Raw genomic sequence first — 57,671 nt, forward strand, 5'->3', positions numbered from 1 at the left:
TCCCCAGCGGCACGGTGATCGCCATCGAGACCGAGCGCCATCTGAAAACCAAAGCCCGTTACCAGTCGATCATAGCCAGTCATTTACTGGCCCGAACGCGTAAAGACTGGATCTACGTTTTTTATATTGTGCCAGACCCGCAAAAAAAACTCGGTCTTGAACGGCTGTTTGACAGCATCCAGTACGTCATCGTGAATCATCAACACATCCCACTGGAAACCCGCCACAGGAATGTGTTCCGCATCTACACGATTGACGAACTGCAACGTCTCGATATCGCTACCTCAATGCAAATTTAAATTTTACTGAAGTCATGATAATAAGGGATAGCTCTCATTTTATGATTCTGTCATGCGCCTAGTATACGCAACTATTGCATTCAGGGGTGATCAGGATAGCTCTGGATACCATTCTTCAGATGCAAGAAGATCTATTCTCTGAAACAGCACGTGAGAGAAGTTGCTCTACAGTGTGGTTGTGACTGTAGCCTATTTTTTCTCGGTTTCGTTCATGAAGAGGCCGCTCAGTGAACGCATATTCCGGGCTGAAGTTAACTGATTTTAAGTTTTTTTATGAGAAAAATCATATTAATTACTTACAGTTAGAACGATATTTTATAAAGATATCGAATGATTTCTCCTGGCATAAAACTGGAACACAAAGCCACGTTCAAATTTATTAAATTGTCATAATTTTGTTAGTGGTATTTTGCACGACATTATGATTCCTGTATTCGGCAATATGGGTATTAAAGGAGTGTTCAGATTGGGGGTATGAGTCATCAAAAGCTAAAGTGGTTCTTGGTTTACTGGGACTATCTCCGCATGCTGTAGCAAATCACCTGAGATACGTACGCAACCGTATGGAAGAGACTACCACTACTCAGGCTATCCTGGTCGCCCATATAACAGGCGAATTCAGGCCCGAGAAAGAGAGTTAACACCAATCAACGAGGAATACGTAATGACAAATGATAAAAGTAAACATCCGAAAGTGGATCATGCTGAAGAAAACGCATTTTTCCCCTCTGACTATTCCCTTAGTCAGTTTACCAGCCCCGTATCTGACCTTAGTGACTACGACTATCCCAAACAGTGCATGGGAGGGAAGAAGGTGCTGGTCATCGCTGCGGATGAGCGTTACCTGATGACTGATAGCGGGGCTCTGTTCTCAACGGGAAACCATCCTGTTGAAACGCTTATTCCAATGTATCACCTGCATGCTGCTGGTTTTGATTTTGACATTGCGACAATCTCAGGTTACATGACAAAGTTCGAATACTGGGCCATGCCGCACAAGGATGAGAAAGTTATGCCATTTTTCAGCCGGTATAGAGACAAGTTCCAAAATCCTGAAAAATTGTCTGATGTATTGAATAGCCTGAACAAGCAAAGTGAATATGCTGCCGTGTTTATTCCTGGTGGCCACGGCGCACTGATTGGGCTGCCAGAAAGCAGCGCAGTAGCCGATACTCTTCGCTGGTTCATGGACAATGACCGCTTCGTCATATCCCTTTGCCATGGCCCAGCAGCATTCCTTTCGCTGCGCAATGGTGAAAACCCTCTAAAAGAGTATTCTATTTGCGCTTTCCCTGATTCAGCTGATAAGCAGACGCCTGACATTGGTTATATGCCGGGCCATCTCACATGGTATTTTGGCGATGCACTTAAGCAAATGGGGATGAATATTGTTAATGATGATATTAAAGGAAGCGTATACAAAGATCGTAAGGTACTGACAGGTGACAGTCCTTTTGCAGCCAACGCACTTGGTCAATTGGCAGCTAAAGAACTCCTTTCAGTTTATGCCTCCTGAACATTGTTAATTTGAATGCACGATGCAGAAAATCAAATAATTTTCAGATAGTAAGGCGTAATTGATCTGACAGCGACAGTTTCATTGATACATGTATCTGTCAGATCATAATTTAGGTTTTTGGCTCGTGAGAGATTTGGTGGCCCTGCTTTCTGTCCGTTCCGTGCCAGAAACGGAAATTATTGTCAAAAAACCATCCAGAGGGATAACTACTAAGGCACTGATAGTGTCTACATTTTTACCAGTGCCTTACTAAGATTTACTTTTCACTCTAATGATTAACCAGCCACTACTGTCTGGTCATTTAATTTTGGATTATTAACATCCATTGTTGCATCAATACATATTTTCCTAATATAAGTGATACAGGGTAAGGAACGCGTGTGGAGACGTCCCGCCAGTTCCTTGGAACGGGTTGGCCAAGTGTTAGCATGAAGGGTCATGGGTAAATGAGGTATAGGTGTAGGCCCCCAAACTCCTCTACGATAAACCATAACTCCATCCACAAACCATTTTATCTCATCAGGACTCCATTCAATCATGTAATCATGAAACTCTTCAGAAGCATCAAAACCTAAAGGAATAAGAGTTGGTGTACCACGATATCCATAATCAAACTTTGCACCTTCATCACCAGGATTATAAAAAACATTGATCAACATATGATCAGATCGATTTCCAACAAACTCAATATCGATTTCTTGACGAGGCGAATCTCTATGTAAAAAGAAGCCGGTTACTATCCCTGCAACTTTTGCCGCTCGTAGGGACACTTCAAATCTGCCATATAGGAACTTCATTCTACTTGAAATCGCAGCAGCACTAAACTCTCTAACGCCTAACTGTTCCTCCTTAACTACAAGACCTAAACCACTAATATCATTTTGAATCACATTTTGAGGTCGAAACAGTCCAAGATTTCCAGGGAAAGTATCATCGCGAATTTCCCAATAGTTATTATTAATATTTTGTAGTGAATCATTAATGAAGAAATCAGCAAGCTCTTTTTCAATTCTCTTCGGATTATCTTTTATAAAAAAACCATTTCCTGAAAAATTCTTTCTTTCTAATATCCAAGGGGAAATGTCATGTATCATGTTAATTTCTGAATTATTGATTTGTGCTGCACTGGTGATATCTATAATCTGCCTAGGAATAATGTCAGCCATTTCTGGGTACGCTGAAATAGGTGGTGGGCATTGAAGGTATTCACATATAACCTTCCATTTGTTTTTTTCATCTGAATGCAATACAACATAGTCAGTATCAACGATCTCCTCAATTATATTAAAAATAACATCTTCGATTTCTTTTGATTCACTCGTGGTAATTATAAATTTTGCTTTTGGATATTGTTTTTTTAATATGCCGATATACTTACTGAGACAGCCAACATTTACATAAGCATTGAATTCATTCTGCTCTGAATTACTTAATAGATTTTTTAAGTCTGCATTGGGAAGTCTATCAATATCACTACAACACTTATAGCCAAGCATTGATAGTGCCATACCCAAAGAAGAAATACCCGAACCACTTACACCAAATGCAAAAACAGGCCAATAATTTGGAAGTTCATTAAAACTGGAAGCTTTTTCATTGTCAATAATACCAATCTTCACTAAGGTAGGTAATATTGAATAGGAATTTGAAGAGTTAAAATCCAACCTCTGAGAAATGATCGACTTATATACTGCCCTCACATCGAGTTTCTCAAATTGATGATTTATCCATAAGTCAATTGGTCCATAAGTTGGGAGGAGTGAGAGGATTTTATTTGCTCCTTTCTTAGATAATACATATCCTGAAAAATACCATAACCCTCGCTCTGGTTTAAATATGCTTTTCGAAATAATTTTCTTTTTCGCGCCATTCATAACCTCTTTAAATGACAAATATAAGATATCAAAACCAGGTGAAGATCTGTCAGCTTGAATCATTTCAGACCAAGCAGCATCTAAGGTTTTGGCAAAATCTCTTTCAAAATACACGTCATCCTCAAGCACTAAAGCATATGCATCAGAACCTTCTGCAACAAGCCTAATAACATTTAGATGCGATAATGCTACAGCAATTTCCGCTTTACTCATTTTTATAGGGACATCGAGATCAAATTTATCGGGTAAGATTTTTGGTTGAGGGTCAACGTACAACTGGTCTGCTAAAGTATAATAAGGAATAACCTCTTCCTCATTGAGAATGTCTGACATTTCTTTGGCGTTTATAGCAGAGAATCTGGTTAATTGGCTCGTTAATTTTTTATTAGATTTATCTAGTATTTTACCCAGTTCTTTATTTAAATCTGCCCATCTAATCGCTTCCCGTTCTAAGTTTATAGCGTAAATCCTGCTAATAACGCCTTCATTCTGATTTAATGTATTAAAGGTCGATGATTTTTGCGCTGGGAGAAGTAACCGAGAGCGTAAGTAAAAAGAATAAAAAAAACGGCTAATGCCTTTCAAATTATTTTTAATGTTCATTATTAAAAATCCATGTTAATTCATCAAGCGCCAATTTCTAGAATCAGCTCTGTATTCTAAATCCCACTTAGTTTCTGCAATATCTTGCCAGTTTGATACTACCGTAATCTGGGATAATAAATCTATTTCCTCGCGACACGAGAAAATAGATTTAGATAGATTACCAGGACCAGTTGTTGACTGAATATCTGTGAGAGGATAGCTTGATTTATTAAGTAAGTATGTGGATTGCTTCAGTGCCTTATCAATGATAACATGATGAGGCGGAGCAATTAACGGGTTGTTGTTGAAATAAAAAATCCAAGATTCTTCATAAGTATTTTCCTTTGTAAAAATTTCTGGTGGAATCATAGAATCGGTGGAAATATCGTAGCATAAAGGTTGTATTTTTAACTTATCATCCGTGAAAAAACTACTTATCTCACTACCCAGATAAACATCATCAGTGTCAACATAAAATCCCCCGTTTACCGAGATATAACATAATCGGAAATAATCTGATTGCATAGCAGGATGAGTACACTTGGCAAAAGCTTCACTGTATGTTTCACCCAAATTATGTTTAATAAATTCTTGGGCGCTAACGAAATCATATAGTAAATACTCATACCCAAAAGGTTCTAAGATACGCCATGATTTCATGCAATGTCTGACATCATTAGGGATAGTATTGGATGAATCCCAAAATTGAATTATTTTTTTTGGTATAGTGCATGAAGATATGACACCCTCAACAGGCTGTTGAATTATTTTTCTGATAAACTCCGAACGCTGTTGATAACTCTCTTCTTTCGTTTCTTCTGATTCCATTGTAGATTCCTTCAAAAGGGTGATTTCTAAAAATGATCAAACTGAAGGCCGAAAATAAATAATTATTCCATTATAGCATTCTAAACCAGCTCAGATTTTTATCAATATGTTTTTTACTGTCATAAGCCGTAGCTTTAGGAGCATTTTGCCTATCGTTCGTAGGTCAGCCATAGCTTAATTTAATAAGAAAAATCAATCTTGGATCGCGCAAGGGACATTGTCCGTTCCTCGCTCATGAGGGATAACCATGCTCAAATCTCCAACATTACAGGAGCTTTGAGTATGAACACGTCACCGTGGGACAAAGACCGTATTGTAAGTATCACTGACCAAAAAGACCACATCAGATATCTCATATCAGGGGGGATCCGAATCAGGCTTGAAATGGAAGGTAAAATGCGCGATTTAACTCTGTTCAATATGACCTTGGACAGTAAGCTACGAGGCTATGATCTGATCAAACTCAAAGTATCTGATGTTGCATATGTTAACTCTGTTTCAAGCAGAGCAACCGTGTTGCAACAGATAGCCCGGTCCAATTTGAAATAACCAAAGGGACAAGAGAAGCTGTTACCACATTGATATAGTTTGACAATTTTCACAGTAAAAACTTCTTGGGTCGGGACCAACCTGCACATATCAACCCGGCAATACAACCGAATTTTCCATGGATGGGTATACAAGAGTAGCTATACATCAGTCCCTTCTTAAGGTTGTCTTAATACCACTACAGGAATATGACTGTTCGGTACTTGCTCTGCTTCACTAATATTACTGACTAAACCTTTACTGGTTTAGTACCCCCAGCCCATTAAGCCGCATTCCTTTGCGGCTTTTTGCTACTCAGCTTTTATCCATCAAATAGCGATGTGCTTTCGATGCCGCGCTGGCGGCCTTGAAAATATAGCGTTTATCATTCCTCAGTGCTTTAAGCCAGGTAGCGATATAACTGTCATGCTGAACTTCTCCAACTATCCCCAGATCCGCCATCAGGAATGCGCTCCCCAGCTCAGCGATCAACTCTTCAAACGCATACCCCTCGCTACCAAATTTCCCTTTCATTTCACGGTTCAGCCGACTTTTTGCCCCACTCCAGTGAACGAGCTCATGCAGGCCGGTTGCGTAGAAATTAGCAGCATCAATAAAAAGATACCGTTCAGGTAAGCGAATTTCGTCGGTTGATGGTGTAAAAAAAGCATTCTGTCCTTTTTCAATAATGGTTGCACCGCTACTACGAAAAAGTGCTTCTGCACGTGGTAATGGCTCAAAGATCTCTGCCGGAAAAACGGCATCATCACTCAGGAGTAAACCGTCAATTTGTTCAACATTAAACACAGTGAATGCTTTCAGCATAGGAATATAGTCAGTTTCTCCGTTATCATTTTCCTTTTCCAGCGTGGTATAGAAAATCGCGGTAGTGCCGTGTTCTCCCTTGCGCACCTGCCCACCTACCGCTTTTGCCTGTTTGTAGGTCATCCAGCGTGAATCACAGAATCCCTGTTTTGACGCGCTGCACCAAAGCAACATGATATTCATTCCGCTGTAAGCCTTACCAGTGGCGTAATTGGACGGTAAACCGGACATACCGGGAGTTCGCTGCCAAGGACACCCCCAAGGTTTTACTCCGGTTTCCAGCGCCGCAATTATGCTGTCGGTAACAGTCTGATAAATATCGGTTCTGGCTGTTGAACATTTCGTTTTTGAGGAGCCTGACAGATCCAGCGAGGATACGCTGGTCGCCGCTGTCGTGTTAGGGGCACTTATCTTGGTATGCAGGGACATAGTCATTTTTTTCTCCGTCAGTGGTGTGATTTTCGTCTTCGTATCGCCTGACGGTTCGCTTTCCCGGCATCGTTCCATCCCGCAAGGGCGCAGCAGGCGTGCCATTTACCCTTGCGGGACGGGTTGTGCTGGGAAACGATTAACCGGAAGCAGATACATGAACGGAAATCACACGGGAGAAAAAACTATCCCTGAATAAACAGATATAGAGCCCCTTACACGCCAGCGGTGAAATGGGGTTTGGGGTTTGGGGTTTGGGGTTTGGGGTTTGGGGTTTGGGGTTTGGGGTTTGGGGTTTGGGGTTTGGGGTTTGGGGTTTGGGGTTTGGGGTTTGAATTTCCAGGTATTAGTTCGGATCTGAGCTGCCGGTAAATTTGTTTGATAAAAACCACGACAATTATTTTTTTACCTCATTTCGGAGATAGAAACTAGATGTTAATTAATGTAATAACGTTTACGGAAGAACCACATAAAACCGGGCATTTTTAATTCAGGAAAACAAATAAAAAGAGTGGCAAGCGTATTCTCTGGAGCGATGAATATCATCAGGAGATAAACAATGAATATCCAGAGTCCCCTTTTTGCAAGCATCATGCTCGTTCTGTCAGTGTTCTCTTCAGCACAGTCCATCCCTCTTGCCCGAGCGCTTCATCCTGAGGTTCCCATTCACCACCCTGCCGTCGTCAACTGTTCCGATACCGCAGAGTTACCCGATGAGAAAATCGTCTTGCCGCTATCCCCAGCATCACGAATGCATTCCTGAAACACATCTTCCTGAAGATGGGAGCTGGGGCAGAAACTGCGGGCACCTCTCCCCGGTTTTGTCTTCTCAATTTTGATCGCTGGCTATGACTCAACTGCAGCTTCTTAAGATTCAACCAAGCGTTAAAGAGCGTACAAACTCTATCAATTCCCTGCTTTTCCTGAATTTCGGCCAGCAAAGCGTTAAGGTCGTTGTGACCTCGGGATCGTGCAGCAGGCAGTAGCAGACATTAGGCAACGTTACAGAACGCTGGGTTTCTGGCACCAGCGTAACTCCTATTCCCATCGACACCATGCCAATAGCCACCGCAACATCGCGAGTAAAATAGATTTTGGGTGGGACAAAACTGGCCATCTCACAGGCATGTAATGCAGACCAGCCTAGCCCGACCCCGGGCGGATCTTTCTGGATCATAAATGTATCCCCGGACAACGTCTCCAGCTCTATTTTACCGACTCCTGCCTGCGGATGCGTGTGCGGTACTGCGGCGATGAGTGACCTGGTGGCGATATCCACGTAGTCCAGGTTGGCAAAATGCGGAACAGGCGATCGGAGCAGCCCCATATCCAGTTGATGGTCGAGCAGGAGGGTGAGCTGTTCGTCAACGTTGTGCTCCTCAATAACAATCTCAACATCCGGTTTAGTCTCGCGAAAACAGGTGATTAACCGTGTCAGGGCGGGATCAAGAATGGAAGATCCGACATAACCCAGTATGAGTTGTCCTTTATAGCCTTTTCGAAGGCTACTCGCACGGCTCAGCATTTTTTCGTAATGACTGACGGCGCTCCGCGCCTCCGCTGCAAGCTGAGTTCCTTCCACAGTCAGCGCCACATGACGACGATCACGCGTAAATAGCACCATGCCAAGCTGATCTTCCAGCACTCTAATCTGACGGCTTAAGGCTGGCTGCGTGATGTTGAGCCGCAGTGCGGCTTTTCCAAAATGCAGTTCTCTGGCAAGCACCACAAATGCATGCAAATACCGATAGTCCACACGTTCCTCCAATCACTATTTTTCGATAACAATCCCACATTAAAAACGTCGTTAATGTGATTAGACGGGGATTTATGTTGCCTCACATACTGTCAGTGATGTAACGGCTCGTCCTGTGATTGCCTGCAGGATGAAGATAAAAGCACACCGGGCATGCTGTCTCCCGGCGACTTACTGAGGAAAACGTAATGTCTCAAACACAAAAAGTGACTGACCTACGCAGTGCGCTGGCCGTACTGCGCAAGTTTGATGATGAGCTTATCGAAACCGATGAACCCGTTGATCCAAGTGCAGAACTGTCAGGGGTGTACCGCTACATTGGGGCACACGGTACGGTCATGCGTCCGACTCGTATCGGTCCAGCCATGCTCTTTAACCGGATTAAAGGCTATACCGATATGCGAGTGCTGATAGGTCTTCTCGCCTCGCGAAAACGCGTGGCCCGGCTACTGGATACCACACCCGATAAGCTGGCCTTTTTACTGAAAGACGCGGTAAGCACCCCGATAAGTCCTGTCGTTATTCCGCAGGAAAATGCCGTCTGTCAGGAAGTAGTCCATCTGGCATCCGATCCGGATTTCAGTATCCTCAATATCCTGCCAGCACCCACGAATACGCCGGAGGATGCCGGTCCTTACTTCACTCTCGGTATGTGCTACGCCGCCGATCCACATACCGGCGAGCATGACATCACTATTCACCGACTGTGCGTGCAAAACAGGGATGAAATATCCATGTACTTCGTTCCCGGTCGGCATCTGGATTTGTTCCGTCAGAAAGCAGAGGAAGATGGGGCCCCACTTCCCATCTCGATCAGCATTGGTGTTGACCCAGCCATTGAAATCGGTGCCTGCTTCGAACCGCCCACAACTCCACTTGGTTTTGACGAACTGTCAGTGGCAGGGAGCTTGCGTAAACAGCCTGTTGAGCTGTGCCAGTGTCTGACCGTGAATGCCCGGGCCATTGCGAACGCCGAAGTCGTTATCGAGGGGGAACTCATTCCTAACTATCGGGTCAGGGAGGATCAAAATACCAACAGTGGTAAAGCCATGCCGGAATTCCCCGGCTATACCGGACAGGCACAGCAAATGGTGCCAGTGATAAAAGTGAAAGCCATCACCCACCGCCGTCACCCAATTCTACAGACCTGCATTGGTCCAAGTGACGAGCATACCAATATGGCAGGGATCCCCACCGAGGCCAGTATTCTGCAACTGGTGGAGCGCGCCCTTCCCGGCTTTGTGCAAAATGTTCACTGCCCGTCACCCGGGACCGGAAAATATCTTGCCGTATTGCAGGTGAAAAAACGTCTGCCAAACGATGAAGGTCGTCAGCGCCAGGCGGCTCTTCTGGCCTTCTCCGCATTCTCGGAACTCAAGCATGTGATTCTGGTTGATGACGATGTGGATATTTTCGATCTCAATGACGTGATATGGGCAATGACGACACGCTATCAGGGGGATATCAGCACGGTGTTCATACCCGGCGTAAGGTGCCATCCCCTCGATCCGTCCTCTGACCCGGCTTTTAGTTACTCCGTCCGCGACCACGGGATCGCCTGTAAAACTATTTTCGACTGTACCGTTCCGTTCACGATGAAAGGCCAGTTTCGCCGCAGCGAATTCATGGAGGTCGAGATCAGTCGTTTCCTCCCGGATAACTTCAAGTACTGAGGACGCCATAATGTCGACATCTGAATGTGCTCCTCGCAAGCGCGTCATCATTGGGATCAGTGGTGCATCCGGTTTTTTATATGGAGTGCAGGCCCTGCATTATCTGCGACAACTTCACGTGGAAAGTCACGTTGTGATTTCTCCTGCCGCTCATCTGACCCGCAGTCTGGAAACCACTCTGTCAGAAGACGACGTTCATGGGCTGGCTGATGTAATTTATCCCTTTGATGATATTGCAGCCGACATCGCCAGCGGTTCGTTCAGGGTATCCGGGATGTTGATTGCCCCCTGCTCGATGAACACCCTCGCCGCTGTTGCGGCAGGCTTTACCAGTAATTTGCTGGTGCGGGCAGCCGATGTAACCCTGAAAGAGCGCCGGGGGCTGGTTCTGATGGTCCGGGAAACGCCGCTGCATGCCGGGCACCTTCGTAACATGCTTCAGGTTAGCGAAACCGGTGGCATCATTTTTCCCCCCGTGCCTGCCTGGTATGCACGCCCTGCCAGTACTGAGAACATCATCGCCCATAGTGTTGCGCGGGCGCTGAGTTTACTCGACCTTGATTGCGACACATTGCCGCGCTGGGGTGAAACGCCCAACCTGAATAACAGGAGTAAATCGCTATGATTACAGGCCCATGGCTTAACGGCTCTGCCGTCGTGATCGGCGGGATGGCAGGCGCCATCATTAGCTCACGTCTACCTGAAAGGTTACGTACTTCAATGCCGCTCATTTTTGGTGCGGCCTCCCTGTGTATGGGGATCGTCCTGGTGACAAGTGTCAGCCATATGCCCGTCATGGTTCTCTCCGTCCTTCTCGGCACACTGGTGGGCGAACTCTGCTATCTGGAAAAAGGGATAAGCCAGCTGGGCGGAAAAGCCCGTGGGTTGGTGGAGCTCGTCGTGAAAAGCGATCCCGGAGACAAAGACTCACAGGCGCAGTTTTTACAAAACTATGTAGCGATCATCGTCCTTTTTTGTGCCAGTGGCACCGGTATTTTTGGTGCGATGCACGAAGGCATGACCGGGGACTCGAGTATCCTTATCGCGAAAGCGTTCCTGGATTTGCTGACAGCCCTCATTTTTGCCACAACCCTTGGTTACGCCGTGGCATTAGTCGCTGTCCCCCAGCTTATCATCCAGTTAGCTCTCGCATACAGCGCGATACATATATTACCCCTGACCACGCCTGCTATGCAGGCCGACTTTTCAGCTGTGGGTGGCGTTCTAATGGTGGCGACTGGCCTGCGTATTTCCGGTATCAAGGTCTTCCCGGTAGCCAGTATGCTTCCTGCATTGGTACTGGCGATGCCAGTTTCCTCTTTCTGGACAACCTACTTCTGAGATAGAAAAGTACTTCAGTAAAAGTGGTCAACAAAGCGGCGTACCCCGCATTGATTATGTATTTTCTTCATTCCTGAGGGGGTTTGTCATTCATTCCGGGCATCTTCACGGGCTCTTTGCCGCCCGCACCCGCAGCCCCCGGGTGTTACGGGCATCCAATGTCCGAAACATCCGGAGGGTAATTAACACAAAAAAAAGGAGATTTTATTATGAATAAAAAGATAAAGTGTCGTGCCGAAATTTTTTATTAGGTTCATAAGTCATTACTGCAGCGCCCCTTGTTACCTGACCATGAGCATTAACGAAAAATCTGAGCACAATATTTCCCGGCGACTATCGGCATGTTGAGATCTATGCCTGGTCTTATATTTCCCGTTCATCGTTAACGCTTTATTGAGTCAATCGGATATATCATATAATTGGTATAATTTTTGTCTGGAGAATATATGAATGTACTCACCCGCTGCACCCTACCGCCCTTACTGTGGCTCTGTGCAACTCAGGTGTACGCCTTTCAAAGCACACCGCCAGAACAGCCCTTTTCTACAAGGCAATCCGTAAATTCGGAGCAACACATTCAGGAATATAGTTACTCAGATAAACATGAACCTTTGCAAACAACGCCTTTAGGGGGCTGTAATGCTAGCCCGATTCCGGGATGTAATTACCCTACGCAATCGGATTACGATTTTCACCAGAAGGAGTGAGGGCCAAGTTTACTAAACAACACCTAAAGATCTCCTTCGGGTGTTGAGAGTCAGCTTTGAACTCACAACGAGGAGCGGACTTTACACCAAAAACCTTCTATATCCGGTCTTTGACAGCGATAATGTTGAGGCGAAAAATAGCAACGACATCGATATGCTGAATCAACCAGCATTATCCAGATATATCGGCTAAACGTAACGAAGGTGGAATGTGTATCTGGATTTTCAATCCTTACGCTCATGCACTCTTTTTATCTTATAGACGAGCCTTCTGAACGTCAGAACTGAATTAATTTTTTGCAGCCTACTCACCAGGTGGGGCTGACATTCACTTAATTTCATACATCAGGCCGCCTTTATTCACAAACTTGCCTGGATTAATTGCAATGGCCTCTTTATCAGTCGTCATTTCGGCTGTCTGCTCAATGTATTGTTTAAAATGAGGGGTCAGCCGATGGGCCTGATAAGCCTCTTCGCTGGCGTATATTTCATAGAAATACCAACGGTTGGGGTTAGCTTTATCGATAGTGGCGTACATGGCCAGAACCCCCTCCTCCAGCTTAATGGACTGTGTCATTTCGGGTAAAACAACATCGCGAAAAGCCTGCCCAAGCGCTGGTTTCACCTCAACGATGATAAAGTTATTGATCGTGCTATTGTTTTGCACAATTTTTTTATCTGCCAGAAATTGCGGCATCAAATCAAATCTACGCTTTTGACTCGTCTCCAGAATATCCCCCGAATGACGCAAAAAATCTTTATAGCTCGTTGAGTTCAGGTGTTTTTCGTAAGCATCGCTGTCGACATAAATTTCAAACACATAAACCACTGACGGGTTCGTTTTATTATGGGCCGAATACATCGCCAGAGTTCCAGGTTCGCTGGTTACCGAAGCGGTAATATTTTTTTCAGCCAGGTTGTTATATGCGTTATTTTTATCTTGCTTGATGACGAGTTCAAAAATATTGAACACGGGCGAAACAGGCACTTTCTGCTCCTGCGCAACAGCAGAACAGCTCAGAGCCAACAAAAGTGGTAAAGAAATCCCGGCTTTCATAAATGACCTCGCTTTTTCGGCGGGAATAAGTTGTGTGTCACTATTCCTGACAAGGCGCGTAAGCGCACCTTATCACAATCCATTTTCGTCGCACTCAACTCCCAGGTTGATTCTCATGGGTGAGAGTCGTGGCGCTTGTACAGGCAGCGGCGGTACGATGCCATCAACGATATGAGGAACGTACGGTGCTTCCAGCCGTGCCATTTCTTCTGCCGATAATGTCAGGTTAAGTGCTTCCACTGCGGTTAAAAGGTGCTCCGCTTTTGTGGCACCGACGATAGGCGCGGTAATGACAGATTTAGACAGCAGCCATGCCAGCGCAACATGCGCACGAGGGACGCCTCGCCCGTCGGCAATCTGTGCCACAACCTCAACCACCTTCTGGTCCTGTTGTGCGGCGTTTTCATACATTTTCAGCGCAAAGGCATCGTTTTGCGTTCGGGGGGTGGTTTCATTCCAGTCGCGTGTCAGCCTGCCGCGTGCCATCGGGCTCCAGGGAATAACACCCACGCCCTGATCCTCACACAGCGGCAGCATTTCCCGCTCTTCTTCCCGATACAGTAAATTATATTGCGGTTGCATCGAGACAAAGCGAGTCCAGCCGTTACGCTCGGCGGCATGCTGCATCTTAGCAAAACGCCAGGCTTCCATAGAGGATGCACCGATATAGCGAACTTTCCCGGCTTTCACCAAGTCATGAAGTGCTTCCATGGTCTCTTCAACAGGTGTGCCGTGATCAAAACGGTGAATCTGATACAGATCCACATAATCCATACCCAACCGGGTCAGGCTGTCGTCGATGGACTGAAACAGCGATTTTCGCGACAAAAAACCGGTGTTTGGCGAGTTACGCCATGGGAAAAATGCCTTGGTAGCGACGACAACTTCGTCCCGATACGCCATATCGCGCAGCGCCCGACCAACAATTTCTTCAGAACTTCCGCCTGAATAAATATTAGCCGTATCAAAAAAATTGATTCCGGCCTCAAGTGCCTGTCGAATCAACGGTCGTGAAGCATTTTCATCAAGCGACCACGGCTGAGGAAGGCGTTCTGGCTCGCCGTAACTCATGCATCCCAGGCACAGTCGTGAAACTTTCAGACCACTTCGCCCCAGGTTTACATACTGCATAATTATCTCCTAATCACGTTTTCAAATGGAAATTGCCACGTCTTTTATTGCCAGCTACCCACTATTTTCGGGATAAATTCTCGAATCTCATAGTCAGCGAGATTGGGGTAATATGCGTCTTCACTCAGAATAGTTTCCAGCTCTTCCCGGCTTACGGTCTTAGCAATAATGACCCCTGCTCTTTCGCGATCCGAATAAGGCCCGATGAGCATAAACTTGCCTGCCTCAAAATACTGCTGAAACCAGCTGACATGACGCATGAAAAGCGCTTCATACTGATCAGGAGAAATATCTTCATTGACTGCTATATTGATCAGATACAATTTTTTGTCCTCTCTTTCAGACAGCCATTTTTAAAGCAGGCGCAGTTTCTTTAATCGTGGCAATCAATCGCAAGGCATGATCTTTCGCCATCGCTTTCTGTTCCAGAATTTTGGCCTCATCTCGTCCTGCGTAGCTCATCCCAAAGGTATAAATTGGGTCCTGTAAAGCCAGATTGCACAACGAGGCTGTGGTTTCAAACTGTGTCATGTAGTGCTGAATGTCGTGACCGAACAAACCATCCGTGGAATACAGGGCCTCTGGTGCTCCGGCGGTAAAGGAAATAATCAGTTTTTTGCCACCCAGTTTTGCGGTGGAGCCATGGGCAAAACCGTGAACAAACACCTGGTCAATCCATAACTTCATTAACCCCGGTACGGAATACCAGGAAAAAGGAAACTGCCAGACAATCACATCGGCTTTGAGCAAGGCTTCCTGCTCCTGTACCACGTTGATTTGGTAATCGGGATACAGAGCATCAAGAAAGCGTATCTCGGCGTCGGGCAGCGCTTGCGCGACTTCACCCAAAATAGTGGCATTGCCAATGGACTCATTAAGATTCGGATGACCTGAAATAATCAGTACATTTTGCATTTTGGCTTCCTGAACAGTGGTTTGTTTAACGGGGAATGAGTATAAACAACCCTGATTCTGTTTTTTAGAGCAGTAATAGCTCATACACTCTTAGCCAATAGCTAATAATGTACTTAATTTCTTTTTCCGGATGACGCCATGAACAATGTCATTTACAACCAAATCCGTATTTTCCAGAGCATCGCCCGTGAAGGGAGCATTACTGCTGCGGCCAGGAAACTTGAGATAACACCGCCTTCCGTGAGCAAAGCGCTAAAACTGCTTGAGCAACATATTGGCCACCCGCTTTTTGTACGCACCACCCGACGCATTGAGCTAACGGACGCAGGAGAGCAACTGCTGCAACAGACGTCGCGGGCTGTTCAGTCACTGGAAAGTGCGGTGGAAAGCATTAAAGATCTGAATCAGGAGCCCTCCGGGCTGGTCAGAATTACGCTGTCGCGCTTTGCTTACCTGCTTATTATGAAGCCGTGTATGGCGGAGTTTTGCCAGAGCTATCCGGGAGTACAACTTGAGATATCCGTTTATGACGGAACGGTAAACATGATTGATGAACGCTTTGATTTGGGCATTCGTTTTGGCGATATCCTCGAAGAGAGCGTTGTGGCCCGCCAGTTGATGAAACCGTTTCGTGAGGGTTTGTATGCTTCTGCGGCCTATCTCGCACAACACGGTACGCCAGAACTGCCGACGGACTTGCATCAGCATCAACTGATCGGCTATCGCTTTATCACCAATAACCGCATCCTCCCCCTGATTCTGGAAGACAAAGGTGAGCAATTAACTGTTGAGATGCCTGGGCAGATCATCAGCAATGATATTGATGTCATGGCCGATGGAATACGCAGCGGTCTGGGTATTGGCCGATTATTCGAACCGGTGTATGAATTACAGCCCGATAAAGAGCAATTTATCCCATTGATGATGCCTTACTGGAAGACCTATCCAGCGGTTTATCTTTACTACTTAAAAAACACCGGTAAAGCAAAGCGAGTCAAAGCACTGATTGATTTTTTAATCATGAAAACCACAAAATAGCTACCGGCACCTGTTAAACGCCCACATCAGATTGAAGCGCTGAACAGCTCGCAACAGCGTCATCAGGCTGCATAGAGCGAGGATCGGACATTTTGTACAGAAATCATTCTATGCATGTTCAACCGAAACCGCGCAGCCGTCATAAGGCGGCTTTTGACTACCCCGCATCAGAAGCCCTTCAGCAACGTCACACGCCGACATTACTGCGCAACACGCACTTCGCAACAACCTCACAGCGAGGCGCTCAGACACGAATAAATAATAATTAACACCCCGCCGGGCGTGCAATGCTTTCCCCGCCACGCCTGCCCGCTTTAGAGGTGGGTTTTAATGCAGTGGAATTATGCGCTCTAACCAGCCTCAGAGCTGGCAGAGCATAATAGATATGTCATTTCGGATTACATGCAAAGAAATGCAACTTATTTATGCATCCAGTTTACGAATCAGCTTGCCGTCATTTTTATCGAAAGATACTATCTTATAGTTATGGCCTTTCAATGCATCAACAAGCACACTCTCTTCCTCTGATGTCGCAAAAATTATTTGTCCACCATTTGAAGCCGATCTCGCCGCATCTCTCAATAACTCTGCAAAACTCACCTTATTTGCTTCTTGCTGACGTGGTTCATCAAATATAACCAACCCAGGATGATTTGTAGAATATGCTCTACCAACAGAGAACAAGCTTAACAAATACCCCCAGATAATTCGTATTCCATCACTAGCCGAAGTATCGAAGCCAATGTCATAGCCCTCTCTTGTAGGGAGGTATGTATCTTCTGAGATGCTGATAAGACTTGCAGCAAAGCTGGTGAAATTATAATTATTAAGTCTATTTACCATTCCGGACTTCAGTGAATTCAATTTTTCAACATCTTTAGTTGAGAGTACGCTCTGCGGCAATGCTTTTCTTTTAGAAATAAGCTTGACGTATTTTGCATGCAAAGCATTCAATTCAAGCTTTATTTCAGCTAGTGCCGCATAGGCATTGGTTATATTATCAATTGAATTTTCTAAATTTATTTTTCTTCTCAAAATATCTTCTTGCAAAGCAAGTGATGAGTCATCTCTTTTCTTTAGTCTATTTATATCGACTTTTAGGGCGGCGATTGTATCTTGTGTTTTTATCTGCTCTGATGTTTTAAATTTAAGTTGGTTCTTACTATCTTCCAAAACGAACTCAAAAGCTTTAATCTGTTCTTTAATGAAATTCAAACTACTTTCATAAGTCATGAGATTATCTTGCGGTGAAAGGTCTAACAAGTTATCACTGTAAGGAGCACCGCAAGTCGGGCACTCATTACTGTTCAAATGAGTATTATCAAAAACAGTTGAAGAAGCTATTTTTTTAAGATCTTCGTATTTCCTTTTATCATCCAGGAGATTATTCAGCCTGTCTGTTGTAGAGGTAATTTGATGCGCTATATAGCTCTTGTGATCACTTATTTTTTGTAAATCGAGCTCTAATGAATTAATTTCGTCCAATTTAGAACTAATAATACGGACAACCTCTTTCTGAAGTTTTTCATCATCCACAGGACTAACATACTCACTGTTAAGAGTTTTTAACTGGGCTTCGAGTTTAACTCGATAGTCAATCGCTGCGATAATGGAATCTTTTTCCTTTAAAATCAGATCCATTTTATAAGTATCAAACTTTACTTCGGGTTGTTCAGGAATTCCTGAAACAATAGCAGAAACTTTGGCTGCAACAATCTCAGCATTATGCCTTATAAGCTTCCATTGAAAGCCTATAGTATCTATTTCATTTTTTATAGAGCTTCGCTCTAATATATTATCATTGACATCTAAAGAAAGTAAGAATTCTAAAGCCCTTTTCTTTGATTCCTTTATGCCAAATTGAGTTGGTATTGTAGCAAGGATAGATGACCAACCTTTTTTCTGCTCAACGAACCATGCAGGAAAAAGAACGGACGGATATAAGGGGGTATCTTTACCATTATGATTCGGAACTTGTGGAAGTTTCCAATCAAGGAATTTAGAAAACCAAAAGTAAAAGCCCCTTTCTCTTTTAGTATCTCCTTCAAGATGTAGAAAATATGAGCCAGTACTTTGATCGCCACCAGAACTAACCTCATCAATAGTTATAATATTGTCAGTTTCAAAACCTGCTATATTTCTTTTTAGTTTCGCAACAGTGTTTTTATTATTTTTTATTGTTAATTCAACATATGATTTAATCACACTAACTTCTTTACCATCCTTATTAGTCAGTGCTCTAGTTAAAGATGGTGGGAATGGTATTTTTGCACCACCTAAGCCTAAAGCCTTTTCCATTCCAAGTGCATAAGCAATGGCATTCATGCACGTTGATTTACCATGAGAGTTTTCAACACGTAAAAGAAATAGGCCGGTTGAGAAAGGAATATCAATACCATATAGTCCATCAATAGTATTAACTGTTATTTTAAGAGAAATTATTTCAAAAGACATATCATCCCACCTGAAATATTTTGGTTATATTAGTCTCTGTCAAACCTTTTTTATGTTTTCCTAAGACAATACATTCCTTTTGAAAGACGTCTAATGCAAGTAAATTGACCGCACAAATATCCCCTTTTTCTGTCAATTTCATCTTGTCATTTTCGCGAATGAGAAAACCATCGGCCAGTAAAAGCTCAATTGCCCTATCCAAAGTCGGATCCATTCTGACTTCAGGCTTAACACTATCTTTATTCAAAACCCAAAATGCAAAATCAGTAGTGTTTTTTTCTGACTTTAACAACCAATTGACAACATGAAGTTTTTTCAATGTGCATGAACCAGTTCTTGCAGCAATAAGTGAGAATATTATTAAAACAAGGCTAGATCGCCACATAGGTCTCATTTCACATGGGAGATGTTCCGGCCTCCGCGTAAATGTGAAAGGTCGTCCGATGATATCTTCTATTTTAATATTCATTTTTCACCATGTTAAAAATCTAACGGACACCTAATTAACCAATCCGATATTACACCCCAATTTATTTTTTCTAAATCTGATTCTTTGAGTGTAGGTATTTCCTTTTCGATATTTTCTTTAAGAACTTCCATTTGTTTCAGCATCTTCTCGGCAGGTTGCGCACTTGAGGATGTAAGCATAGAAAGTCCAACCAAGTTCGTTTCTCTTTGTTGAATGCATTTATATACAACTTCATAAATATCAACCCAATTCTGTTTTAATTCATCGATAAGGTTTTGATAATCAAGATATTTTTGTATTAGAAAATGCCTATAAGTTTCCTGTACTGATTCCGAAGGGTCAATTTTTGGAAGTTTCAAATTCAATTTATCCAAAAAATCAACATGCTCATTAATAAATGATACAGCATGATCAACAGTAGAGTTACTAAGATCTAGATTTAGCTGATAGTTCGTTCTTCGAAGAACTGCCCTCTCAGTTATATAGTCACTATCTGTTTGCACCAAAATCTGGAAGTCATCTGCAACATACGGTAATTTCAGTTCTCTTACTCGTAAGGATTTCTGAGTGCAATATTGTGTAAGTTTTGCAGATTTACTATACGGCGTAGCCAAAATCCATCTACTAATTTTAGTTTCGCCAAACAATAATTCAAGATCAGCTTTATATTTAGTTGTGAATTTTAAAATGTCAGTATTTATTTTTTTGCGCTGTGCTTTAACTAGTTTTTCAACATCGCTTGATTGCTCGGGCAAGTAGCATTGAAAAACATGGCCTGATAGGGTGTAACATTCAATGCCGAAATCACCATTTTGCGAATCAGGCAAATCGCAGCAATTAGCTGGCTTATAGTGTAAACGGATAATGCTCTTAAAATATTGTTCCCATACTTTCGGGTCGCTGTTCGGGTCAGTAAACATTCCTAGTCCATAGAAATTACTTTTTCAGATTATAAACCCTTGTTCTATAGAGAGTAAACCTGAACGCTCACATTTACAGCATTGAATGCAACTTTGTTAACCATGCAAACAACTGTACATGCACACAGTTGTTATTTCTAGCTATTTCTACGGTATTTTTGATAGACATAATTAACTGTATGTTTTTCTTGACCTTAACTCAACGCGCTACCCTTCATCATCTTTGACCATTCGAAACAAGCATTAGAACTCATTAAATTTCATACGGGAACTATTTAAAATGGATATATTGTCTATTGCAGATCAAATTCCATTAAAAAATTAGATAGGATGTATTTAGAGCTCGCTTCAGATCGATTTAAACTACACTATCCCTTTGATTTTGTTCACCTCAGATGGTTGAGTCACCAAAACAGATTTCGTCATGTTCAACCTTTTAGCTAAAACCTTTTCATAGCATACGTGCGTAAATCCATCTCTAAGTACCGTCACAACCTCGGGGTCATCCCATCCTGTCCTGCTCCCAGTAAACTAACATGTAAGCAACTTCCGTTTCTGGCACAGAGCAGACTTTTTGATGCTCACCCCAACTACCCATCCTTCATATGTAGAGTTCACCATAGAATGATCAACACATGAGCAAAGTATATAAGCCCGTTTTAATTAATCGGCAACGATGGGTGGTCATTCTAGCGGTCTTGACAGAAAGGAAATTCAGGCTTAGCTTACTTATTAGCCAGTTATTGGCTACGGCGATCCCAGTCAGAGGAGCCAAATTTAAAAAGCCTGCTTTCGAGCGGGCTTTTTGCTTTTTTATCGCCCGTACTGCTCGAATTCAATCACATCCCGTACCGTGCGCAGCGCATCCTGCAGATCGACCATCGGCACTGACCCCAAAGCAATACGTATCGCCTGCGGCACATTAGTCGAAACGCAAAACGGCTCAGCTGTTGAAACCGAAATCTGCTTGTCCATTAACATGCTCGCCACGCGGTCTGCCCGGGACTCATCGGCCAGCGGTAGCCAGAGAAAATAGGCGTCAGGATGCCCCACGTACGGCAACCCGCGAAGAAATTCACGCGCCAGAGACTGGCGCAACCGTGCATCTTGCCTCTTCAGCTTTTCGAACCGCGAGACGCTCCCGTCTTTGATCCAGCCACAAATCAACGCGCTAACCAGTGAAGGTGTATTCCAGGTTGTGGCTCTGATTGCCCTCTCAAGGGCCGGTTTAAGCTCATCAGGGCACACCACCACCCCGACTCGTAGCCCCGTCGCCACATTTTTTGAAAATCCGGTGATATAGACCGTTCGTTCGGGCGCGTAGCAGGTGAGCGGTGGCGGCGGCTGCCGAACCAGATAGGCATAAGCCGCATCTTCAATAATCAACAGGTCGTGCTGACGGGCTATTGCCGCCAACCGCTGACGTTGCGCCGGGGTTAACACCCATCCCAAGGGATTGTGTAACGTCGGCATGGTATACAGCGCACGCACATCCCGCTGCGCGCAGAGGCTGGCGAGAGCGTCCAGACAGGGGCCATCAGAACGGCTGGGAATGGCAATTAACTCAAGGTGATAAAGCTCAGCCAGCGCCTTAAACCCTGAATAGGTCAATGCATCCACCGCCACAACATCTCCCGGCCGGAGTAATCCCATCACCGTCACCGCCAGGCCATGCTGTGCGCCGTTCACAATCAGGACATGCTCAGCCTTCGGCGTAAAGCCATTACCTACCAGATGACCCGCGATAATCTCACGTTCACTCAACCGTCCGGCATGAGGCTGATAACGTAGATGCGACTCAATATCCCCGGCAGCGGAGAGTTCCCGTAGGGCGTCTCGCAGCTGTTCGCCCTGGCCGATAAGCGTGGGGTAATTGAAATTAAGGTCGCGCACGTTGGCCGCTACCGCCTGCTGGTCTACCCCGTGCCCGGCGGGCAGGGCCGTCTCTCTGACAAATGTCCCTCGCCCGGTTTCCCCGCTCACCAACCCCATCGCTTCCAGTTCAGCATAAACGCGGGTCGCCGTGGCAAGCGAAATCCCCTCGTCCGCCGCCAGACGTCGATGGGTGGGTAATCGCCGCCCTGCAGGCAGTTCCCCAGAACGGATGGTGCGGGCAAATTTGTCGACGATTGTTTTATAACGGGCTTTCATGACATGTATCCATGACAATTTTTTGATTGTATTAGTTACCACAACTTAGCATTGCTTTTTTGATGACTCAACGATGAGGTTAGCGTGGTGAATGCAGCGGTAGATAAGATAAAATCTGGCACCTACAGCGGATGGATAAATGGCCTGCTGGGGGTAGTAATATTCAGCGGTTCACTGCCAGCGACCCGCATTGCGGTGCTGGAGATGAGCCCGTTTTTTCTCACTTTTTTGCGCGCCTCGATAGCCGGCATGCTGGCTATTTTGCTGATTGTCGGTTTCCGCCAAAAACGCCCACAGTCTGCGCAATTGCGCCCATTAATCATTGTCTCACTCGGGGTGGTTATCGGTTTTCCATTGTTGACCGCGATTGCCTTACAGCACGTGACCTCCGCGCACTCTATTGTGTTTCTCGGCCTGCTGCCGCTTACGACGGCCATTTTTGGCGTCGTCCGCCACGGCGAGCGCCCGCACCCTGCATTCTGGATTTTTTCCGTGCTAGGCAGTCTTTTCGTGGTGGGATTTGCCCTGAAGCAAAATGTTTCAGTGTCGCTCACCGGTGATTTGCTAATGCTCGCCGCCGTGGTTGTCTGTGGCCTGGGTTACGCTGAAGGTGCCAGCCTGACGCGAACGCTCGGCGGCTGGCAGGTTATCAGTTGGGCGCTGATTATCTCGCTCCCCTTGATGCTGGTTGCCACATTCATCACGCGCCCAACGGCGTTGAGCACTCTCTCCGCTTCGGCCTGGCTCGCAGTGGGCTACGTTTCCCTGTTCAGTATGCTGATAGGATTTATCTTCTGGTATAAGGGACTCGCCGCAGGCGGTATTGCCGCCGTGGGTCAGTTGCAGTTGTTACAACCCTTTTTTGGTTTGGCGCTATCGGCCACAATTTTGCACGAAAGCGTGAGTTCACTGATGCTAGCGGTCACGCTGGGAGTCATTCTGTGCGTCGCGGGCTCAAGAAAATTTGGCCGTCGGGTATAACCGTTTGGCGATTATTCGGCTATCCCAGCCCTCTCAGGCTGGGGTGCACTGGGGTGCGCCGTTGAATATACCCCTTCTATCTCCGGGGCTCGACATCAAATCTGGTAATCCAGAACGTTCTCTTCCAGCTCCATCGCCTGGCGTTTAATCTCCTCCAGAGAGAGACCGGCATTACATAATTCAATAAAACGCCACACGTAATTTCGCTGGAGTTGACCGCGTTTTAAACCCAGCCAAACGGTATTAGCATCAAACAAGTGGTGCGTATCCAGCCGTACCAGGCTGCTGGACTCCTGCGCATCGCCCGATTGTTCCGCCACCAGCCCAATCCCCAGCCCCAGCTCAACATAGGTTTTAATCACATCAGAGTCCTGCGCGCTCAGCACAATATCCGGTGTTAACCCCTTACGATTAAAGGCTTCATCAATACGCGACCGACCGGTTATCCCCTGTCGATAGGTAATCAGCGGCCAGCGGGCAATGTCCTCCAGCGTCAGCGGCGTAGTCTGGGTGAGCGGATGATCTTTTGGCACCAGCAGGCTGTGATGCCAGCGGAACCAGGGGAAAGCCACCAGCGTGGCATCGTTACTCAGACGCTCACTGGCAATGCCGATATCCGCGCCGCCGCTGTGCAGCAGCGCATCAATCTCCTGCGGCGTCCCCTGAATCAACTCCAGGCGTACGTCCTCAAAAATCTCGCGGAACGCTTTGATTACCGGCGGCAGGCTATAACGTGCCTGAGTATGCGTGGTGGCGATGGTCAGTACGCCCGACGCATCGTTAGTAAAGAGATCGGCCAGACGGCGGACGTTGCTGGCCTCATTGAGAATACGCTCGGCGATTACCAGCAGCGCTTTACCCGGCTCGGTCATCCCTAATAAACGCTTTCCGCGTCGAATGAAGATCTCAATCCCCAGCTCTTCTTCGAGTTCGCGGATATGTCGGCTAACGCCTGACTGCGATGTGTAAAGCATATTGGCTACTTCGGTCAGGTTGTAATCCTGCCGCGCCGCTTCACGAATAATTTTCAGTTGCTGGAAGTTCACGCTTCCCTCCGGGTCAATCAGACATTGCACTATTGTTAAAGTCTGTTGCCTTCGCGAACAAATAATAAAAACCAGCAACTTATATCTGAATGGAATATAAGCTTAGCTAACCAGCAGTAATTCCCGGTTATCGAGCATCGGTCGGCTCACCAGCGACATCAGGATTTCCTTCACCGCCTGCGCCTGCGGGGTCAGTTGCCCACGCGCTGAAACGTTCAGCGACAGCGGTAAACTCATTGATGGCGTAGTGATCCGCGCCATCCAGCCGTTGGCTGCGTTACACAGCGATCGTGCCGCCGACTCCGGCAGAACCGTCACGCCCATACCGCTGGCAATGGCGGCGGTTAAGGTAGAGATTGACTCAATCTCACCGATTATTTTCGCCGTCAGGCGACGCAGCGAAAAGGCCTCATCCACCCGAGCACGCACGGCGCTGTAGTCGCGAGGTAAAAAGAGGTTCATCTCGGCCACCGCAGTGAGATCGACGCTCTGCCCCGGGCAATTGCTGGTGCCCACCAGATAAAGGTCTTCTTTCAGCAACGGCTGACTAACAATACCGGCCAGCGGCGCACGATCGTAAAGCACCGCCATATCCAGCTGGTTATTGAGCAGTTTATCATTCAGCACGGTTCCGCTGTTTTCGTGCAGATAAACCAGCACATCCGGCAGTTCATTACGCACAGCCTGCAGCAACGGCATGGTTATCGAAGACGCCGCCGTCCCCGGCGCCAGGCCGATGGACACGCTGCCGCTCAGCGTCTGCCCGACATTGTTGACCGCCAGCTGCGCCTGTTCACACTGGCGCAGAATCGTGCGGGCGTGGGTATACAGCACTTTGCCCGCTTCAGTCGGCGTGACGCCGCGTTTAGTACGGATTAACAGCTGCTGATCGAGTTCTCCTTCCAGAGTCGCCACCTGCTGGCTCAGCGCTGGCTGCGCAATATGCAACACTTCTGCTGCCTGGGTCAGGCTGCCGATATCGACGATTTTCACAAAATATTTCAGTCGTCTGAAGTTCATTTTTGCCTCCGATTGAGATTCTTTGCCACGCTGGCGTTAAGTAATCGAAGTAGTTGCAAGATGCTTGCCAGTTTTCGAAATAGCGCTAGAACCGCGATAAACCTATCGTTAAAGCGCTTTTTCACCCCAGTCAGAAGATTGCGATCTGCCCCATAAGGGGTAAATCTGCACTTTCACGGTGCAAACAAGCTAAAAAACCAGCAATCACGCGCAGATTGCTGAAATTGTCAGCAAACGAACTTATTAGCGCTTTTCACCCTTTGACAAGCCAGGGTGACATCGTTAATATGCGCCTCGTTCACACGATTCCTCTGTAGTTCAGTCGGTAGAACGGCGGACTGTTAATCCGTATGTCACTGGTTCGAGTCCAGTCAGAGGAGCCAAATTTAAAAAGCCTGCTTTCGAGCGGGCTTTTTGCTTTTCTGCATTCTGATATTTTTTTGCACTCAGCCAAGCCTATTTTTATAAGCTGAACCTTGTGCCAGAATTCGTTATGATCCGCACCCACTCCACTCTTCTGGCCGCCTGATGTCTACGATTGTCGATACCTTTATTGCTCCACCGTGCCATGATGAAATCGAGATCCTCTATCAGGACGAGCATCTGCTGCTGATCAATAAACCCGCCGGGCTGCTCAGTCTTTCGGGAAAAAATCCGCAAAATCTCGATTCCGTCCACTACCGGCTGGTACAGCAGTTCCCCGGCTGCACGCTGGTGCATCGCCTCGATTTCGGGACATCCGGGCTGATGGTGATTGCCCGCAATAAAGCGATCAACGCCGCACTATGCCAGCAGTTCAGCCAGCGTACGGTCCAAAAAGGCTATAGCGCGTTGCTTTGTGGGCATCTTGACGATGATGAAGGGTTAATTGACGCGTCCATTGCTAAAGACCCGGCGCTGTTTCCACGTATGGCAATTTGCGCCATGAGCGGTAAACCCGCACGTTCGCGTTATCAGGTGCTGGAGCGCGTCTATCAGCCGTTGGAAAAGGGATCAAAACTGCCGTTAACGCGAGTTCAGCTGACTCCTGAAACCGGACGCACTCATCAACTCCGAATCCACTGTCAGTATCTCGGGCACCCAATTTTAGGCTGTGACCTGTACGGCGGTCTCTTGCTGCCGGGTACACAGCAAACGCCACGGTTGATGCTGCATGCCAATGCGCTGAATTTTGTCCATCCCGTGAGCGGAAAACCCGTCACAGCCCATAGTCCCAGCCCGTTCTGAAAGTAAAAAGCCTGCACTCGGCAGGCTTTTTACTTTCAGGTCATCACAACGCCGCGCGGATCATATCCAGCACCTGCATATTGCGGATGGTCTCTTCCAGTGGAATGAGTTTTGACGGCTGATTGAGCACCGCACTGGAGAAATGGCGAATCTCCGCCTGGTAACGATCGGACTCGCTGACCGGCAGTTCGCGAACCCCTTCCGGCATATGCAGATACAAGGTTCCGGCATCATCGAGGAACGGCTTATCGATGCACAGCATGCCTTTAGTACCAATAATCTCCGCATAGTTACGACCAAAGGCGTTAAATCCACAGTGAATATTGGCAATCAGGCCATCATCATATTGCAGCAGAGCCGAGAGGTTGGTATCCACCCCCTCTTGCGTTTCACACAGCGCTTTGCACTTCACCGGCAGACGTCCGGTGACCAGTCCGACAAAATTCACCGGATAACAACCGACGTCGAACAGCGCACCGCCGCCCAGCGCGGGCTGCATTTTAATGGTGTTCGGGCGATCGAGGAGGAAGCGGAACGAAACGTTGATATGGCGAATCTCACCGAGCTCACCGCTGTCGATAACCTGTTTTATTACCCGCACCCGGTCGGTGTACTGATACATAAAGGCTTCCATCAGTAACCTGTTCTGCCTGACGGCGACCTGCTGCATCTCCTGCGCCTCGATGGCTGTTAAACCGATAGGCTTCTCGCAAAGCACATGTTTACCCGCTTCCAGCGCCCGGATAACCCACTCTTTATGCAATGAGTTCGGCAATGGAATATAAACCGCCTGAATGGCATCATCGGCCAGCAGCGCGGCGTAATCGCCATAGTTTTGCTCCCACTCTCCTGACGGCAGCTCGGCTTTGTTACGTGAGGCCACGCCGTACACGCGCGCATTCCCGGCCCGATTGATGGCGGGAATAATAGAGTTTTTCGCGATTCGCGCGTACCCCAGCACGCCCCAGTTCACCACTTCACTCATTTCACACTCCTTTATAACATCAGCAGCATCAACAGACCGGTGCTCACCATAGCAAAAAGCCCGCTTCAGGCGGGCTTCAGGCTGCATGCTGTCACAAGATTACAATGCGTTATGCGACGTGCTGATATTCACCGGCATACCGGAGCGTCGCTCCAGCGTTGCCTTAGCACGATTCACATCAACCCCTGCCCCTTGGGTAAAACTACGCAGTGCCGGGGTAATAGGCAACGGAACTTTGTTATCGGATTCATATTCTGCGCGGTTACGTGACAACGGTTCATGTACCTCAACCCAGCGGCTACCGTCCGGCTCGGTGGTGTATTTCACCGATTGGTCGATAATCTGTACCCGGGTACCTACCGGGACATTATCAAACAGGTATTTAATATCGTCATTACGCAGGCGAATGCACCCCTGGCTAACGCGCAGCCCGATACCAAAGTTGGCGTTAGTCCCATGAATGGCGTACAGCCGTCCAATATAGATGGCGTAAAGCCCCATCGGGTTATCCGGCCCTGCCGGTACAAAGGCAGGCAGGCTTTCACCACGTTTGGCGTATTCACGGCGGGTATTAGCCGTTGGTGTCCAGCTAGGCGCTTCTTGCTTGCGTTCAACGCTCGTCACCCAGTTACGCGGCGTCTCGCGTCCAGCCTGGCCAATACCGATAGGCAGCACTTCCACGGTACCGCTTCCCGGCGGATAGTAATAAAGGCGCATTTCAGCCACGTTGAGCACAATGCCCTGGCGGACCGTGTTGGGTAAAATCAGCTGCTGCGGGATCACCAGGGACGATCCTGATTTCGGCAGGAATACGTCAACGCCCGGGTTAGCCTCCAGCATGTTGCTCAACCCCTGCCCATACTGAGCCGCAAAGGCCTCCAGCGGCAGGTGGTTATCTTTCGGCACCGTGATGTTTAACGTGCTGCCCACCAAGCGACTCCCCTCAGGGGGAAGTGGATACGTCACGGCCAGTGCGCTCTGGCAGCCCAATGCCACGGTGAGCGCACACAATAGTTTTACACGAGGTCCCATGTCCCTTTCCTCATTCACGGCAGATATCGGTTAATTATAGCTTTTTTAGCCTGCGTTGCTGCTTTTACCTGCTTTATTAATGAGACGGTTAAAGGTTAATCAGTTGTTATGCTGGAACCGGCAAACGCTTTTGTTTCATCATCCGCTGGCATACTATCGGGAAAAGCTGCAGATCTGACACAAGGAGCGAACGATGAGTAATACGGGCGTGAGTCTGACCCCTGAACAAGCGCTGGACCAGCTCCAGGCGCTATACGATCAATCGGTAAAAGCATTACGCGATGCCATTCGCCTGTTCATTGACGATCGTTCTCTGCCCAGCGCCGAGGCGCGGGCCGGCGGATTATTTGTCTATCCACAGCTATCGGTTTCCTGGAGCGGCAGCGCCCACAAAGCACAAAAAACCCGTGCTTTTGGTCGTTTTACCCACTCTGGCTGCTACACCACCACCATTACCCAGCCGGGGCTGTTTCGCAGCTACCTGCTGGAGCAGCTAACGCTGCTGCATGAAGACTATGACGCGCATATTGAAGTCGGCGCTTCACAACATGAAATCCCTTTCCCGTATGTGATTGATGGACTGAATCTCGATCGCTCAATGAGCGCGGATCTGACCCGCTTCTTCCCAACCACCGAGCTGTCGCAAATTGGCGATGAAACGGCAGACGGTCTGACCCACCCGACGGAGTTTTATCCGTTGTCGCACTTCGATGCCCGCCGGGTCGATTTTTCGCTGGCGCGTTTACGTCACTACACCGGTACGCCGGTCGAACACTTCCAGCCGTTTGTCCTGTTCACCAACTACACCCGCTATGTGGATGAGTTTGTGCGCTGGGGCTGCAGCCAAATTCTCGACCCGGACAGCCCGTATGTCTCCCTCTCCTGCGCAGGCGGGATCTGGATCACCGCCGACACCGAAGCGCCGGAAGAAGCCATTTCCGATCTGGCGTGGAAGAAGCATCAGATGCCGGCCTGGCACCTGATAACCAAAGACGGCCAGGGGATCACCTTAATCAATATTGGCGTCGGTCCATCGAACGCCAAGAACATCTGCGACCACCTGGCGGTGCTGCGTCCGGATGTCTGGCTGATGATTGGCCACTGCGGCGGCCTGCGTGAGAGTCAGTCGATTGGTGATTACGTGCTGGCGCACGCTTATCTGCGCGACGACCACGTGCTCAACGCCGTACTGCCGCCGGATATTCCTATTCCAAGCATCGCGGAAGTGCAGCGCGCGCTGTATGACGCGACCAAACAGGTCAGCGGAATGCCGGGCGAAGAGGTTAAACAGCGACTGCGCACCGGCACGGTGGTGACGACCGACGACCGTAACTGGGAGCTGCGCTACTCCGCTTCGTCGCTGCGCTTTAACCTAAGCCGCGCGGTGGCGATTGATATGGAAAGCGCGACCATTGCCGCGCAGGGTTATCGTTTCCGCGTCCCGTACGGCACGCTGCTTTGCGTCTCGGATAAACCGCTGCACGGTGAGATAAAGCTGCCGGGACAGGCCAACCGTTTCTATGAAGGGGCGATTTCGGAGCACTTGCAGATTGGTATTCGCGCGATTGATCTTCTGCGTGCCGAAGGCGATCGTCTGCACTCGCGTAAGCTGCGTACGTTCAACGAGCCGCCGTTCCGCTAACGTATAAAACAAAAAGCCTGCTTTTAAGCAGGCTTTTTAAATTTGAATCATCCGATTGAGATCGTCATAGCCATCTGTTGACGATTTAGTATAACTAAAATAAAACGCAATCTTTCCATGTTCGCTAGGCTAACCATCGTTTTTAGAATAACGCTTAAAGTTCACTTACTACCAAAGTCATGGTCAGTGACAATCAATTAATCAATGAATCTCATGGTATCCACAACTGCAACATATTAAAAATCCGAACAAATCTAACGTGTCGTCCACTCATGCAGTATCGTGCGTGATAATCTATGACTTTTCAGTGTGCCTTCACTCCAATCCAGACAGGCGTATCGAACGCGTTTACGACAAACTACGCATGACAATCTGTAGGAACTCATCTCGCATATGGTTGTCGATTTTCGGATTCCATGCCACGCCAATGTTCCATAAGCTCTGCTTTCTCCAAAGTTTGATCAATTTAACTCCCGCAGGTAAAAAATTTTCGACGCTAGCGGGCAGCAGCGCAAAACCATTCCCTCCGGCTATTAAAGCCAGTAGGGAATGAATGTCATTTGTGACTGAGACTGGTTCAGCGATAAGCTCATTATCTCGGAGGAATGCTGCCGTTTGCTCCGCCAGACAGGGACTGACTGCTGGGTCCATGCATAAGATCGGATGTACTACCAGCGTACGTTGAAGATCTGTGACATTAATTTCAGCGGTGACCGGGGCAGCCAACACCAGATATTCTTTATTTATCAAGCGAGAAGCCAATAGTTCTGTTACCGGCATACGGACAAATCCAGCATGAAGTTCGCCCTCCATCAACATCCTTACTTGTACGCTTGAGGCAAGCTGTCTGATAACAACATCACTGTCGGGAAATTTCTGGCGAAAAATATTTATCCACACGGGTGTGCTTTTAAACGAAGAAATACCAAAACCGAGCACTAATTTTCCCGCATTCCCTTTCTGGATATCCTGGGCATAGGTTAAAAAATTGCGGTGGGATTTCAGCAACTCATAAGCTTTAGTAAATAACTGCCTGCCAGCTATTGTCAACATCGCCCCCTGGCGACCACGCAGGAAAAGCGGCCCTCCGATCTCTTGTTCGAGAATCTGGATCTGCTTTGAAAGCGCAGGTTGTGTCAGAAATAATTCTTCCGCAGCTTTATTATAATTTCCTTTTTCGGCCAGCATCACAAATGCGCGCAGAAGCCTTATATCTATTCCTGACATTTATCGAATCCTGAAAAAATGGAATTATACAAATAGTCACAGCAGATGACATGATGCACTAAATTATTAAACCGAGATGCTGTCGATTTATCAATTCCAGAAACACCATATCTACTGCTAGCTTTCCTATTTAGCACTTACTAACGGCAAGCTATTTATAGCAAGCAACCTGATGGATTATTACAACATACATTCCATCAACAAATATATTTACATCGAATAATTTAAGGATTGAATATTTATGCCAAATATAGCCGTTCTCACTAATGACCTGCAGTACGAGTTTACTTACAAAATAACCCACTCGCCAGAAATTCTAGCGCGAAAGCTCACCCAATTTAACCAGTGCCTTGATGAAATCCGCTCTCTAGGGCAATCCGTCATCTACCTCCAACTTATCAACGCCCCAAATAACCCAGCGGTACAGAAGCGCTACCGCGCAAACCCGCTCGATGTTCAATAAAAAACTGGAGATAGATAATGTATAGTTCTGCGAATCTTATTGCCGCAGTTTTATTCGATATGGATGGTGTTCTTATTGATTCTAATGCGGTAATTGAGCGTGGTTGGGCTGAAGGTGCACAGATGTTCGGCAAGACACTTACGGAAGAGGACATCATCAAGCATATCCACGGACAGCCGGGCCCGCATACCATCCGCGCCCTTTTCAACGATCTTTCCCTAGAAGATCAAAAGAAAGTTCAGGCACATATCATTCATGTTGAAAATACCGCTAATTACGACCCCATCCCCGGCGTTAGCGAATTTATCCGAAAGTTACATAAGGCTGACATTAGCGTCGGAATTGTCACTAGCGGCTGGCGGTCGAAAATCGATCGCGTCATGGAGATGTTGCAGATTACGCACTGTATTTCAGTGATTGTTGAGCGTGATGATGTCGCGCGCGGCAAACCCTATCCTGACCCTTATCTGCTTGCCGCTGAGCGGCTTCATCTTGCCCCCCCCAGGACACTCGTATTTGAGGATTCACGGAGCGGCGTAATGTCTGCTGTTACAGCTGGCGCAGTTTGTGTTGGCATCGGTACAGACGCTCTGAAAGAGTACGGTGCCGCACTCGCGATCGCAGATTTTCGCGATGTGGTAGTCATCACGCAAACAGACGAAAAAGTAGTCATCGCATTTACCCCAGAGCACCAGATGGAGATTGAAACTCAGAATGCTCGTCAGCAAAAAACTGCGTCATAAGGGAAGAAAGGGAATTAATAATCACCAAACAGCCTGACCCAGTACCGCGTACTGTATGCTCATATTACGAAAACGAAGATCGATAAAAAGCAAAAAGCCTGCTTAGTTTCCTAAGCAGGCTTTTTAAATTTGGCTCCTCTGACTGGACTCGAACCAGTGACATACGGATTAACAGTCCGCCGTTCTACCGACTGAACTACAGAGGAATCGTGTGAACGGGGCGAATATTAACGGCGCCCCTCCAACTTGTCAAAGCCTGTTTCGCACAAAATAAATCGTTTGCTGGTTTATTCTGCAATTCGTCTAAAAACCGTCTTCCGCTGCCGGTTTTTACCACAATCAAGCCGTTATGCGTCATCCGTTTTTTTTACCGGGGCATATTTCCACGCCCAGCGGCCGGTAATCAAGCGGCGATAGAACATCACTGCGCGGGTCGCCCAGTCGAGGAACATCCCCATCCAGACGCCAACCACACCCCATCCCAGGACGATACCCAACACGTAACCGACCACCACGCGACAGCCCCACATACTTAACATCGATACCCACATGGCGAATCGAACGTCGCGGGCACCTTTGAAGCCAGCCGGAAGCACCCAGGATGCGGCCCAGATAGGCATAAAGGCGGCATTCATCCACAGCAGTATCTTGACCACTTCTTTCACGTCCTCTTCCTGGGTATAGAACGAGGCGAAAAGCCCGGCAAAAGGCGCGGTTCCCCAGGCGATAAGGGTCAGGACAATGGTCGACATCCAGAAAACGTGTCGCAGCTGTCGTTCCGCCTGCGCCAGTTGACCGGTCCCCAGTCGTTTACCGGTAATAATGGTCGATGCTGAGCCGAGGGCGTTCCCCGGCAGGTTAATCAGCGCTGCCACCGAGAAGGCGATAAAGTTACCGGCAATAACGTCGGTGCCCATTCCGGCGACAAACATCTGGGTCAACAGCTTACCGCCGTTAAACAGGACAGATTCAATACTGGCGGGAATACCGATTCCCATCACTTCCCAGATAATGGCGAAATTCAGCGGCTTGAAGTAGCTTTTCAGTGGAATACGCAACGCCGGGTTAAAGCCAACCATCAGTACGATGATGGTCACCACCGCGCCAATATAGCGAGAGATGGTTAATCCAAGTCCAGCGCCTGCAAAGCCCATCCCGTCCCAGGAGAAAATTCCGTAAATCAGAATGCTACTGATGATGATGTTGAGGATATTCATCCCGCCATTGATCATCAGCGGAATTTTGGTATTCCCTGCCCCGCGCAGCGCACCGCTACCGATGAGCGCAATCGCCGCCGCCGGATAGCTCAGCACCGTCAGTTCAAGATAGGTTAGCGCCAGGGCTTTTACTTCTGCGTTTGCATCCCCGGCCACAATATTGATGATCCCGGCGCCAAAATAATGAATCACCGCCGCCAGCACAATGGCGAACAGGGTCATTATCACCAACGATTGGCGGGCTGCCGCGCGCGCCTTACGCCGGTCTCTCTTGCCGAGGCTAAAGGCGACCACTACCGTCGTCCCAAGATCAACCGCCGCGAAAAAGGCCATGATCACCATGTTGAAGCTATCGGCCAGACCAACGCCTGCCATCGCCTCTTTCCCCAGCCAACTCACGAGGAAGGTACTGAGAACGCCCATCAACAGAACGCAGGTGTTTTCCAGAAAAATAGGTACTGCGAGGGGGGTAATTTCACGCCAGAAGAGCACTCGGTAGCTTTTGCGTTTTTTATACCAGGGCGTGCGTGAGACGGCCTGTCGTAGGGCGGCGGTGACGTTCAAAATGGGCCTTAGATCAGAAAGTTGAAACCACATTTCAAATGATGATGGAGAAATGCTGATCCTGCAAAACATTTTTCCTTAATTTTTGTTGGGATTCGCGACAAATTGTTGATGGATTAGGCAAATGCATCACATGAGGGCAATTGATGTTTGACAAAATTTTTTTCGCCGCTAAGATACGACTCCACACCGATTCCTCTGTAGTTCAGTCGGTAGAACGGCGGACTGTTAATCCGTATGTCACTGGTTCGAGTCCAGTCAGAGGAGCCAAATTTAAAAAGCCTGCTTTCGAGCAGGCTTTTTGCTTTCTATGATTCCCACTTTCCGCAATACCAACAATCACCCCACCAGCTATCGCTCATCAGAATTGTTTAAATGCAAATGCAGTACCGTGCATGGATATTGCGTCGTTAAAGAAGAGCAGCTACCACAGATAGCCGGAGGTAACTCCGGCGCATCCGCTTGCTTATACTGGCAAGATGATATTGCTGTCTGCTAACGAGCCCATACGATTGTGCATCGCGCAGGCAGACTCAACAATGTGCATCGCCATTGCCGCCCCGCTGCCTTCGCCCAGCCGCATTTCCATGTTCAGATAAGGCACCAGTTGCAGATGTTCCAACGCAATACGCGCCCCTTTCTCCGCCGAGTAGTGGGATGGAATCAGGTAAGGTTTGACGGCAGGGGCAATGCGGCAGGCCGCCAACGCTGAGGCGTAGGAGAGGAACCCATCAAGCACCACCGGTAGGCCGCAGGAAGCTGCGCCCAGCATCACGCCGGTCATACCGAGCAGGTCAAAGCCACCCACTTTTGCCAGCACATCGAGGCCGTTGTTTGCATCAGGCTGATTCAGCGCGATTGCACGACGCACGACATCCACTTTGTGGTGCAGCTGAGAATGCGGCAGGTTAGCGCCAATACCGACGACGGCTTCTGGATCAGAGCCGGTCAGCACGCTCACCACGGCGGCGGCTGGGGTGGTATTGGCCATTCCCAGCTCACCCACGCCGAATAGCGTCACGCCCTGCTCCGCCAGGCTGCGGGTATAGTTCATTGTTTCCAGTAGCAGCGATTGCGCCTGCTCTCCGCTCATCGCGGCGGTTTTGGCGATATTACCGCTACCGCGAGCCACCTTCATATCGATAAGGCCCGGAATCGGGTCTGCATCAATCCCCACGTCGAGTACATGAACCTGCGCCTTCGCCTGTGCGGCTAGCACGCAAACGCCAGTATTATGACGAGTCATATTGGCGGCCTGAATGGCAGTTACCACCTGGGGTGACACCGCAACACCTTCGTGCCAGACGCCGTGATCGGCGCACATCACCAGGATAGCCTTATTATCAACCTGCGGTACGCCATGCAGCCCCGGCATCCCTGCTAACTGGACCGCCAGCGACTCCAGTCGTCCAAGGCTGCCCGTAGGTTTAAGCAAGCCATCAATATGCTGCTGCGCACGTGTCATCGCGACACTATCCATCTCAGGAATGGCCGCCAATAATGAATCCAGTGTTTGCATTATTCTTATCCGTTTCGTTTAACGCTGACTTACAAAAGCGCCAGCAAGAAAATCACTTCACCCAATTCAATACCGGCCCCTAAGGTATCGCCGGTTTGTCCGCCCAGCGTGCGTTTCAACAGCTGGCCGATGATAAAGACGCCAACAAACGCTACCAGCAGCGCGCGCAGGCCGTGCATACCGAGCAGTGCTGTCACCAGCGCGCCGCCAATCACCAACGTCAGCCAGGTCTGGCGGAAGCTGACTTTTCCGATAAACAGATTGCCTAGCCCCTCCTCACGCGCATAACGATGGCGATACATCAGCAGTACCGAGGCCGACCGTCCGGCGATACAGGTGGCTGCGATTGCCGCCAGCATTGGCGTGTCGCGCAGTGCCAGTTCGCTCATTGCCAGCACTTTAGCCAGCAGGACAAAAATCAGCGCCAGCCCGCCGTGGGTGCCGAGGCGACTGTCGCGCATAATTTCCAGCATTTTCTCGCGACGACGCGCCGAAAAAACTCCGTCACAGGTGTCTGCCAGACCATCGAGATGGAAGCCACCGGTCAGCAGCGCCAGTGCCAGTACGGCGAAAAATGCGGCCAGCGGGATACCGCACCACGCCTGAACGATCATAAAGACCAGGCCGCTTATCGCCCCGAGCAGCAGGCCAATGACCGGGAAGGTGATAACCCCGCTGACGTAGCGGTCCAGATCCAGCCCCTGCGACCAGCGCTGCGGCACCGGCAGACGGCTCATAAATGAAAGTGTGGCAAAGAACAGTCGACTCATTTTATTTTGACTCCAATCCCTGATACCACCAGCCAGACGTCATCTGCCGCCTGCGCCAGTTTTTGATTCACTCGCCCGGCAATATCACGAAAATGCCGGGCCAGACGATTCTCGGGCACAATGCCCATCCCAACCTCATTAGTCACTAGAACGATAGGCGACGGGCACCGCTTGCAGGCCGCGATCAGCGCATCAATTTCGCGATTCACCTGGTTTTCCAGCGCGGTAAAATCCCAGCGTTCAATCTCCTCTTCATTGCCAGAGGCGAACAGGATATTGGTGATAAGCGTGGTGATACACTCCAGCAAAATCGCTTCATGGGGATCGTTTTGCGGGGTGATAATGTCGGCAAGGTTTTGCCAGCGTTCTTCGGTTTGCCAGTGTGCGGGGCGGCTATCCCGATGGTGTTGGATGCGTTTGGCCATCTCGGCGTCAAAAATTTGCGAGGTGGCGATGTAACGAACCCGGAGAGAATGGCTGATTAAGGATTCTGCGTGACGGCTTTTTCCGCTGCGCGCGCCGCCTGTCACCAGTATCATAATTGCGTTTCCTGATGTTGCTGCATGGTTCGCAATGTCGCTTGATTGTGGGTAGTTTTGACTAGCGTTGTGGAAGGTCGGGTGGCGACCACGTCACCACCCGCTAATGACGGTTACTCGCCTTTCTGCTCGCCCATCACTTTCAGTTTTTTGGAGATGTCGCGACGTTCTTTCGACAGCTCGGCATTTTTGATGATGTAGTCATCAACACGATCTTCGTAGTCGCCCTTCATGCTAGCGATGATGCCCTGAATGGCTTCAACGCTCATGCCCGGCTTGATGTAGTCGCTGAGGTTGTCCAGCAGCAGAACACGTTTCTGGTTGTCACGGATCTTTTTCTCAACGTCCTGAATTTCACGTTGCAGCTTGTTCTTACGACGGAACAAACGTACGAACTCCAGTACGTCCTGAAACGAAGGTTTCGTGGTTTCCATTTTTATACCCCTGATAGTTGATACTCGGATTCGTTAAAACAACGGCTACACGCTAAGGTACACATTACTGATCTACCCTTCAACCTGAATGAATTGGCGTAGCTGCGTTGTAGCAAACAATCATTTTTGCTTTAGCCTCATCATAACCCTAAATTTAGCTGAATCGAAACAACCCGTCATAAAAGTGCGTGTATCTGCTTTTTATTTGCGCAAAGCGCGGCACATCAGGCTCGACAGTAATTCCAGTTGCCGTGCCAGCTCCATGCTTAACCAAACGTAGCCGTGGATAGGCGTTTCGGACAGATTCTCGCCTTTATACTCATTCACCAACTGACGGAGTTCTGCCGCGATGTCGTTGAGCTTTTCGCTGTTGGCTTTAATCGGCTGCGGATTGCCCTCATACAGTGCGTGGGCGATAGCCAGCAGCGTTTGCTGCGTCATCAGCTGAGTCTCCCGCAGCGTTTGCGCATTCAGCATCAGCAGGTGGCTTGGGCGGGTGGCCCAGTGGGCGTTGATCTGCAGTTCCAGCATACAAACAAGGTTACGGCTCACCGTTTGAATCGCTTCGAAAATACCTTTGTGGATATGCGTTTCTTTGCTGGCCGGTGTAATCAGGCCACGCATTTTCACCACGTCGTTCAGTACCTTTTGCAGATGTTTTTCCAGACGCGGACGTTCGATAAGGTTAGGTGAAAGGCCGGCCTGGTAGATGCGGTTAAATTGGGTAACGAAGCTTGCCATCTGAATGCGCCAGTGGATAAACGCGCGCTGCGGCCAAATGCCGGTAAATAGCATTGCCAACAGGCAGCCAAAGATCACGTCGCCGCTTCGCCACAGTGCGGTGGTCATATCCCCTGGCGGTGCGCCAACCACCACGCCCAGAGTGATACCAATAAGCAGCGCCTGATACGGTTTTTTGCCCAGCGCCAGCCAGCCGCAGAGGAACATCGCCCCGGCGCACCAGATGAGCATCAGCGGCAGCGAGATAAGCTCCAGCTTCAGCGCCACCAGCCCCAGCGCCGAGCCGAGGACGGTACCGCCAATACGCTGAAAGGCACGCGGCACCACGTTGCCCCAAAAAGAGATCGGCCCCATCACCACCACCAGCGTAATCAGCGGCCAGGAGCCCTCTGGTATACTCAGCAGGCGGACAATCAGAAAAGTCAGGACGAAGGCCAGCGCTATCCGAGCGCCATGCACGGTACGATAGTTACGATATAAGCGAATTTCAAAAGGGCTGAGTGACTTATCCGGGCGCACACCCATTCTCCGACAACATGAAAGCGTGAATTGTACCCGCTCCAACAGGTGTCCACCACCGTAATAAAAAACACCCCATCAAGGGTAACACCGTTCACTTAAGCAACGCGATTAGGGGAAACGTCGGGATTTGGTTCCCAGAGGGACGCCAGGCCCGGCAGTCGCCCCGGGTATCTCAATCTTAAACTACGGTGTTACCGCCAAAGGGGCATTAATGATTATGCTTTATGATGCAAATAGTCGCTCAGTCGGGAGAACATCCCGCCCTTACCGACGCTCTCCAGCGTCACCAACGGCCACTGGGCAACCACTTTGTTGCCATCAATCAGCTGAATCTCGCCAACCCGCTGATGGGCGGCAATCGGTGCATCCAGCTCTTTCTTATCCAGCACATATTTAGCTTTGATATTCGGCACTTCCGCTTTTGGCAGCGCCAACCAGAAATCCTGATCGGGCCCGAGGTCAATTTTCTCTTTATCGCCGTACCAGATACGCTCAGTACCGACTTTTTTACCGCTTTGCAGGATCTGCACGGTATCGAAGTTTTGTTGACCCCAATGCAGCAATTTACGCGCCTGGTCTTCGCGGCCTTTTGCGCTATCCGCCCCCATGACCACTGCAATCAGACGACGCTGGCCATCTACAGCCGAGGCTATCAGATTAAAACCGGCACCGGAGGTATGGCCGGTTTTCAGGCCATCGATATTCATGCTTTTTTCCCACAGCAGGCCATTACGGTTCTGCTGGGTAATGCCGTTCCACGTCAGGCTCTTTTCGCTGTACATGTGGTAGAACTCAGGCTCACCGTGAATGATGGCGCGTGAAAGCACCGCCAGATCGTAGGCTGAACTGTGCTGGCCGGGTGCATCCAGACCGTGAACCGTTTCAAAATGGGTATCGCGCAGATTCAGCTTTTCAACGTAGTGGTTCATCATCTTGACGAACTGCGGTTGCCCGCCCGCGACATAATCCGCCAGCGCCACGCAGGCATCGTTGCCGGAGTCTACAATCAGCCCGCGGCTGAGGTCTCGTACCGTCAGGCGATCGCCGGCTTTCAGGAACATCAACGATGAGCCGTCAAATACTGGGTTGCCAGCAGCCCAGGCGTCGCGTCCCACCGTGACCATATCGTCCGGCGTGATGTGATGGCTATCAATGGCGCGGTCAACGACGTAGCCGGTCATGAGCTTGGTCAGACTGGCCGGGTTGCGCTGTTGGTGTTCGTTACCTGCGGTTAAAATCTGCCCGGTAGTGTAATCCATTAATACCCAGGCACCGGCCTGAATGGCTGGCGGGGTGACGGAAGGGATCGCGGATTCATCAGCAAATGCACACGAAACGCTCGAAGCGAGCAAAGAGACAGCAATAAGAAAACGGGCTTTCAACGGTAAATCCTCAACATTTACAAATTCGTCGTCCTTTTTACGGAAGTTCGTGCTTTCTGGCAGGCTTAAATTGCAAGAAAATATGACATGCATCTAATTGCACACGAAAAAACACTCTGCGCCATCGCTTCCAGATCCCATTACCGCCCTTCTGATGCCGGGCGAAATCGTTTACCATGGATATTAAACGCCATACACGGACACAGTTAACGCCATGCAAGAGACTTCCAGCGCGCCGGGATTTTTGTTTCACGACTATGAAACCTTCGGAACCAGCCCTTCCCTCGACAGACCCGCGCAGTTCGCCGCTATTCGAACCGATAGCGATTTCAACATCATCAGCGAGCCAGAGGTCTTTTACTGCAAACCGGCGGATGACTATTTGCCCCAACCGGAAGCGGTGTTAATAACCGGCATCACGCCGCAGGAGGCTCGCGCCAAAGGCGAAAATGAAGCCGCCTTCGCCAAACGCATTCACGATATTTTCACCGTGCCGGAAACTTGCGTGGTGGGCTACAACAACGTTCGCTTCGATGATGAAGTGACGCGCAACATCTTCTATCGTAACTTTTACGACCCGTATGCCTGGAGCTGGCAAAACCGCAATTCACGCTGGGATCTGCTGGACGTGATGCGCGCCTGCTATGCTCTGCGCCCGGAGGGAATTAACTGGCCGGAGAATGAAGACGGCCTGCCGAGCTTCCGTCTGGAACATTTAACCCGCGCCAACGGCATTGAGCACAGCAATGCCCACGATGCGATGGCCGACGTCTACGCCACCATCGCGATGGCGAAACTGGTCAAAAGCCAGCAGCCGAAGTTGTTCGATTATCTCTACGCCTATCGCGGCAAGAATAAATTGATGACGCTGATTGATGTGCCGCAAATGAAACCCCTGGTACACGTTTCCGGCATGTTTGGCGCCTGGCGCGGCAACACCAGTTGGGTCGCGCCGCTGGCCTGGCATCCGGATAATCGCAACGCGGTTATCATGGTCGACCTGGCCGGTGATGTCGCCCCGCTGCTTGAGCTGGATGCCGACACGCTGCGCGAGCGGTTGTATACCCCGAAAGCCGAGCTTGGCGATAATTCCCCCGTCCCTATCAAACTAGTGCATCTCAATAAGTGCCCGGTGTTGGCACAGGGGAATACGCTACGTCCGGAAGATGCGGACCGTTTGGGCATCAATCGCCAACAGTGCCTGGATAATTTAAAACTGCTGCGAGATAACCCGCTGGTTCGCGAGAAAGTGGTCGCTATCTTCGCCGAAGCGGAGCCATTTGTGCCATCTGAAAATGTAGATGCCCAGCTCTATAACGGCTTCTTCAGCGATGCTGACCGCGCGGCGATGAAGATTGTGCTGGAGACCGAACCTCGCAACCTACCCGCACTGGACATCTCCTTTGCCGATAGCCGTATTGAGAAGCTGCTGTTTAACTATCGGGCGCGCAATTTCCCGGGGACGCTCGATGAGAATGAGCAACAACGTTGGCTGGAACATCGTCGGCAGATCTTTACGCCTGAGTTCTTACAAGCCTACGCCCAGGAGCTGGAAATGCTTTACGGTCAGTACGAAGGGAATAACGAGAAGCTGTCGCTACTGAAATCTCTGTATCAGTACGCGCAGGAGATTGTTTAAAACAGCAAAGCCTCGCACCGGCGTGCGAGGCTTGTTACCGCTATTTCTGCACGGTTATGGTCCACGCCGCATCGCCGGACTGCTGGTAGTCGGTCACGGTGAAGCCCTCTTCCGCTGCCCATTGGGGAATCGCTTCAGTCGCCTGGGTACAGTCAAATTCGATAACTAACTGGTCGCCGCTGGCGAGTTCCGCCATTGCAGCCTTTGCTTCGATTAAAGGGAATGGGCAAACCTGCGTCACCACATCCAGTTTTTTTACCACCATTTTTAGCTCCTTAAGCCGTTGCGGATTTCAGTTTTGCTTTCCGCTGCGGGCGAACATACAACATCCACGAAGCGCTCCACACGCCGAGGATCATAAATACCAGGCCAATCCAGCCCTGCCAGGTCATCATCGCCGTCATCACCAGACCGTTGCCGATAGAACAGCCGCCCGCAATGCTGGCGCCAAAGCCCATCAGCACGCCGCCACCGGCGCTACGCAACGTGGTGCTGGCGTCCGCCGCACGAATGCGAAATTCACGGCTGGCCTTCGCGGCAATGAACGAACCGATAAAGATACCCAGCACCAGGAACACGCCCCAGTTGAGGAATTTGCTGTCGCCACCGACGAGGAATTGCAGAATATTGGCGGTCGGAGAAGTGATCCCGAGGCCAAACATACGGCCGGTGGCTTCGCTCAACGGCCACGCCAGCAGGGCGATAAGCCCAATCAGCACCGCCGTTACAAACGGGTGCCAGCGTTTTTCAAACAGCAGGTGCGCCAGGCCGCTACGACGCGGCGGCAGTGTCGCCACCTTCAGCTTTGGCTTACTCAGCTCTTTGCGTACCAGCCAGACGGTGGCGAGTACTAGCAGGACAATAATCGGCCAGACGGAGATATTCAGCGTTTCGGCGATGCCGTTGTGCGCCGTACTGTGCTCGCCGAGGAATTTATTCAGCCCGGCGGCGTGCGGCGAGCGCATCACCGCGCTCATCACCATGTAAGTCACCAGTGCAATCCAGCTACCAATGAGACCTTCACCCGCGCGATACCAGGTGCCGGTAGCGCAGCCGCCCGCGTAGACAATCCCAATACCAAAGACAAAACCACCCACCACGGTGCCCAGCCATGGGAACACGCCCGCATCATACTGCACCACACCAAGCTGAATCAGGGAGAAGACCCCGACGCTCTGAATACAGATAGCAATCAGCAACGCGTAAAAAATGCGGTTATTTTTGGTTATGTACATATCGCGAAAACCGCCCGTCAGGCAGAAACGGCCGCGCTGCATAACGAATCCCAGCAAAGCCCCGCAGACCACGCCGCTTATTATCATGTGCAACATAAGAATCAATTAACCCAGAATTATTAGTCTTAAAATTATTCCCGAGCAGCCCTGCTGGCTCCAATAACCAAAAGCTCTATATTATTCCTGATTGTTATGATGGATGGCTTTTTAAGCACCTGTGAATTTAAGGCAAAAAAAAAGCGGAGGCCTGAGCCTCCGCTTTTCAATCGCTATCGCAATACGTTACGCGATATCTTCGTACTGTGGAACCGGGTTGCGGAAACGCTTAGTCACGCATGCCAGGTACACCAGACCAATGGTGCCCCAGATCAGACCCAGAACCATAGAGCTCTGCTCCAGGTTGACCCACAGTGCGCCTACGGTCAGCGCGCCACAGCTTGGCAGCACCAGGTAGTTGATGTGGTCTTTCAGCGTCTTGTTGCGCTTCTCACGGATCCAGAACTGAGAGATAACCGAGAGGTTAACGAAGGTGAACGCAACCAGCGCACCGAAGTTAATCAGCGCAGTCGCCGTCACCAGGTCGAATTTAATCGCCAGCAGTGCAATCGCACCTACCAGCAGCACATTGAACGCCGGGGTACGCCATTTCGGATGAATATAGCCGAAGAAGCTGGTTGGGAACACGCCATCACGACCCATCACGTACATCAGACGAGAAACGCCCGCATGTGCCGCCATACCGGAAGCCAGTACCGTTACGCTGGAGAAGATCAGCACGCCCCACTGGAAGGTTTTACCCGCCACGTACAGCATGATTTCAGGCTGAGACGCGTCAGGATCTTTAAAGCGCGTGATGTCCGGGAAGTACAGCTGCAGGAAGTAAGATGCACCAATGAACACCATACCGCCGATCAGCGCCGTCAGGAAAATCGCACGCGGGATCACGCGTTCTGCGTCTTTGGTCTCTTCAGACAAAGAAGAGATACCGTCAAAGCCGAGGAACGAGAAGCACAGAATCGTCGCACCGGTAATCATCGGCACTACATGCGCGCCTTCAGACCAGAATGGACGAGTACTTGTCAGCGTACCAGCGCCTTCACCGTGCATAATGCCATAGATGATAAGGCCAACGATAACCGCCACAATACCCATCTGCAAAATTACAATCAGGGTATTGAAGTTCGCCACCGCCTTGATGCTGCGCAGGTTTGACACGGTCATAAAACCAACCAGTGCAACCACGAAGATCCACGACGGAACGGAAGGCATCAGCGCTTCAAAGTAAATTTTCGCCAGCAGAATGTTGATCATCGGCATGAACAGGTAGTCCAGCAGTGATGACCAGCCCACCATAAAGCCAACGACCGGGCTAATTGATTTCTGAGCGTAGGTGTATGCAGAGCCTGCAGACGGGAAACGGCGAACCAGTTTACCGTAGCTCAGCGCTGTAAAAAGAATAGCGATCAACGCAAAGGCATAAGCCGTTGCGACGTGACCGTCAGTGAGGCCTGATACGATACCGAACGTATCGAACAGCGTCATTGGCTGCATATAGGCTAAGCCCATCATAACAACCGGAATCAACGTAAGCGTTTTACGCAATTCCACGCGAGAGGTGTTTGGAGTAACGTTATTTGACACGGTCAGTCTCCATTACGGCGATGGCCGGCGCAAAAAAGAAAAATTGCCCCATTTTTTTTCTGTTTCCTCAGCGACAACAACTGTCGTTTTTTAAGTAAATATCTATCCGGTACGAAGCCCGGCCTCTTTTATTGGATGGTTGTTTTGATGTAAAAAAAATAACCGACGTGGCAAGCACGTCGGTTAATCTCAATTTTTTACATTCGACATATTTTGCACCAAACGGAAGCAAAAATACAAGCGAATGCGAACACAATCGAAGCCATTGTTCATCTAACTGGCTGATAAACAGGCAATCGCTGAAACGTAAACGTCAACAATAGCACTATTTGCTAAAACAGAAGCCTGTTACTCCATAGGCATACGCAGTGGGTCAGGATATTGATACTCAAATCCCAGCTCGCGACAGATGCGATTGCCGTCAATAATCTTGCCCCTTCCTTCGCCGCTATCGCTAAACAGCGGCACTGCCAGCCCTAGTTCTCGCGCCATTTGCGGATAAAAGATTCGGCGAGCCGGATGCTCTGGCGCACAGATGTTATAGATGTGTCCACCTTTAGGTGCCTGAAGTAAAAGTGCAATGGCGGAAATCACATCCTCAAGATGTACCAGATTGACGCCATGCTGACCGTCAGGTGCCGATTTCCCGGCAAAGAAACGTCCTGGATGACGGCCCGGCCCCACTAATCCGGCAAGGCGCAGAATATCCACCGAGGTTCCCGGCAATTGATGCAACCAGTCTTCCAGCTCTTTGAGCACCGTGCCGCTGGTGGTCACCGGTTCCCGCGGCGTGGTCTCTTTAATCGTGCCTTCTTCCTTACCGTAGACCGAGGTTGAACTGGTAAAGATAATGCGTGGAATATGGTGCGCCAGCGCAGAATCAACAATCTCCTGCACGGCCTGACGATAAAAGTCCTCACCTTCACCGCTACGTCGCGCCGGTAGCGTTATCACCAGCGCGTCGACATTCATTAAGGCATCAAGATCGTCAGCCTCGCACACCAGTTGCGGATCCAGCCGTAGCGGATAGCTTTCAATGCCGCACATACGTGCAGCCTCTACGCCGTCTTCCGTCGTTTTACTGCCGGTAACATGCCAACCTCGCGCCATCAACGACAGCGCCAGCGGCATACCCAGCCACCCTAAACCGACAATTGCCACTTTCTTCATTGCGCTATCTCCTGATTCTTGCCGCACTCCTCTTACTAAGGCTACGCCACCGTGCCAAAACTGACAATTTATAGTGGCAACATGAATAGATTTAATGAATGAAAAAAGCGCTTGCCTTCAACGACAAAAGTGGTTTAGGTTAAAAGACATCAAGTGAATAGTCATTCAACGAGAATTTTATGAGCCGCGTTCAATTTAAACACCACCATCATCACCATCACCCTGACTAGTCTTTCAGGCGATGTGTGCTGGGAGACATTCAGATCTTCCAGTGGTGCAAGAACGCAAGAGAGCCCCCGGAAGATCATCTTCCGGGGGCTTTTTTTTGAACCAAATTCAGCAGGGTAATGAGGAAAACAGAATGTTAGATAACAGCCGTTTACGCATAGCTATTCAGAAATCAGGCCGCCTGAGCGATGATTCACGCGAATTACTGGCCCGTTGTGGTATCAAAATTAATCTCCACACCCAGCGTCTGATTGCGATGGCTGAGAACATGCCTATCGATATCCTGCGCGTTCGCGATGACGATATCCCAGGCCTGATTATGGACGGCGTGGTTGACCTCGGTATCATTGGTGAAAACGTTCTGGAAGAAGAGCTGCTGAGCCGCCGTGCTCAGGGCGAGGACCCGCGCTATTTCACCCTGCGCCGTCTGGACTTCGGCGGCTGTCGCCTGTCCTTAGCCACCCCGGCGGATGAAACCTGGAATGGCCCTGCCGCACTCGACGGTAAACGTATTGCCACCTCTTACCCGCACCTGCTCAAGCGCTACCTCGATCAGAAAGGCATTACCTTTAAGTCCTGCCTGCTGAACGGTTCTGTGGAAGTCGCCCCGCGCGCCGGTCTGGCGGACGCCATCTGCGACCTGGTCTCTACCGGTGCCACTCTCGAAGCCAACGGCCTGCGTGAAGTCGAAGTCATGTTCCGCTCCAAAGCCTGCCTGATTCAGCGCGATGGCGAGATGAGCGATGCTAAACAGCAGTTGGTCGACCGCCTGCTGACCCGTATTCAGGGTGTGATTCAGGCTCGCGAATCAAAATACATCATGATGCACGCGCCGACCGAACGTCTGGATGAAGTGATTGCCCTGCTGCCAGGCGCTGAACGCCCTACCATCCTGCCGCTGGCTGGCGATCAGCAGCGTGTAGCGATGCACATGGTGAGCAGCGAAACCCTGTTCTGGGAAACCATGGAAAAACTCAAAGCCCTGGGTGCCAGCTCTATTCTGGTGCTGCCAATTGAGAAGATGATGGAGTAAGCGCCATGAGCTTCAATACCCTGATTGACTGGAATAGCTGTAGCCCTGAAGAGCAGCAGGCGCTGTTAATGCGCCCGGCGATCTCCGCTTCCGACAGCATCACCCGCACGGTGGCAGAGATCCTCGACAACGTTAAAAACAACGGCGATAAAGCCCTGCGCGAATACAGCGCCAAATTTGATAAGACTGAAGTCGGTGCGTTGCAGGTTACTGCCGAAGAGATTCAGCAGGCCAGCGACCGTCTGAGCGATGAACTCAAACAGGCGATGCAGGCGGCGGTACGTAATATCGATACCTTCCACCAGGCGCAGATCCTGCCGCCGGTGGATATTGAAACTCAGCCGGGCATCCGCTGCCAGCAGGTGACTCGCCCAATTGCGTCCGTTGGCCTTTATATTCCCGGTGGCTCCGCGCCACTGTTTTCTACCGTATTGATGCTCGCCACTCCAGCTCGGATTGCGGGCTGCAAAAAAGTGGTGCTGTGCTCGCCACCGCCAATCGCCGATGAGATTCTCTATGCCGCGCAGCTGTGCGGCGTGAAAGAGGTGTTTAACGTCGGCGGCGCGCAGGCCATTGCCGCGCTGGCGCTGGGCACTGAATCCATCGCGAAGGTCGATAAAATCTTCGGGCCGGGCAACGCCTATGTCACCGAAGCCAAACGCCAGGTCAGCCAGCGCCTCGACGGCGCGGCGATTGATATGCCGGCGGGGCCGTCAGAAGTGCTGGTGATCGCCGACAGCGGTGCGACGCCTGATTTCGTCGCCTCCGACCTGCTCTCGCAGGCCGAACACGGCCCGGACTCACAGGTCATTCTACTGACCCCGGATGCGCAGATTGCCGCTGATGTTGCCGAAGCCGTTGAGCGCCAGCTCGCCGAGCTGTCCCGCGCCGACACCGCCCGCCAGGCGCTTTCCGCCAGCCGTTTAATCGTGGCCAAAGATCTGGCGCAGTGTATTGCAATCTCCAACGCCTATGGCCCGGAGCACCTGATTATTCAGACCCGCAATGCCCGCGAGCTGGTTGACGATATTACCAGCGCTGGCTCCGTGTTTCTCGGCGACTGGTCGCCGGAGTCTGCGGGCGACTACGCTTCCGGCACCAACCACGTTCTGCCGACCTATGGCTACACGGCAACCTGTTCCAGCCTCGGACTGGCGGATTTCCAGAAACGGATGACCGTTCAGGAATTATCCCGCGAAGGCTTCTCCGCCATCGCCGCTACCATTGAAACGCTGGCCGCCGCCGAGCTGCTAACCGCCCACAAAAATGCCGTTACCCTGCGCGTTAACGCCCTCAAGGAGCAAGCATGAGCATTGAACAGTTGGCCCGCGAAAACGTTCGCGCCCTGACCCCGTATCAGTCTGCGCGCCGTCTGGGCGGCAAAGGTGACGTCTGGCTAAACGCTAACGAATTTCCCACGGCGATCCCGTTTGAGCTAAGCCAGCAGACGCTGAACCGCTATCCGGAATGCCAGCCAAAAGCGGTCATCGAAAATTACGCCGCCTATGCAGGCGTGAAGCCAGAACAAGTGCTGGTCAGCCGCGGCGCGGATGAAGGCATTGAGCTGCTGGTTCGTGCCTTCTGCGAGCCGGGCCGCGATGCGGTGCTGTTCTGCCCGCCGACCTACGGCATGTACAGCGTCAGCGCCGAGACCATTGGCGTTGAGTGCCGCACGGTGCCAGCAAAAGCCGACTGGCAGTTGGATCTGCCGGCCATTGCCGATAGCCTCGCGAACGTCAAAGTGGTGTACGTGTGCAGCCCGAACAACCCCACCGGGCAGATAATCAATCCGCAGGACTTCCGGGCCCTGCTGGAGATGACCCGCGATAGCGCGCTGGTTGTCGCCGACGAAGCCTATATCGAGTTCTGCCCGCAGGCGACGCTGGCAGGCTGGCTTGCCGAATACCCTAATCTGGTGATTCTGCGTACGCTGTCAAAAGCCTTCGCCCTGGCGGGGCTACGCTGCGGTTTTACCCTGGCAAACGAAGAGGTGATCGCGCTATTAATGAAGGTGATTGCCCCTTACCCGCTCTCTACGCCGGTTGCCGATATCGCCGCCCAGGCGCTTAGCGCGCAGGGGATTGCCGCGATGCGCCAGCGCGTAGCCCAAATTCTTGATGAGCGTCAGTACCTGGTGGAGGCGCTGCGCACCATTAATTGCGTCGAACAGGTGTTTGATTCCGAGACCAACTACGTACTGGCTCGCATCAAAGCCTCCAGCAGCGTATTTAAATCTTTATGGGATCAAGGCATTATCTTACGTGACCAGAATAAACAACCATCTTTAAGCGGCTGTTTGCGCATCACTATCGGCACTCGTGAAGAGAGCCAGCGCGTGATTGACGCTTTGAAAGCGGAGACCGTATGACCCAGAAGTTTCTCTTTATCGATCGTGATGGCACCCTGATTTCCGAGCCTCCGAGTGACTATCAGGTAGACCGTTTTGACAAGCTGGCCTTCGAGCCGGACGCCATTCCGGTGCTGCTGAAGCTACAAAAAGCCGGTTACAAGCTGGTGATGATCACCAATCAGGATGGGCTGGGTACCGCGAGTTTCCCGCAGGCCGATTTCGACGGCCCGCACAACCTGATGATGCAGATCTTCACCTCCCAGGGCGTTGCCTTTGATGATGTGCTGATTTGCCCGCACCTGCCGACAGACAACTGCGCATGCCGTAAACCGAAAACTCAGCTGGTCACCGCCTGGCTGGCTAATGAAGTGATGGATACCGCCAACAGCTATGTGATTGGCGATCGCCTCACCGATGTCGAACTGGCAACCAACATGGGCATCGCCGGCCTGCAATATAATCGCGAGACCCTGAACTGGGCGGCAATTGGCGAACAGTTGACCCGTCGTGACCGCTACGCGCGCATCGAACGTAATACCCGCGAAACGCAGATTGACGTTGAAGTGTGGCTGGACCGTGAAGGTGGTAGCAAAATCAACACCGGCGTGGGTTTCTTCGACCATATGCTCGACCAGATTGCCACCCACGGCGGCTTTCGCATGAACATTACCGTGAAGGGCGATCTCTATATTGACGATCACCACACGGTAGAAGATACCGGTCTGGCGCTAGGCGAAGCGTTAAAAGTCGCGCTGGGCGACAAGCGCGGCATCAACCGTTTCGGCTTCGTGCTGCCGATGGACGAGTGTTTGGCGCGCTGCGCGCTGGATATCTCCGGTCGCCCGCACCTGGAATATAAAGCCGAGTTTACCTATCAGCGCGTCGGCGATCTGAGCACCGAGATGATCGAGCACTTCTTCCGCTCGCTCTCCTACACCATGGGCGTGACGCTGCACCTGAAAACCAAAGGCAAAAACGATCACCACCGCGTGGAAAGCCTGTTTAAAGTCTTTGGCCGTACGCTGCGCCAGGCCATTCGCGTAGACGGCGATACCCTTCCCTCCTCAAAAGGAGTGCTGTGATGAACGTGGTTGTCCTCGATACCGGCTGCGCCAACCTCAACTCGGTGAAGTCGGCGATTATTCGCCACGGCTACGAGCCAGTGGTCAGCCGAGAGCCGGAAGTGGTGCTGCGCGCCGATAAGCTGTTTCTGCCGGGCGTGGGGACCGCACAGGCGGCCATGGATCAGCTACGCGAGCGTGAACTGGTTGAGCTGATTAAAGCCTGTACTCAACCGGTACTGGGCATTTGCCTCGGTATGCAGCTTCTTGGTCACCGCAGTGAAGAGACCCACGGCGTCGACCTGCTGGGGATCATCGACCAGGACGTACCGAAGATGACCGATTTCGGTCTACCGCTGCCGCATATGGGCTGGAACCGCGTCTACCCGAAGGCCGGCGACCGACTGTTCCGTGGCATTGAGGATGGCGCGTACTTCTATTTCGTCCACAGCTACGCCATGCCGGTTAACGAACACACCATCGCCCAATGCAATTACGGCGAACCGTTCACCGCCGCCGTGCAGAAAGATAACTTCTACGGCGTGCAGTTCCACCCAGAGCGCTCGGGCGCGGCGGGTGCGCAACTGCTGAAAAACTTCCTGGAGATGTAATGATCATTCCTGCTTTAGATTTGATTAACGGCACCGTCGTGCGTCTCCATCAGGGAGACTACGGCCAGCAACGCGACTACGGCACCGATCCATTACCGCGCTTGCAAGACTACGCGGCACAGGGTGCCGAAGTGCTGCACCTGGTGGATTTAACCGGGGCAAAAGATCCGGCCCAGCGCCAGATCCCGCTGCTGAAAACTCTGGTTGCTGGAGTGAACGTGCCGGTGCAGGTTGGCGGTGGCGTTCGCACCGAAGAGGACGTAGCGGCGCTGCTTGATGCAGGCGTGGCGCGCGTCGTCGTCGGCTCCACGGCGGTTAAATCACCGGAGGTGGTTAAGGGCTGGTTTAAGCGCTTTGGCGCAGAGCATCTGGTACTGGCGCTGGACGTACGCATTGATGAGCACGGCACCAAACAGGTCGCGGTAAGCGGCTGGCAGGAAAACTCCGGCGTTACGCTGGAAGAACTGGTTGAGACCTATCTGCCAGTTGGCCTGCAACACGTGCTGTGCACCGATATTTCCCGTGACGGGACGCTGGCTGGCTCCAACGTGTCGCTGTATGAAGAAGTCTGCGCGCGCTATCCGCAGGTAGCGTTTCAGTCCTCCGGCGGCATCGGTGACCTTAACGATATTGCCGCCCTGCGCGGCACCGGCGTGCGCGGCGTGATCGTCGGACGCGCGCTGCTGGAAGGTAAATTTAACGTAACGGAGGCCATCCAATGCTGGCAAAACGGATAATTCCTTGTCTAGATGTACGTGATGGTCAGGTCGTTAAAGGGGTTCAGTTCCGCAACCACGAAATTATCGGCGATATCGTGCCACTGGCTAAACGCTACGCCGATGAAGGCGCCGATGAACTGGTGTTCTACGATATCACCGCCTCCAGCGATGGCCGCGTGGTCGATAAAAGCTGGGTTTCTCGCGTCGCGGAAGTTATCGACATTCCGTTCTGCGTTGCCGGTGGCATCAAATCCATCGATGATGCAGCGCGTATTCTCTCATTCGGCGCCGATAAAATTTCTATCAACTCCCCGGCGCTGGCCGACCCAGAGCTGATCACCCGTCTGGCGGATCGTTTTGGCGTGCAGTGCATCGTGGTGGGGATTGATACCTGGTTTGATGCCGATACGGGCAAATATCATGTCAATCAGTATACCGGCGACGAAAGCCGCACCCGCGTCACCCAATGGGAAACCCTCGACTGGGTGCAGGAAGTCCAAAAACGCGGTGCGGGCGAAATCGTCCTCAACATGATGAACCAGGACGGCGTGCGTAACGGCTATGACCTGGAGCAGTTAAAGAAAGTGCGCGACGTTTGCCGCGTGCCGCTTATCGCTTCCGGCGGTGCGGGAACAATGGAACACTTCCTCGAAGCCTTCCGCGACGCCAACGTCGACGGCGCGCTGGCGGCTTCGGTTTTCCACAAGCAAATTATTAATATTGGCGAACTAAAAGCGTACCTGGCAGCACAGGGCGTGGAGATACGGGTATGTTAACTGAACAACTGGACTGGGAAAAAACCGACGGACTGATGCCCGCCATCATCCAACACGCGGTTTCCGGCGAGGTTTTGATGCTGGGCTATATGAATCAGGACGCGCTGGCTAAAACCCAGGAGTCCGGCAAAGTCACTTTTTACTCGCGCACTAAACAGCGTCTGTGGACCAAAGGTGAAACCTCCGGCAACTTCCTGAACGTGGTCAGCATCGCGCCGGACTGCGACAACGATACTCTGCTGGTGCTGGTGAACCCAATTGGCCCAACCTGCCATAAAGGCACTTCAAGCTGCTTTGGCGATACCAGCCACCAGTGGCTGTTCCTGTATCAGTTAGAGAAACTGCTGGCCGAGCGCAAAACCGCCGACCCGGAAAGTTCCTACACCGCAAAACTGTATGCCAGCGGCACCAAGCGCATTGCGCAGAAAGTGGGTGAAGAAGGCGTGGAAACCGCGCTGGCGGCAACGGTTCACGATAAGTTTGAGCTGAAGAACGAAGCTTCGGATCTGATGTATCACCTGCTGGTATTGCTGCAGGATCAGGAGCTGGATTTGACGACCGTTATCGAGAATTTGCGCGAGCGTCATCAGTAAGTCCTTCCTTCAAGCCCGGCCACTGCGCCGGGTTTTTCGCTTTATGCCCTCCCCCGATAACCTTAATGACCGATAACGATTATATTTTTTTGTCGACAGACGGTATGATCGCGCCTAAAAGCGATAATCGCATCAGAATTGGGTTTGAGGAATGCTATGAAATATTTGGTCACCGGCGCCGCGGGCTTTATTGGTTTTCACGTCAGCCAGCGCCTGCTCGCTGCCGGACATCAGGTTGTCGGGATTGATAATCTGAATGATTATTACGACATCAGCCTGAAGCAGGCGCGCCTCGACCAGCTGCCATCAGCAGATTTCCATTTTGTGAAAATGGATCTGGCGGACACGCCGGCCATGGCGGCTTTATTTGCCGAGCAGAAGTTTGACCGCGTCATCCACCTCGCCGCTCAGGCCGGTGTGCGCTATTCGCTGGAAAATCCACACGCCTACGCCCAAGCCAACCTCGTCGGACATCTCAACGTACTCGAAGGCTGCCGTCATAATAAGGTGCAGCACCTGTTGTACGCTTCATCCAGTTCGGTCTACGGTCTGAACCGCAAAATGCCGTTCTCAACCGACGACAGCGTGGACCACCCGGTTTCACTGTACGCGGCCACCAAGAAAGCCAATGAGTTGATGTCGCATACCTACTCGCATCTGTATGGCCTGCCGACCACCGGGTTGCGTTTCTTCACCGTGTATGGCCCCTGGGGCCGCCCGGATATGGCGCTGTTCAAGTTCACCAAAGCCATGCTGGAAGGCAAAAGCATTGACGTCTACAACTTCGGCAAGATGAAGCGCGACTTCACCTATATCGATGACATCGTCGAAGCCATTATCCGCCTGCAGGATGTTATCCCCGAACCAAACAGCGACTGGACGGTTGAAACAGGCTCCCCAGCGACCAGCTCCGCACCGTATCGCGTCTACAACATCGGTAACAGCTCCCCGGTTGAGCTGATGGACTACATTACGGCACTGGAAGAGGCAATTGGCGTTAAGGCTGAGAAGAACATGATGCCGATGCAGCCGGGTGACGTACTGGAGACCAGCGCCGAGACGCAGCCGCTGTATGACTTAGTCGGTTTCAGACCGCAAACCTCGGTGAAAGATGGGGTGAAGAACTTCGTCGATTGGTATCGTGCGTTTTATAAAATCTGAATAGCAAAAAGCCCTCATCGCGAGGGCTTTTTTCTGGTAGCCCGGCCAGGTGAAACGCCGCCGGGAACTGCACAGTTACTAACGTTTAATCATTACCAAACAGGTCGCGGGTATACACCTTCTCTTCCACATCCGCCAACTCCTCGGCCATACGGTTGGAGATAATCACGTCTGCTTCCTGCTTAAAGGCATCGAGATCGCGCACCACGCGTGAATTGAAGAATTCATCTTCCTTCATCACCGGTTCATAAATGATCACCGGAATACCTTTAGCCTTAATGCGCTTCATGATCCCCTGAATGGAGGAGGCACGGAAGTTATCAGAGCCGGATTTCATGATCAGCCGGTAAACGCCCACCACCTTTGGCTTACGCGCAAGAATAGAGTCAGCGATAAAATCTTTACGCGTGCGGTTAGCATCGACGATGGCACCGATAATATTATTCGGTACGGCTTCATAGTTGGCCAACAGCTGTTTGGTATCCTTTGGCAGGCAGTAGCCACCATAGCCAAACGATGGGTTGTTGTAGTGGTTACCAATACGCGGGTCAAGACACACCCCTTCGATAATCTGTCGCGAGTTCAGCCCCAGACTCTCGGCATAGCTGTCCAGCTCGTTGAAGTAAGCCACCCGCAGCGCCAAATAGGTATTGGCAAACAGCTTGATGGCTTCCGCTTCGGTGGAATCGGTAAACAACGTCGGAATATCTTGTTTAACAGCACCTTCCTGCAACAGCGCGGCAAACCGCTCGGCACGCTCGGAGCGCTCACCGATGACAATACGCGACGGGTGCAGGTTGTCGTACAGCGCGCGCCCTTCACGCAAGAACTCCGGCGAGAAGAAGATATTATCGATACCCAATTCTTGTTTGATGGAGTTAGTGAAACCAACCGGAATGGTTGATTTGATGACCATCACCGCCTGCGGGTTGATTTCGACAACATCGCGGATAACCGACTCTACGCTCGACGTGTTGAAATAGTTGGTTTTCGGATCGTAGTCAGTTGGAGTCGCGATGATAACGTAGTCCGCATCGCGGTAGGCATCATGCTTATCGGTCGTCGCCCGGAAATTCAGTGGTTTCGTCGCCAGATACTCTTCAATCTCTTTATCCACGATGGGCGATTTTTTCTGATTCAGCATGTCGACTTTGGACTGGATGATATCCAGCGCGACGACTTCGTGATGCTGGGCGATCAAAATGCCGTTCGACAGGCCAACGTACCCTGTTCCTGAGATAGTTATCTTCATCGATTCTGTAACTTCTTCCGGTTAAACATTTGAAGGTGAACACGTCACCACCGTGGGACCCAACGCTGTGGTATCGGGTAAGCGTAGGGCCAGTATATCGCGATTTACTGCAACGGCGGCTATCAGACCTGACTGAATGCTGTTTTCTGGGCATAAAAAAGCCCGGAGGAGCGCTCCGGGCCTGCATTTACGGTTGGCTTAAATCAGATTAATCCAGCCATTCGGTGTGGAACACACCCTCTTTATCGGTACGTTTATAGGTATGCGCCCCGAAGTAGTCACGCTGAGCCTGAATCAGGTTAGCTGGCAGAACCGCTGCACGGTAGCTGTCGTAGTATGCGACTGCAGCAGAGAACGTTGGTACCGGGATACCGTTCTGCACAGCGTAAGCCACAACATCACGCAGCGCCTGCTGGTAATCGTCAGCGATATTTTTGAAGTACGGTGCCAACAGCAGGTTTGCGATGCCCGCATTTTCAGCGTAGGCGTCGGTGATTTTCTGCAGGAACTGCGCACGAATGATGCAGCCCGCGCGGAAGATCTTCGCGATTTCGCCGTAGTTCAGATCCCAGTTGTATTCGTCTGAAGCAGCACGCAGCTGAGAGAAGCCCTGCGCGTAGGAGACGATTTTACCCAGATACAGTGCGCGGCGTACTTTCTCGATAAATTCCGCTTTATCACCAGCCAGTTTAGCCTGCGGGCCAGTCAGCACTTTTGATGCTGCAACGCGCTGCTCTTTCAGGGAGGAGATATAACGAGCGAATACGGATTCGGTGATCAGAGACAGCGGCTCGCCCAGATCCAGAGAGCTCTGGCTGGTCCATTTACCGGTGCCTTTGTTAGCGGCTTCATCCAGAATCACATCAACCAGGTATTTACCCTCTTCATCTTTCTTGGTGAAGATATCTTTGGTGATGTCGATCAGGTAGCTGCTCAGCTCGCCTTCATTCCACTCGGTGAAAGTGGTAGCCAACTCGTCATTAGACAGATTCAGGCCACCTTTCAGCAGAGAATAGGCTTCAGCAATCAGCTGCATGTCGCCGTATTCGATACCGTTGTGAACCATTTTCACGTAGTGACCTGCACCATCAGCACCGATATAAGTCACACACGGCTCGCCATCTTCAGCAACCGCTGCAATCTTAGTCAGGATCGGAGCAACCAGTTCGTACGCTTCTTTCTGACCGCCAGGCATGATGGATGGGCCTTTCAGTGCACCCTCTTCACCACCGGATACACCGGTACCGATGAAGTTAAAGCCTTCAGCAGACAGTTCACGGTTACGACGAATGGTGTCCTGGAAGAAGGTATTGCCACCATCAATGATGATGTCGCCTTTATCAAGGTACGGCTTCAGGGAATCGATGGCAGCATCGGTGCCAGCGCCCGCTTTCACCATTAACAGGATACGACGTGGGGTTTCAAGAGACTCGACGAACTCCTTCACCGTGTAGTGCGGAACCAGTTTCTTACCCGGGTTCTCGGCAACAACTTCTTCGGTTTTTTCGCGGGAGCGGTTGAAGATGGAGACGGTATAACCGCGGCTTTCGATGTTGAGCGCCAGGTTGCGCCCCATCACTGCCATACCGACAACGCCGATCTGTTGCTTGGACATTACATACTCCTGTCAGGTGTGGTACTGCGAATCA

At 50.2% G+C, this 57,671-nt stretch carries 52 protein-coding genes, 3 tRNA genes, 1 pseudogene and 1 other annotated feature (1 of these 57 only partly in view); of the genes and pseudogenes, 24 read left to right on the forward strand and 32 right to left on the reverse strand.

Features of this window, described 5'->3' with window-relative positions; genetic code table 11:
• Both mobC and hchA read left to right on the forward strand, forming a co-directional pair.
• Positions 1 to 299, forward strand: the 3' end of a protein-coding gene (mobC, locus tag ABOC97_RS08210) for a MobC family replication-relaxation protein (protein WP_172408850.1). It extends 454 nt beyond the left edge of the window; the window shows 299 of its 753 coding nt (coding positions 455-753); its start codon lies beyond the left edge, outside the window; it ends in the stop codon at positions 297 to 299.
• A gap of 664 nt (positions 300 to 963) precedes the next feature.
• Positions 964 to 1,815, forward strand: a complete 852-nt coding sequence (gene hchA, locus ABOC97_RS08215; protein ID WP_172408791.1) for a glyoxalase III HchA — start codon at positions 964 to 966, stop codon at positions 1,813 to 1,815.
• 278 nt (positions 1,816 to 2,093) lie between these two features.
• Here hchA and ABOC97_RS08220 read toward each other — a convergent pair whose 3' ends face one another.
• Both ABOC97_RS08220 and ABOC97_RS08225 read right to left on the reverse strand, forming a co-directional pair.
• Positions 2,094 to 4,295 (reverse strand): family 16 glycosylhydrolase, encoded by a 2,202-nt coding sequence (locus ABOC97_RS08220; RefSeq protein WP_286584759.1) that lies wholly within the window; start codon positions 4,293 to 4,295, stop codon positions 2,094 to 2,096.
• A 15-nt stretch (positions 4,296 to 4,310) separates the two neighbouring features.
• Positions 4,311 to 5,105 carry a glycosyltransferase family 32 protein gene (locus tag ABOC97_RS08225; protein WP_349596169.1) on the reverse strand — a complete coding sequence of 265 codons (795 nt, stop codon included), beginning with the start codon at positions 5,103 to 5,105 and terminating at the stop codon, positions 4,311 to 4,313.
• A 282-nt stretch (positions 5,106 to 5,387) separates the two neighbouring features.
• Between ABOC97_RS08225 and ABOC97_RS08230 the strand changes: the two are divergent.
• A pseudogene (locus ABOC97_RS08230) lies at positions 5,388 to 5,789 on the forward strand (site-specific integrase); the annotation flags it as partial.
• 159 nt (positions 5,790 to 5,948) lie between these two features.
• Here the strand turns inward: ABOC97_RS08230 and ABOC97_RS08235 are convergent.
• On the reverse strand, positions 5,949 to 6,893 hold the full coding sequence (locus ABOC97_RS08235) for an ArdC family protein (protein WP_349596528.1): 945 nt from the start codon (positions 6,891 to 6,893) through the stop codon (positions 5,949 to 5,951).
• Between the two features lie 868 nt (positions 6,894 to 7,761).
• Positions 7,762 to 8,643, reverse strand: a complete 882-nt coding sequence (locus ABOC97_RS08240) for a LysR substrate-binding domain-containing protein (protein WP_172408787.1) — start codon at positions 8,641 to 8,643, stop codon at positions 7,762 to 7,764.
• 188 nt (positions 8,644 to 8,831) lie between these two features.
• Between ABOC97_RS08240 and ABOC97_RS08245 the strand changes: the two genes are divergently transcribed.
• Genes ABOC97_RS08245 through ABOC97_RS08255 form a run of 3 tightly spaced genes read left to right on the forward strand, consistent with a single transcriptional unit; the run spans position 8,832 to position 11,657 of the window.
• Positions 8,832 to 10,316 (forward strand): UbiD family decarboxylase, encoded by a 1,485-nt coding sequence (locus tag ABOC97_RS08245; protein WP_172408786.1) that lies wholly within the window; start codon positions 8,832 to 8,834, stop codon positions 10,314 to 10,316.
• Between the two features lie 10 nt (positions 10,317 to 10,326).
• Entirely contained in the window at positions 10,327 to 10,941 is a 615-nt protein-coding gene (locus ABOC97_RS08250; RefSeq protein WP_277201530.1) for a UbiX family flavin prenyltransferase, read from the forward strand.
• Entirely contained in the window at positions 10,938 to 11,657 is a 720-nt protein-coding gene (locus tag ABOC97_RS08255) for a DUF554 domain-containing protein (RefSeq protein WP_349596173.1), read from the forward strand. Before ABOC97_RS08250 ends, ABOC97_RS08255 begins: the two co-directional genes overlap by 4 nt.
• 1,035 nt (positions 11,658 to 12,692) lie before the next feature.
• On the opposite strand, the gene ABOC97_RS08260 is transcribed toward ABOC97_RS08255, so the two are convergent.
• The 4 genes from ABOC97_RS08260 to ABOC97_RS08275 form a co-directional block, all read right to left on the reverse strand.
• Positions 12,693 to 13,421: a putative quinol monooxygenase gene (locus ABOC97_RS08260; protein ID WP_286585845.1), complete on the reverse strand. Its 729-nt coding sequence runs from the start codon at positions 13,419 to 13,421 to the stop codon at positions 12,693 to 12,695.
• Between the two features lie 72 nt (positions 13,422 to 13,493).
• A complete protein-coding gene (locus tag ABOC97_RS08265; RefSeq protein WP_286585846.1) occupies positions 13,494 to 14,552 on the reverse strand; it encodes an aldo/keto reductase in 1,059 nt (352 codons plus the stop codon).
• A gap of 44 nt (positions 14,553 to 14,596) precedes the next feature.
• On the reverse strand, positions 14,597 to 14,875 hold the full coding sequence (locus ABOC97_RS08270) for a YciI family protein (RefSeq protein ID WP_349596178.1): 279 nt from the start codon (positions 14,873 to 14,875) through the stop codon (positions 14,597 to 14,599).
• Positions 14,876 to 14,891: 16 nt separating this feature from the next.
• Positions 14,892 to 15,467 carry an NAD(P)H-dependent oxidoreductase gene (locus ABOC97_RS08275; RefSeq protein ID WP_349596181.1) on the reverse strand — a complete coding sequence of 192 codons (576 nt, stop codon included), beginning with the start codon at positions 15,465 to 15,467 and terminating at the stop codon, positions 14,892 to 14,894.
• 138 nt (positions 15,468 to 15,605) lie between these two features.
• Between ABOC97_RS08275 and ABOC97_RS08280 the strand changes: the two genes are divergently transcribed.
• Entirely contained in the window at positions 15,606 to 16,505 is a 900-nt protein-coding gene (locus ABOC97_RS08280; RefSeq protein ID WP_286585852.1) for a LysR family transcriptional regulator, read from the forward strand.
• Positions 16,506 to 16,928: 423 nt separating this feature from the next.
• Here the strand turns inward: ABOC97_RS08280 and ABOC97_RS08285 are convergent, their stop codons facing one another.
• From ABOC97_RS08285 to ABOC97_RS08300, 4 genes are all read right to left on the reverse strand, one after another.
• On the reverse strand, positions 16,929 to 18,959 hold the full coding sequence (locus ABOC97_RS08285) for an AAA family ATPase (protein ID WP_349596183.1): 2,031 nt from the start codon (positions 18,957 to 18,959) through the stop codon (positions 16,929 to 16,931).
• Position 18,960: 1 nt separating this feature from the next.
• A complete protein-coding gene (locus ABOC97_RS08290; protein ID WP_286585856.1) occupies positions 18,961 to 19,428 on the reverse strand; it encodes a serine/threonine protein kinase in 468 nt (155 codons plus the stop codon).
• Between the two features lie 11 nt (positions 19,429 to 19,439).
• Positions 19,440 to 20,348 (reverse strand): hypothetical protein, encoded by a 909-nt coding sequence (locus ABOC97_RS08295; protein WP_286585857.1) that lies wholly within the window; start codon positions 20,346 to 20,348, stop codon positions 19,440 to 19,442.
• Between the two features lie 813 nt (positions 20,349 to 21,161).
• Positions 21,162 to 22,499 (reverse strand): aminotransferase-like domain-containing protein, encoded by a 1,338-nt coding sequence (locus tag ABOC97_RS08300; RefSeq protein WP_349596187.1) that lies wholly within the window; start codon positions 22,497 to 22,499, stop codon positions 21,162 to 21,164.
• 84 nt (positions 22,500 to 22,583) lie between these two features.
• On the opposite strand from ABOC97_RS08300, the gene ABOC97_RS08305 reads away from it, so the two are divergent.
• On the forward strand, positions 22,584 to 23,480 hold the full coding sequence (locus tag ABOC97_RS08305) for a DMT family transporter (protein WP_349596190.1): 897 nt from the start codon (positions 22,584 to 22,586) through the stop codon (positions 23,478 to 23,480).
• Between the two features lie 95 nt (positions 23,481 to 23,575).
• On the opposite strand, the gene cbl is transcribed toward ABOC97_RS08305, so the two are convergent.
• A complete protein-coding gene (cbl, locus tag ABOC97_RS08310) occupies positions 23,576 to 24,526 on the reverse strand; it encodes an HTH-type transcriptional regulator Cbl (RefSeq protein ID WP_234508543.1) in 951 nt (316 codons plus the stop codon).
• Between the two features lie 102 nt (positions 24,527 to 24,628).
• Positions 24,629 to 25,546 carry a nitrogen assimilation transcriptional regulator NAC gene (gene nac / locus ABOC97_RS08315; protein WP_349596194.1) on the reverse strand — a complete coding sequence of 306 codons (918 nt, stop codon included), beginning with the start codon at positions 25,544 to 25,546 and terminating at the stop codon, positions 24,629 to 24,631.
• 307 nt (positions 25,547 to 25,853) lie between these two features.
• Between nac and ABOC97_RS08320 the strand changes: the two genes are divergently transcribed.
• Positions 25,854 to 25,929: transfer RNA gene (locus ABOC97_RS08320), tRNA-Asn, on the forward strand.
• A gap of 145 nt (positions 25,930 to 26,074) precedes the next feature.
• The gene (locus tag ABOC97_RS08325; protein ID WP_349596197.1) at positions 26,075 to 26,773 is read left to right on the forward strand and encodes an RluA family pseudouridine synthase; all 699 of its coding nucleotides are present in this window, start codon (positions 26,075 to 26,077) and stop codon (positions 26,771 to 26,773) included.
• Positions 26,774 to 26,816: 43 nt separating this feature from the next.
• On the opposite strand, the gene ABOC97_RS08330 is transcribed toward ABOC97_RS08325, so the two are convergent.
• A complete protein-coding gene (locus ABOC97_RS08330; RefSeq protein WP_349596200.1) occupies positions 26,817 to 27,758 on the reverse strand; it encodes a Gfo/Idh/MocA family protein in 942 nt (313 codons plus the stop codon).
• Between the two features lie 99 nt (positions 27,759 to 27,857).
• Complete coding sequence (gene ldtA / locus ABOC97_RS08335) at positions 27,858 to 28,790, reverse strand: L,D-transpeptidase (RefSeq protein ID WP_349596203.1); 933 nt, start codon at positions 28,788 to 28,790, stop codon at positions 27,858 to 27,860.
• A 193-nt stretch (positions 28,791 to 28,983) separates the two neighbouring features.
• Here ldtA and ABOC97_RS08340 point away from each other — a divergent pair, with 193 nt between their 5' ends.
• Entirely contained in the window at positions 28,984 to 30,432 is a 1,449-nt protein-coding gene (locus ABOC97_RS08340) for an AMP nucleosidase (RefSeq protein WP_349596206.1), read from the forward strand.
• A gap of 348 nt (positions 30,433 to 30,780) precedes the next feature.
• On the opposite strand, the gene ABOC97_RS08345 is transcribed toward ABOC97_RS08340, so the two are convergent.
• Positions 30,781 to 31,659, reverse strand: coding sequence for a LysR family transcriptional regulator (locus ABOC97_RS08345; RefSeq protein WP_349596209.1), 879 nt, complete (start codon positions 31,657 to 31,659; stop codon positions 30,781 to 30,783).
• A gap of 480 nt (positions 31,660 to 32,139) precedes the next feature.
• Between ABOC97_RS08345 and ABOC97_RS08350 the strand changes: the two genes are divergently transcribed.
• The gene (locus ABOC97_RS08350; protein ID WP_349596212.1) at positions 32,140 to 32,865 is read left to right on the forward strand and encodes an HAD family hydrolase; all 726 of its coding nucleotides are present in this window, start codon (positions 32,140 to 32,142) and stop codon (positions 32,863 to 32,865) included.
• Positions 32,866 to 32,995: 130 nt separating this feature from the next.
• Here ABOC97_RS08350 and ABOC97_RS08355 read toward each other — a convergent pair.
• From ABOC97_RS08355 to ABOC97_RS24030, 3 genes are all read right to left on the reverse strand, one after another.
• A tRNA-Asn gene (locus ABOC97_RS08355) sits at positions 32,996 to 33,071 on the reverse strand.
• 141 nt (positions 33,072 to 33,212) lie between these two features.
• Positions 33,213 to 34,679: an EmmdR/YeeO family multidrug/toxin efflux MATE transporter gene (locus ABOC97_RS08360; RefSeq protein WP_349596215.1), complete on the reverse strand. Its 1,467-nt coding sequence runs from the start codon at positions 34,677 to 34,679 to the stop codon at positions 33,213 to 33,215.
• A gap of 83 nt (positions 34,680 to 34,762) precedes the next feature.
• Complete coding sequence (locus ABOC97_RS24030) at positions 34,763 to 34,834, reverse strand: DUF5951 family protein (protein ID WP_416019155.1); 72 nt, start codon at positions 34,832 to 34,834, stop codon at positions 34,763 to 34,765.
• Between the two features lie 6 nt (positions 34,835 to 34,840).
• Between ABOC97_RS24030 and ABOC97_RS08365 the strand changes: the two genes are divergently transcribed.
• Positions 34,841 to 34,916: transfer RNA gene (locus ABOC97_RS08365), tRNA-Asn, on the forward strand.
• A gap of 196 nt (positions 34,917 to 35,112) precedes the next feature.
• Here ABOC97_RS08365 and cobT read toward each other — a convergent pair.
• The 6 genes from cobT to dacD form a co-directional block, all read right to left on the reverse strand.
• Entirely contained in the window at positions 35,113 to 36,165 is a 1,053-nt protein-coding gene (gene cobT / locus ABOC97_RS08370; protein ID WP_349596218.1) for a nicotinate-nucleotide--dimethylbenzimidazole phosphoribosyltransferase, read from the reverse strand.
• A gap of 29 nt (positions 36,166 to 36,194) precedes the next feature.
• Positions 36,195 to 36,935, reverse strand: coding sequence for an adenosylcobinamide-GDP ribazoletransferase (cobS, locus tag ABOC97_RS08375; RefSeq protein WP_349596221.1), 741 nt, complete (start codon positions 36,933 to 36,935; stop codon positions 36,195 to 36,197).
• Positions 36,932 to 37,477: a bifunctional adenosylcobinamide kinase/adenosylcobinamide-phosphate guanylyltransferase gene (cobU, locus tag ABOC97_RS08380; protein WP_349596531.1), complete on the reverse strand. Its 546-nt coding sequence runs from the start codon at positions 37,475 to 37,477 to the stop codon at positions 36,932 to 36,934. The genes cobS and cobU overlap by 4 nt, the downstream gene beginning before the upstream one ends.
• Before the next feature lie 110 nt (positions 37,478 to 37,587).
• Positions 37,588 to 37,908: a DUF496 family protein gene (locus ABOC97_RS08385; protein ID WP_035894853.1), complete on the reverse strand. Its 321-nt coding sequence runs from the start codon at positions 37,906 to 37,908 to the stop codon at positions 37,588 to 37,590.
• Between the two features lie 201 nt (positions 37,909 to 38,109).
• A complete protein-coding gene (locus ABOC97_RS08390) occupies positions 38,110 to 39,168 on the reverse strand; it encodes an FUSC family protein (RefSeq protein WP_349596224.1) in 1,059 nt (352 codons plus the stop codon).
• Between the two features lie 218 nt (positions 39,169 to 39,386).
• Entirely contained in the window at positions 39,387 to 40,553 is a 1,167-nt protein-coding gene (gene dacD, locus ABOC97_RS08395) for a serine-type D-Ala-D-Ala carboxypeptidase DacD (RefSeq protein ID WP_349596227.1), read from the reverse strand.
• A gap of 214 nt (positions 40,554 to 40,767) precedes the next feature.
• Here dacD and sbcB point away from each other — a divergent pair, with 214 nt between their 5' ends.
• Positions 40,768 to 42,192 (forward strand): exodeoxyribonuclease I, encoded by a 1,425-nt coding sequence (sbcB, locus tag ABOC97_RS08400; RefSeq protein WP_349596229.1) that lies wholly within the window; start codon positions 40,768 to 40,770, stop codon positions 42,190 to 42,192.
• A 40-nt stretch (positions 42,193 to 42,232) separates the two neighbouring features.
• Here the strand turns inward: sbcB and tsuB are convergent, their stop codons facing one another.
• The 4 genes from tsuB to ABOC97_RS08420 form a co-directional block, all read right to left on the reverse strand.
• A complete protein-coding gene (gene tsuB, locus ABOC97_RS08405; protein ID WP_001575873.1) occupies positions 42,233 to 42,457 on the reverse strand; it encodes a thiosulfate utilization sulfurtransferase TsuB/YeeD in 225 nt (74 codons plus the stop codon).
• Positions 42,458 to 42,467: 10 nt separating this feature from the next.
• The gene (tsuA, locus tag ABOC97_RS08410) at positions 42,468 to 43,523 is read right to left on the reverse strand and encodes a thiosulfate utilization transporter TsuA/YeeE (RefSeq protein ID WP_349596233.1); all 1,056 of its coding nucleotides are present in this window, start codon (positions 43,521 to 43,523) and stop codon (positions 42,468 to 42,470) included.
• A gap of 186 nt (positions 43,524 to 43,709) precedes the next feature.
• Positions 43,710 to 45,068, reverse strand: a complete 1,359-nt coding sequence (locus ABOC97_RS08415; protein WP_234508592.1) for an APC family permease — start codon at positions 45,066 to 45,068, stop codon at positions 43,710 to 43,712.
• A 348-nt stretch (positions 45,069 to 45,416) separates the two neighbouring features.
• The gene (locus ABOC97_RS08420; protein ID WP_349596237.1) at positions 45,417 to 46,238 is read right to left on the reverse strand and encodes an SDR family oxidoreductase; all 822 of its coding nucleotides are present in this window, start codon (positions 46,236 to 46,238) and stop codon (positions 45,417 to 45,419) included.
• A 179-nt stretch (positions 46,239 to 46,417) separates the two neighbouring features.
• Here ABOC97_RS08420 and hisL point away from each other — a divergent pair, with 179 nt between their 5' ends.
• The 10 genes from hisL (at position 46,418) to ABOC97_RS08470 (ending at position 54,770) form a co-directional block, all read left to right on the forward strand.
• A complete protein-coding gene (hisL, locus tag ABOC97_RS08425; protein WP_071594744.1) occupies positions 46,418 to 46,468 on the forward strand; it encodes a his operon leader peptide in 51 nt (16 codons plus the stop codon).
• Positions 46,444 to 46,565, forward strand: a sequence feature (His leader region). It overlaps the preceding gene by 25 nt.
• A gap of 34 nt (positions 46,566 to 46,599) precedes the next feature.
• The gene (hisG, locus tag ABOC97_RS08430) at positions 46,600 to 47,499 is read left to right on the forward strand and encodes an ATP phosphoribosyltransferase (RefSeq protein ID WP_349596240.1); all 900 of its coding nucleotides are present in this window, start codon (positions 46,600 to 46,602) and stop codon (positions 47,497 to 47,499) included.
• A gap of 5 nt (positions 47,500 to 47,504) precedes the next feature.
• Positions 47,505 to 48,809, forward strand: a complete 1,305-nt coding sequence (hisD, locus tag ABOC97_RS08435) for a histidinol dehydrogenase (protein WP_349596243.1) — start codon at positions 47,505 to 47,507, stop codon at positions 48,807 to 48,809.
• Complete coding sequence (gene hisC, locus ABOC97_RS08440; RefSeq protein ID WP_349596246.1) at positions 48,806 to 49,867, forward strand: histidinol-phosphate transaminase; 1,062 nt, start codon at positions 48,806 to 48,808, stop codon at positions 49,865 to 49,867. Before hisD ends, hisC begins: the two co-directional genes overlap by 4 nt.
• Entirely contained in the window at positions 49,864 to 50,931 is a 1,068-nt protein-coding gene (gene hisB / locus ABOC97_RS08445) for a bifunctional histidinol-phosphatase/imidazoleglycerol-phosphate dehydratase HisB (protein WP_349596249.1), read from the forward strand. The genes hisC and hisB overlap by 4 nt, the downstream gene beginning before the upstream one ends.
• Positions 50,931 to 51,521, forward strand: a complete 591-nt coding sequence (gene hisH, locus ABOC97_RS08450; RefSeq protein ID WP_349596251.1) for an imidazole glycerol phosphate synthase subunit HisH — start codon at positions 50,931 to 50,933, stop codon at positions 51,519 to 51,521. The genes hisB and hisH overlap by 1 nt, the downstream gene beginning before the upstream one ends.
• A complete protein-coding gene (gene hisA / locus ABOC97_RS08455) occupies positions 51,521 to 52,258 on the forward strand; it encodes a 1-(5-phosphoribosyl)-5-[(5-phosphoribosylamino)methylideneamino]imidazole-4-carboxamide isomerase (protein ID WP_349596254.1) in 738 nt (245 codons plus the stop codon). Before hisH ends, hisA begins: the two co-directional genes overlap by 1 nt.
• Positions 52,240 to 53,016 carry an imidazole glycerol phosphate synthase subunit HisF gene (gene hisF, locus ABOC97_RS08460; RefSeq protein WP_052285269.1) on the forward strand — a complete coding sequence of 259 codons (777 nt, stop codon included), beginning with the start codon at positions 52,240 to 52,242 and terminating at the stop codon, positions 53,014 to 53,016. Before hisA ends, hisF begins: the two co-directional genes overlap by 19 nt.
• A complete protein-coding gene (gene hisIE, locus ABOC97_RS08465; RefSeq protein WP_349596257.1) occupies positions 53,010 to 53,609 on the forward strand; it encodes a bifunctional phosphoribosyl-AMP cyclohydrolase/phosphoribosyl-ATP diphosphatase HisIE in 600 nt (199 codons plus the stop codon). Before hisF ends, hisIE begins: the two co-directional genes overlap by 7 nt.
• Before the next feature lie 156 nt (positions 53,610 to 53,765).
• Positions 53,766 to 54,770: an NAD-dependent epimerase gene (locus ABOC97_RS08470; RefSeq protein WP_349596260.1), complete on the forward strand. Its 1,005-nt coding sequence runs from the start codon at positions 53,766 to 53,768 to the stop codon at positions 54,768 to 54,770.
• An 85-nt stretch (positions 54,771 to 54,855) separates the two neighbouring features.
• Here the strand turns inward: ABOC97_RS08470 and ugd are convergent, their stop codons facing one another.
• Positions 54,856 to 56,022, reverse strand: coding sequence for a UDP-glucose 6-dehydrogenase (gene ugd / locus ABOC97_RS08475; RefSeq protein ID WP_349596263.1), 1,167 nt, complete (start codon positions 56,020 to 56,022; stop codon positions 54,856 to 54,858).
• A 208-nt stretch (positions 56,023 to 56,230) separates the two neighbouring features.
• On the reverse strand, positions 56,231 to 57,637 hold the full coding sequence (gndA, locus tag ABOC97_RS08480) for an NADP-dependent phosphogluconate dehydrogenase (protein WP_052285265.1): 1,407 nt from the start codon (positions 57,635 to 57,637) through the stop codon (positions 56,231 to 56,233).
• Between the last annotated feature and the right edge of the window lie 34 nt (positions 57,638 to 57,671).

Source organism: Kluyvera huaxiensis, assembly GCF_040149365.1.
Classification (GTDB): Bacteria; Pseudomonadota; Gammaproteobacteria; order Enterobacterales; family Enterobacteriaceae; genus Kluyvera; species Kluyvera intermedia_A.

Coding starts and splice junctions, on each gene's coding strand:
- hchA (WP_172408791.1), top strand. CDS start 964: ATGACAAATGATAAAAGTAAACATCCGAAAGTGGATCATGCTGAAGAA.
- ABOC97_RS08220 (WP_286584759.1), bottom strand. CDS start 4,295: ATGAACATTAAAAATAATTTGAAAGGCATTAGCCGTTTTTTTTATTCT.
- ABOC97_RS08225 (WP_349596169.1), bottom strand. CDS start 5,105: ATGGAATCAGAAGAAACGAAAGAAGAGAGTTATCAACAGCGTTCGGAG.
- ABOC97_RS08235 (WP_349596528.1), bottom strand. CDS start 6,893: ATGACTATGTCCCTGCATACCAAGATAAGTGCCCCTAACACGACAGCG.
- ABOC97_RS08245 (WP_172408786.1), top strand. CDS start 8,832: ATGTCTCAAACACAAAAAGTGACTGACCTACGCAGTGCGCTGGCCGTA.
- ABOC97_RS08250 (WP_277201530.1), top strand. CDS start 10,327: ATGTCGACATCTGAATGTGCTCCTCGCAAGCGCGTCATCATTGGGATC.
- ABOC97_RS08255 (WP_349596173.1), top strand. CDS start 10,938: ATGATTACAGGCCCATGGCTTAACGGCTCTGCCGTCGTGATCGGCGGG.
- ABOC97_RS08260 (WP_286585845.1), bottom strand. CDS start 13,421: ATGAAAGCCGGGATTTCTTTACCACTTTTGTTGGCTCTGAGCTGTTCT.
- ABOC97_RS08265 (WP_286585846.1), bottom strand. CDS start 14,552: ATGCAGTATGTAAACCTGGGGCGAAGTGGTCTGAAAGTTTCACGACTG.
- ABOC97_RS08275 (WP_349596181.1), bottom strand. CDS start 15,467: ATGCAAAATGTACTGATTATTTCAGGTCATCCGAATCTTAATGAGTCC.
- ABOC97_RS08280 (WP_286585852.1), top strand. CDS start 15,606: ATGAACAATGTCATTTACAACCAAATCCGTATTTTCCAGAGCATCGCC.
- ABOC97_RS08285 (WP_349596183.1), bottom strand. CDS start 18,959: ATGTCTTTTGAAATAATTTCTCTTAAAATAACAGTTAATACTATTGAT.
- ABOC97_RS08290 (WP_286585856.1), bottom strand. CDS start 19,428: ATGAATATTAAAATAGAAGATATCATCGGACGACCTTTCACATTTACG.
- ABOC97_RS08295 (WP_286585857.1), bottom strand. CDS start 20,348: ATGTTTACTGACCCGAACAGCGACCCGAAAGTATGGGAACAATATTTT.
- ABOC97_RS08300 (WP_349596187.1), bottom strand. CDS start 22,499: ATGAAAGCCCGTTATAAAACAATCGTCGACAAATTTGCCCGCACCATC.
- nac (WP_349596194.1), bottom strand. CDS start 25,546: ATGAACTTCAGACGACTGAAATATTTTGTGAAAATCGTCGATATCGGC.
- ABOC97_RS08325 (WP_349596197.1), top strand. CDS start 26,075: ATGTCTACGATTGTCGATACCTTTATTGCTCCACCGTGCCATGATGAA.
- ABOC97_RS08330 (WP_349596200.1), bottom strand. CDS start 27,758: ATGAGTGAAGTGGTGAACTGGGGCGTGCTGGGGTACGCGCGAATCGCG.
- ldtA (WP_349596203.1), bottom strand. CDS start 28,790: ATGGGACCTCGTGTAAAACTATTGTGTGCGCTCACCGTGGCATTGGGC.
- ABOC97_RS08340 (WP_349596206.1), top strand. CDS start 28,984: ATGAGTAATACGGGCGTGAGTCTGACCCCTGAACAAGCGCTGGACCAG.
- ABOC97_RS08345 (WP_349596209.1), bottom strand. CDS start 31,659: ATGTCAGGAATAGATATAAGGCTTCTGCGCGCATTTGTGATGCTGGCC.
- ABOC97_RS08350 (WP_349596212.1), top strand. CDS start 32,140: ATGTATAGTTCTGCGAATCTTATTGCCGCAGTTTTATTCGATATGGAT.
- ABOC97_RS08360 (WP_349596215.1), bottom strand. CDS start 34,679: ATGTGGTTTCAACTTTCTGATCTAAGGCCCATTTTGAACGTCACCGCC.
- cobT (WP_349596218.1), bottom strand. CDS start 36,165: ATGCAAACACTGGATTCATTATTGGCGGCCATTCCTGAGATGGATAGT.
- cobS (WP_349596221.1), bottom strand. CDS start 36,935: ATGAGTCGACTGTTCTTTGCCACACTTTCATTTATGAGCCGTCTGCCG.
- ABOC97_RS08385 (WP_035894853.1), bottom strand. CDS start 37,908: ATGGAAACCACGAAACCTTCGTTTCAGGACGTACTGGAGTTCGTACGT.
- sbcB (WP_349596229.1), top strand. CDS start 40,768: ATGCAAGAGACTTCCAGCGCGCCGGGATTTTTGTTTCACGACTATGAA.
- tsuB (WP_001575873.1), bottom strand. CDS start 42,457: ATGGTGGTAAAAAAACTGGATGTGGTGACGCAGGTTTGCCCATTCCCT.
- tsuA (WP_349596233.1), bottom strand. CDS start 43,523: ATGTTGCACATGATAATAAGCGGCGTGGTCTGCGGGGCTTTGCTGGGA.
- ABOC97_RS08420 (WP_349596237.1), bottom strand. CDS start 46,238: ATGAAGAAAGTGGCAATTGTCGGTTTAGGGTGGCTGGGTATGCCGCTG.
- hisG (WP_349596240.1), top strand. CDS start 46,600: ATGTTAGATAACAGCCGTTTACGCATAGCTATTCAGAAATCAGGCCGC.
- hisD (WP_349596243.1), top strand. CDS start 47,505: ATGAGCTTCAATACCCTGATTGACTGGAATAGCTGTAGCCCTGAAGAG.
- hisC (WP_349596246.1), top strand. CDS start 48,806: ATGAGCATTGAACAGTTGGCCCGCGAAAACGTTCGCGCCCTGACCCCG.
- hisB (WP_349596249.1), top strand. CDS start 49,864: ATGACCCAGAAGTTTCTCTTTATCGATCGTGATGGCACCCTGATTTCC.
- hisH (WP_349596251.1), top strand. CDS start 50,931: ATGAACGTGGTTGTCCTCGATACCGGCTGCGCCAACCTCAACTCGGTG.
- hisA (WP_349596254.1), top strand. CDS start 51,521: ATGATCATTCCTGCTTTAGATTTGATTAACGGCACCGTCGTGCGTCTC.
- hisF (WP_052285269.1), top strand. CDS start 52,240: ATGCTGGCAAAACGGATAATTCCTTGTCTAGATGTACGTGATGGTCAG.
- hisIE (WP_349596257.1), top strand. CDS start 53,010: ATGTTAACTGAACAACTGGACTGGGAAAAAACCGACGGACTGATGCCC.
- ABOC97_RS08470 (WP_349596260.1), top strand. CDS start 53,766: ATGAAATATTTGGTCACCGGCGCCGCGGGCTTTATTGGTTTTCACGTC.
- ugd (WP_349596263.1), bottom strand. CDS start 56,022: ATGAAGATAACTATCTCAGGAACAGGGTACGTTGGCCTGTCGAACGGC.
- gndA (WP_052285265.1), bottom strand. CDS start 57,637: ATGTCCAAGCAACAGATCGGCGTTGTCGGTATGGCAGTGATGGGGCGC.